The sequence below is a fragment of the Ignatzschineria sp. 22MB058224 genome (genome assembly GCF_058188435.1).
Genome location: NZ_CP187366.1, coordinates 1 through 45,000 on the forward strand (window position 1 = coordinate 1; position 45,000 = coordinate 45,000).

Below are 45,000 nucleotides of genomic sequence, written 5' to 3' on the forward strand. Positions count from 1 at the left end.
ATGATGAAATTTAGTTGGGAAAATTGCCTTGAACTCCTTGCAGCAGAGATGTCGGAAGATGAGTTTAGCATGTGGATTTCGCCACTCGAAGTGGTGATTAAAGATGATCATGTCATGGTACTAGCCGCCAATGAGATTGTGTTACGTGGTGTCCAAACTAAGTTTAAAAATTTATTAGAAGAGACAATTTTGAATGAAAGTGGTTTAGAAACCGATATCCGCTATGGATTAGGTACTGAATCCGATTACGAAGATCACCAGATCAAAAAACAGAGTAAACGTACACGCACAAAAACAGGACATGCGCGTAATGTCACTAAAGATTCGATTCGAGAACAATCAATAGAAACAAGTAACCTTAATCCTGATTTCAATTTTGAAAACTTTGTCGAAGGTAAATCGAATCAATTTGCATTAGCTGCATGTGCTCAGGTTTCAAAAAATCCGGGGACTTCTCATAATCCATTATTCATCTACGGAAATACTGGGCTTGGTAAAACTCACTTGATGCATGCAGTGGGGAATGCGATTAAAGAGCAATATCCTGATGCGCGCTTAATATATCAACATTGCGATGGTTTTATTGAAGATATTGTACGAAGCATGCGGAACAATACCATTAATGAGTTACGACATTTTTATCGAACTCTTGATGCGCTTTTAATAGATGATATTCAATTATTATCTGGTAAGGGGGGATCGCAAGAGGTTTTTTTCCATACATTTAATACGTTGCTCGATGGTGGACATCAAGTGATATTGACGTGTGATCGATATCCTAAAGAGCTAGAAGCCATGGAAGAGCGGTTAAAATCACGTTTTGCTTCGGGCTTAACCGTTGATATTAAACCGCCTGATTTTGAGCACCGTGTTGCGATTCTTGAACAAAAAGCAGAAGCTTGGGGGATTGAGTTACCGAAAGATACAAAATTCTTTATTGGTGAAACCGTGCGCGCGAATGTTCGTGAATTAGAGGGTGCTTTAAAACAGGTTAATGCAATGGCATCTTTTAAAGGCCTGTCATTAACGCTTGATATCGCGCAGGAAGCACTACGGCATCTTGTTGAGATTCAAGATCGCCAAATTACTTTAGCAAATATTCAGCGGACAGTTGCGAGTTACTATGATTTAGATATGAGTGAAATCTTAGGTAAATCTCGAAAAGCCAATATCGTAAAACCCCGGCAGTTAGCAATGTATATCTCGCGAGTTCTAACAGATCATAGTTTGCCGGAAATTGGGCGTGAATTTGCCCGTGATCATTCAACAGTTATGCATGCATTTGATAAAATTTCAGAAGAATTAGAGAGTAATATTCGTTTGAAACGAGATTTTGAAGCGATTAAAGCCTCACTGTTGGTGTAGGCATTAAAAAAATCTTACTATTAAAACAGCTATGATCGGGCGAAGCTCCATTTCCATTGGAGCTTCGCTTTTTATATGACTCTAAGATACTGAATAGATTATTCCGAGTCTAAAAAATATTTTTAAGCCAATCGATTTTGTAATGATATTGTCCAATAATGGTAATTAAATCAATACGAAGCGGGCAATCAGAGGGAAATTGTTGAAGATATGTTGCGATTGTTTTTCGTATTCGATCTTGCTTTGTGGGAGTAATAGACTCAGCAGCCGTTGCAAAACGTTCATTTTTACGATATTTCACCTCTACAAAAACGAGCGTTTCTTTATCTTTTGCAATAATATCAATTTCTCCAAATCGAGAGTGAAAATTCATGGTAATGATTTGACAGCCATTTGATATTAGGAAGTGCTTAGCAATCTCTTCTCCTTGATCGCCAATACGTTTGTGGTTCGTCATTTTTAAGTTCTCTTGATATACTAAATCTCTTTCAATTTCATAAAAGATCATCAATGTCTAACTGTTACGTTATTGCTACGCCGATAGGAAATCTTCAAGATATCACAGAGCGGGCAGTGGAAGTTTTAAAATCTGTCGATGCGGTATTCGCCGAAGATACTCGTGTATCCGGCCGATTATTAAGTCACTTTGGAATTAAGGTACCGCTTATCTCACTCCACGAACATAATGAGATGAGTCGCTTTGAAAAAATCGAAGCACTGCTAAATGATAACAGATCTGTTGCCATAATTTCGGATGCAGGAACACCTCTTATTTCTGATCCTGGATTTACTGTCGTCAGAATGCTTCGAGAAAAAGCATACAAAGTAATTCCTATTCCCGGAGTAAGTGCGATTATTACCGCATTATCAGTCGCTGGAATTGCAACCGACCGTTTTACGTTTATTGGTTTTTTACCATCTAAAAAAGGGCAGCGTCGCGAGGAGTTAGGGCAACTGGAAACAATGTCTCATACTTTAGTCTTTTATGAGTCAAGTCATCGAATTTTAGCGATGCTTGAAGATTTAAAAGATATTTTTGGAGAGAGTCGTACAATTTTTGTTGGTCGCGAGATGACGAAGCATTTTGAAGATTACCGTTATGGTACAGCTCAAGAACTCTATCAATATTATTGTGATCACGGTGACCAAATTCGAGGTGAATTCGTTGTGGTCACTTCTGGAAAGGAAATGTTAAATAAAAATACTGATGGTTTTCAATCGGAGGTGCTGATTAAAGCGTTAATCGCGGAAAACTTACCTCTAAAGCAGATCTCTTCGATTGTACATAAAGTGACAGGGGAATCTAAAAATTCGCTATACCAAGCACTGTTGCAGTCTAAAAATGGGGAGCAAAAGTAATGCAAGAGAACATGTTACATACAGATCTATCTTCAGAAGCGGTGAACCAAGATTCTTATCATTCTTCTGAACAGTCACGCCACAAGCTTTCAAAAAGTGACTGGCTTTTAAGTTCGAAGCTTGCCGGATTATTTTCAATTCGGATGCTAGGAATATTTATTATATTGCCAATTTATTCACTCTATACAAAAGCGTTAATCGGTTCGACGCCTTTACTTGCCGGCTTATTTATTAGTAGTTATGCTCTAACTCAAATAATTCTGCAACCGCTTTTCGGTGCAATCTCCGATTATTTTGGGCGTAAAATCACCATTACCATTGGTCTTGTACTTTTTATTATCGGCAGCCTCATGATTGCATTTACTGATTCTATCTATTTAGCAATTTGGGGACGCGTTGTCCAAGGGGCTGGTGCGATATCTGCTGTTGTATTGGCCTTCACAAGCGATGTAGTTCGTGAAGAAATTCGTGGAAAGACGATGGCACTGATTGGTGTGAGTATTGGCTTAACATTTGGAATAGCTATTTTTATTTCGCCTATAATTTTTGGTTTTTTCGGAGGAAGAGGAATATTTTTATTGTGCGCAATTTTAGGAGGGGGAGCAATTTACGTTACATTAAAAGGATTACCTCCAAGCACACAACATAAGGAGAATCGAGAAAATCGCATTCCACTGATACAATCAATGCGAGAAGCTTGGGTAGACAGCGATATTAATCGACTTTATCTTGGTGGTTTTATGCTTCACCTTGTTTTAACCCTTGGATTTACGGTCTTTCCATGGTTGTTAGAAGCGGAAGGGTTTCTTCCGAAAGAGTCTTGGAAGATTTATCTCCCAGGTTTTTTTATTGCGATTCTTTTGATGTTCCCGGCGGTAGGAATCGCTGAACGCTTTCGTCAATTTAAAATTTTTTTCTTAATAGCAATCGCCGCATTAACAGTTTCGCTCCTCGCTTTAGGATTTGTAAAAGGTTATGGGAGTTTATTGCTATTTATGACGTTGTTCTTCTGGGGATTTAACATGATGGAAGCAATGCAACCTTCTTTGATGAGTCGATTAGCATCGACTCATAATCGCGGTATGGTTATGGGTTTCTTCTCTTCGAGTCAATTTTTAGGGGCTTCGTTGGGGGGAATTATTGCAAGTGTTGTTTTTGGCTATTTTAGTCTTCTACCGGTATTAATTATTGGCGTAGTATTATTATTAATCTGGTTTGTCATTGCCTTTCCTATGAAAAATCCACGTAATCGGGCAGATAGAAATGTCAATGCACTCAAAGAAAATGAAGAAGAGAGGTTGTAAGTCAGGATTTATCAAATTTTACAATACGAATTTAATAGGGGATGCGGTACAATACCATCATTGCGAGATAGTACAAATCACATCCCGCTATTTTTGAGATAGTTATCACTATTTTATGTTGTATCTTTAACAAATTAAGAGAGTTTCATGAGTTCATTTACCCAAGTTGCAAAGCAAGTTGCTATTGATTCTGGTAGCACTATTCGTTCCATCTATTATCGTTTAGACAGACTTAACCCTGAACAACGTGCAGATGATTCTTTATTTCAACAATTTTATGAGAGTATTGAGGGTAAAATCATTGATGATCTTCTGAAACTCTATCCGGATCATTCATTTTATGGGAATTTCCATGCAGGCTTGATCAATAGTAAACGTTTTTCATGGTACGTTGGTTTAAGTGGTGCTGAAAATTTCCGTGTCGCAAATGCTCACTTTTCAGTGACAGTGGCTTTAGAGATGGATAATGAATTACTGTCAGCAGTGATTTATGATCCTATTGCAGATAAGATCGTTGCAGAAGCATCAAAGGGTGTTAGTGCATTATGTGAGGATGAAACTCAACGTATTCGTCTCGGGAAAAGTGATGGAAAAATTGAAAATGCGTTTGTTTTAACAGCTGTTACAGCAAAAGAAGAAGATATTCATCGCTTCTCAGTAGTACAGAGAAAGGTGAAAGCCGTTCGAATTTTAGGTGATTTAGCGAAAGACTGCGCTGCAGTCATTAAGGGACAATATAGTCTCTATTTCGCCCCCTCTTTTGATCTTTGTACGATGAAAGCAGTGCAGCTAGTTGCTAAGGAGGCGGGCCTATTAATGACGGATTTTCGGGGGAATGAGAATATTGAGGCAAGTGGTACAGTTGTTTTAACGCATCCTAAATTATTGAAGGATACTCTGATTACACTTCGTTCGGTTTAATTAATAAGGCCGTTGGGAATAAGATACTTTTTAATATTCCAAGCTGCTTATTCGCAGTTTCTTCAGTGTGTAAGTGTGTTAAAATAGACCATATATTTAATAGCTTGGAACCGTAGGATGCAAGTAATGCAACTAAATAACATGCTCTTATTCGGAGTGAAAAAAGCGATGATATTTATTTTAATGTCATCGCTTCTGTTTATTGATGTTAATGCAAAAACTATCAAGGAAGGAATTTCCGTTGAAGAACGATTTTTTAAAGGGCAGAGCTATATAGAAGTCACTTTAGATATTCAGCGTGTTTCTCTTTCTCAACTATGGATTAATCCTGATAATCATGAAAGTTATGCATCTTTTAATACACTTCACCAGTCTCTTCGTAAGTCTGGAAAATCATTAGATTTTGCAATTAATTCAGGTATTTATACGAAAGAATATACTCCCTTGGGTCTTTACATTGAAAACTATCAGATGTTAGCGCCATTAAATTTAGTGAAATCGAATCAAGGTCAGGGGAATTTTGCGCTATTACCCAATGGCGTTTTTTATATCGATCGATATAATCGAGCTCATGTTGTGGATACTGAATCTTTTAAAGAAATGTTTAACTATGATTATTCGGGTATTAAAGATGCAGTTCAATCGGGACCGATGTTATTGATTGATGGTAAGTATAATCCTTATTTTATTGAAGATTCTGATAGTCTGAGAATTCGTAGTGGCGTTTGTACATCGGATAATGGGGAAAAGGTTCACTTTACCGTCACAGAGGATCGTGTGAATTTTTATGATTTTGCCACTTATTTTAAAGAAGTGCTTCAGTGTGATAATGCTCTCTATTTAGATGGAACCTTGGCACGTATCTTTGTTGATGGACGTGTATATGGGGCATCTTTCTGGCAAGCAAAACCTTTAGTCGGGATTTGGTCTGTGATCTCAGAATAATCTATCATTCAGTGCTAATCTTTTTTTAGAGAGATTAGTAACTCATCTTTTGATGTTTGAGTGGTAATAAAATCGTAATTGATAAACCATTGTTATTTTCTGCGGACACACGACCTTTATGGGATTCTACCATCTGACTCACGATTGCTAAACCTAATCCAGAACCACCATAATCTTGTAATCCTTCGGGTCTTTCTCCTCGATAGAACGGCTCGAAGATTTGTGGAAGATCTTTTTCTAAAATTCCAGGCCCATCATCGTGAATGTTGATATAGAGATTATCCTCGATAATTTTGAGTGTGACTATGATTTGAGAAGCAGCATAATGGATTGCATTACGAATAATATTTTCAATACCGCTCGTAAAGAGTTCAGTATTTAGATCAATATAAATTTCAGGGACATCATTATAAATTAACGAGATGTCATTTTCTTTTGCTTCAAAGGCTGCATCTTCTAAAAGAGGTGTTAATAGTTCACTTAACTCAATATTTTCAAAAAGATCTTCATTTAAAATAGTCTGTTTAGAAAGCGCAAGCATTGATTGAATACGATTTTCAACGAGCTGAAGATTATCGTTAATCCGTTTTACTTCATTTTGGACAGAGTCAATATTTTTAATGCGGATAAGGCTATTAGCAAGATGAATTCTAGTTAATGGTGTGCGTAATTCGTGTGATAGATTTGCAAACAGTCGGCTCTTTTCCTCTTTTGCAATATTGAGCGCCGTAACCATATCGTTAAAACTTTTGGCAAGATAACGATATTCAATAGGGCCGCGGCTTTCAAGATAACGATCGACTGACCAATCACCATGACTTACTCGTTCGGCAGCTTTCCGCAAGTTTTTCATAGGAATAGTTAAAGACCAGCTGAGGATTGCGGCAAAAGGAATACTAATGAAAATCATTAATAAAAATATTAGTGAGGGCGCATCATACAAACGAGAGAGATAGTAAAATTGAGGGAAAGCTGTAATAGTCAGGTAATAAGAATTATCATCATTTTTAAAATGAAAAGGACCAATAATTTCTAAATCATCAATCTCTTGCTGGTAAACTTTTTTAGCGGGGAGTGTGTTGAGAATGAAGTTGATAATATTGTCATTATCAATTTTATGGATTTTATTATAACGTTCAGAAGTGTCATTAGGAATGACGATCAAAGAATCATCATCTTTATAGTTAAGATACCTTCCTGATGGTGAACTAAAGAGCATATGACTGATCTTTGTTGCATAAAATACTTCTTCTTTATCAGGCGTTGGAAGTACTCGACGTTGATCAAATTTAGGGATAATGAGTGTTAGTGAGATAATAAGCGACATACTTATCCAAATAGTAATAAATACACGAACACTTAAACGGTTAAGTAGCTGATAACGCTGCATTAAAGTCTACCTCACAATAATCGAAAATGCCGCCGAAATCATCGGCGGTATTCCAATATAGTAGCAACTTAACTTAAGAAGAGATAGCCTAAACCATGCACCGTTTTAAACCACGGATTTCCATCTTCGCGAGGAGGGAGTTTTTTCCGTATATTACTTAAGTGCATATCAATAACACGGTCAAATGTTTGATGACGTTTTCCAAGTACATTTTTACTCAATTCATCTCGGCTGATAGTTTCACCACGATGATCAGCCATATAATGGAGAATGGAGAATTCCGTACTTGTTAAGTTGATCGGCTCACCATGAAATGTAGCTTGTAATTGTGCAGGGTTTAACGTTAACCCATAGAGTTCAATAATTGAATTATGTTCGCGATCATCACCATTATCTTCTTGGGTTTGATTTTGAAGACGCATACGTGTACGAATACGAGCTACTAATTCTCGATCATCAAACGGTTTAGAGATATAGTCATCAGCACCGAGTTCTAGTCCTAAGACGCGATCAATACTGTCCCCTTTTGCGGAAAGCATGATGACGGGAAGGTTGGGGTGATTTTTACGAATTTCTTTTAGAGTATCCCAACCATTTTTTTTCGGCATCATCACATCTAAGACAATGACATCGGGGATTGTATGTTCAAGGAATTCTATGCATTCGATACCGTTACTTCCAATACTCACATCGAATCCTTCATATTTTAATAATTCAGATACGAGGTCTTGAAGTTGGGAGTCATCATCAATAAATAAGACCTTAGCTGGAGTTGTCATTTTGTTTAAACCCTCTATATAGTTTTAATTTTTGTTATGAAATAGATAACTGTGAGTCCGGTAATGTCCCTTGCCTCTAACACTTTATACTTTCAAAACCATTATAATATTATTCGTTTAATAATGTTAAATTTCATAAATAAATATTTTAACAAGTTCGACGAATAGCTTATATTTCTGTATGATTTTAACGGGTTTTTGTTAAGTTTAGTTAGTATTTTTTAAAAAAATAATATTTTTTTTGTAAATTCCGTAAATATAAAGACGTATGTTTATATTTTTTTTCCTGACTATTTGATCTGCTTTTGGCTATTAAGTGCGCCAGAAGCTTGGTGTGATAAGAACAAATAGGGTAAATATCTCAAGGCGCCCTAAAATCATCGTAAACATTAACATTGAAAGTGCACCGCTAGGTAAATCTCCATAGTTGCTCGCTACAATTCCAAGTCCTGGTCCTGTAATATTTAGACACGCAGCAACTGCTGAAAAGGCATCTAATGGGGACAAACCAAAGGCAGTCATAATGAGTGTCAAAATAGCGGTAGAAAAAGCATAAATCCCTAAAAATGCCCATACGCTCCCAAGAATATCGGGGTGTACAACTTTTTTATTAAGCCTAATAGGAAATTTCCCATGAGGATGAATCAGTAGTTTCACTTCACGTACCGCTTGTTTCGTTAAAAGAATAATGCGAATTACTTTCATCCCACCAGCTGTTGAACCTGAGCATCCTCCAATAAAGGTAATAAAGACGATAAGGATTGGGAGATAACTAGGCCATTCACTAAAATTGTTAATGGTTAAACCGGTTGTCGTAATCATAGATATAACGGTGAAACTTGCTTGGAGAATTATTTCACCGATAGAGTCAAACACGTTGAATTGATAAAGTCCAATTGAGATGAGGAAGATTGCACTTAGACAGATAAATATAAACGCACGTAATTCAGAGCTTTCGAAATAAAGTTTTACATTTTTTTGGCGAAAAGCAAGAAAGTGAGTTGTAAAGTTAATAGAGCTGATAAACATAAAGATAATTGCTGTAATATCAATAAATTTACTGTTAAAGTGCCCTAAGCTATCATCATAATTTGAAAATCCAGCGGTTGCCACAGTTGTAAAGCCATGGGTGATGGCATCAAAAAGATCCATGCCACCAATGTAATAGACAATGATGCAAGCGCCTAATAGTAATAGGTAGACGGACCATAAGTTTCGAGCTGTTTGGGCAATTCTTGGTGTAATTTTATCTTCCTTAATTGGACCAGAGACTTCAACTTTAAAAAGCGCCATGCCCCCCATTCCTAGTAGTGGCATAATAGCAACCGCTAAGATAACGATCCCCATACCACCAAAAAAGTGAAGTTGTGTGCGATACCATAGAATTGATTTTGGTAGATCTTGAAGGTTGGTTAAAACAGTTGCCCCGGTTGTGGTAAATCCTGAAGTTGCTTCAAAAAAAGCATGTACAATGGGGAGGTCAACCGCCGGTGAAATAATAAGCGGGAGTGAACTAATACAGCTAAGGCTTGTCCAGAAGAGTGAAACAATTAAGAACCCATCGCGGGTTTTTAGTTTTCCATTTGTTTTATGGCACGGAATCCATAATGCTAATCCAAGAATTAGTGTAATAAAAAAAGTGATAAAAAAGTACTTCGCCTGTCCATCATGATAGATGTAGGAGATGATTGTTGGAATTAGATAAGTAAAACTAAAACTTGTAACAAAGATGCCGATAACTTTAAGAACAAGCGTGATCTGATTGCGCATGGCGCTAAAACTCTCAAATAAACAAAGAGATGATTATAACCATTTTTTATCTTTAGGACATTAAAATCATTTAGATCTAAAAATTATTATGATAAAAAATCAAAAGCTTGCCATAAATAATTGTTAGCCATGATTGTTGCAATTTTTATACAAATGCTAGAGAATACAGAAGACTAACCAGTAATGTGTTAGTTAATTTATGAATCTCAAACCATTTTATTTTTTAAGGAAATAAATTTTATGAAAAACTTAACTAAAGTAGCTGCATTAGTAGTTCTTGGTGCAATCACAGTAGGTTGTGCATCACAAAATCTTGAAGCTAAAACTGATGAAGCTTTAAGAACAGCAAATGAAGCAAAAAGTATCGCACTTGCAACTCAAGCACAATTTGACAAGTACTTCACAAAAACTCGTTATAAATAAGTAACGGTTGAAGTTTTGTTATTTATTCTATTTTTATTGATAGAATAAAAAGAGGTGAGCTCGTAAGATCCCACCTCTTTTTTTAGCTATATATTTTATTTAATCTATTTATAAGCATCTTCTTTCAGCCACGTCGCCACATCTTTAGCAAAATAAGTTAAAATTGCATCACAGCCTGCACGCTTAAAACAGAGCATCGTTTCCATCACAGTCGGTTTCTCTGCGAGCCAACCTTTCTCAAAAGCGGATTTCATCATCGCATATTCTCCGGAAACATGGTAAGCCATTGTTGGCAATAAAAAGTTATCTTTTACTTCTCGCACAACATCTAGATAGGGCATTCCAGGTTTTACCATGACCATATCTGCACCTTCTTGAACATCGAGTGCTACTTCATGAAGTGCTTCTCGGCGATTAGCAGGATCCATCTGATATGTTTTTTTATCTGCTTTTCCCAGCAGTTCTCGAGAACCAACAGCATCTCGAAAGGGTCCATAATATTCCGAGGCATACTTTGCTGCATAACTCATGATTTTGGTATGAATAAAACCTTCCTTCTCCAATGCTTCACGAATTGCACCAATACGGCCATCCATCATGTCAGATGGAGCGATGATATCAACGCCCGCTGCTGCGTGGCTCAATGCTTGCTTAACGAGAACTTCTTTAGTCTCTTCATTCATAATATACCCATTTTCATCGGTCAAACCATCTTGACCATGAAGAGTGTAGGGGTCAAGTGCCACATCTGTGATAACACCTATGCCCGGAACGGCAGATTTTAAAGCACGAACAGCCGTTTGCACTAAGCCGTTAGGGTTATATGCCTCTTTAGCATCTAAAGAGCGGACATCGTTGCTAAGGTTAGGGAAAAGTGCAATAGCGGGTACCCCTAATTGATAGAGTGATGCTGCCTCTTTGATTAAAAGATCAATTGAAAGGCGATCAATACCAGGCATTGATTCAACTGCTTCTCGTCTGTTTTCGCCATCAATCACAAACATTGGTTGAATTAAATCATTAGCGGTTATGACATTCTCCGCCATTAATCGTCGTGAGAAATCATCTTTACGCATACGACGTGGGCGAACGCCGGGATATTGCCCTGTAAAAATATTCATGATAAATCCTTTCTGCTTTATGTTGTATTGTTATTAATTCAGTACTTTTTTATCGTTATCGTAATACCAATTATACGGTTGCCATTTTCGATCTGCCTGAAGAGTGACTGACAGAGCCATACTTATCGTTGTTTACTCACTTTTTTGTTCTCGAGCTAATAACTGTTTTAAAGAAGTATTTGGTAAAACATCTTTATGGAGAATTCGGTAGACTTGCTGAGCAATTGGTAACTCTATCTCCATTTGATTGCCTAGTTCATAGATATTTTTGACAATATCAGCGCCTTCAACGACTTGCCCAACTTTAGTAAATGCATCTTTAGCTTTGAAGCCTTCACCAAGGTAGATGCCAAAGCGGCGGTTGCGTGACTGGTTATCAGTAGCGGTTAATACCAAGTCCCCAAGTCCTGCGAGTCCTTTAAATGTTTCAGAATCTCCACCAAGAGCAATACCTAATCGCGTCATTTCGGCGAGTCCACGAGTAATGAGTGCAGCACGAGCATTCGCACCAAATCCTAGTCCATCGGAAATTCCTGTTGCAATCGCGATGACATTTTTATAAGCTCCTGCAAGTTGGACACCTTTCATGTCAAAATTTCCATAGACACGCATGGAGTGGTGATGAAAATAGGGGATTACAGTTGCAAGTTCAGATTCATTTTTCCCCGCAATAGCAATTGCTGTGGGATATCCTTTAGCGACTTCTTTAGCAAAGCTTGGTCCGGAAAGAATTGTGAAATTTGCATTCGGGAACGTCTGATAAAATGTATCGCTTAAAAAACCATTTGTCTGATGATCTAAGCCTTTAGTTGCGGAAATAATGGGGGGCAAAATCGCAAGATTTGCTTGTTTAATTTGATGGGTAATTTCATTGAAAGCACAAGAGGGAGTCGCAATCACGATGAGGTCAACATCCTGAATGCTCTCATTAAAATCACTAAATACTTGGAGTAATTTTGGAAAAGGTGTTTCCGGTAGAAATCGCTCATTTAATCGTATTGATTGCATTTCATCTGCATGCTCGCGATTATGCGTCCAAAGATGAACAATGTGATTGGCTGCTAAGTGAATCGCAAGAGCTGTCCCCCAAGATCCTGCCCCCAAGACTGCAACTTTCTTATTCATAAAAAGCACCTCGATATTAATGTTGTCGTTATATCTTTTATTTTCAATAGGAATATTGTACTGCAAATAATCGTGTGGTGCAGATTGCCTGTTTTATTTTTGCCATTAATGGTTGTGATCCTGGTAGGGAGTATAGGAAGTATGCAAAGTCATGAGGGAATAAAAAAGGACTCATCTTGCGATGAATCCTTTTTGAAACTTCTTACTATAATCAGCTGACTAGCTGAAGTAATAATTAGAAGTCGTGACGCATACCGATAGATACAACGTTGTCTTTTTTCTTGTCAAGATCAACAGCTGCATATTTTGTCTCTTCTTGGCCATACTCAACCCATGCACGAGTACGAGTAGAGAGTTTTTGCTCGAAACCAACAGCCCATGATTTAACTTTATCTTTATGTCCGCCAACTTTGATTTGGCTTTCACCATATGTTGCACGAACAGTGCTGAAGTAGTTAGGACCAAATGAGAAGCTTGCACCTAAATCCCAACCTTGAGTTTTTTGTTTCTCTGTTTCTACTTCGTAAGGAACAGTAGTAGTTGTTCCTGGGAATGTATAACTACCAAGAGCGTATGGTTTATGGTTACCTTTTGCATAAGAACCTGTAATGCTAAATGCATCTTGATTATAACCTAAGAATAAACCCCATACTTTAGACGCATTATCATCAGCAGTTTTACCTTGGATATATCCTGCTTTAGCTAGGATCGTGCCGTTAGCACCTAAATCATATGCATAACGTGCATTAACAGTCCAAAGATCCACGTGTTTCTCATTAGTATTTTTTTCATCCATCATTAATGCAGCATTTGCTTGGAAACCTGCAAAGTCAGGAGTTGTATAAGCGATCACCTTACCAATACGGCTGAAGCTAGTCTGGCTTGGAGCATATAAAGAGTCAACTTTGGCTTGGTTAGCTAAAGCTGCACTAACATAAGCATCACCAGTTAAGCCAGTTGTATCGTCGAAACCACCATAAACTTGTTCAGTTACAAGAGGATAGCCATTTAAAGAGTAAAGCGCAGTAGTGCTTCCAACAAGACCTGTACCGTTTAATGTTGAAGTCATTGCACGTTGTGATGCAGAAGAGATCACATTAGAACCATTGAAGTCATCTTGTACAGAATCATCTACTAAGGTTACTTTGAATGGGTTATCCTGACGACCAGCTGTGAAAGTACCCCAGTTACCTGTTAAACCTAAAATAGCTAAACGGTTATTGAAACCTGACGCATCAGAATCCATGCCATTGAAGCCCCACTCTAATTGATAAATTACAGCGTTGCCATTACCTAAATCTTCAGAACCTTTAACCCCGATACGTGAGCCTGCATCTTCAAGATTTGATACGCGTTCACTATTAAATGTATAACGAGATTTAGTAACTAAGTTACCAGCACTGTCAGTACCCCAGTAAGGAACTGATTCACCAAGTGTTTCAGTTTTTTTGTTTTCATAGTCGTAACGGATTGAGCCGTAAAGGACTGTTTCAGCTTGTGCTGCACCTAATGTTAAAACAGAAGCAACTGCTACTGCGAAAATACTTTTCTTCATCATAATAATTTCTCCATGGTTGTGGTTGCCCACGATTGAAAAATAAATCTGATATGACTCATGTCATTCATGAAGTGTATTACAACGTTTTTTTATCATTTATGCAACTAAGTCTTTGTATTAATGATACATTTTAGGTAATTTTCCATATAAAGATGTAAACAAATTCATTATAATATTTTGTATATCGATAAAAAAAATTCAATTTAATATAGAAAAAATATGACTTAATTAAAATGTAAATAATGTCAATTTTTGGAGTTCTCTATCGATTACGTTGTTCAAAAAATAGTCGATTTTTTTTCATTTTTATGTGAGAAAAGTTATTTTTATGAAAAAAATTGAAGGGATTTGAGGTATTTTTTGCTATTTTTTGAACGCCAGAAAGGTTATGTCATGGATTTTTGTTGTATTTTTAATACGAAATTTGAATGTTTTGAAGAAAAAGCAGTGTATCGCAAGGTACACTGCTCGCCTTTTTATCTAATAATTATCAGAAATCGTGACGCATACCAATCGCGAGGACAGAATCTTTTTTCTTCGCTAAATCAGGATGACTGAATTGGGTTTTTAATTCGCCATATTCAACCCATGTACGTGTATGTTTTGAAAGTTTTTGTTCAAAACCAATGGCCCATGATTTGACCTTGTCTTTATCATTACCCATTTTAAGCTCATTTTCGCCATATGTTGCACGAATAGTGCTGTAATAGTTTGCTCCGAATGAGACGCGAGCACCAATATCCCAGCCTTTGGATTTCTCTTTTAAAGCATTTAAAATTTGCGCTTCTTTATGGTTACCACTTGCATAACCAGCAGATACCCCGAAGGCTTTTTGGTTATAGATTGCCACAAATCCCCAAACTTTTGATTTGTTCTTATCAACTTGTTTACCTTGAAGATAACCTCCTTTGATGAGGAACTCTCCTCCTGCGATGTCATGACTATACTTTGCATTGATTGTCCAAAGATCCACATGTTTTTCGCCTGTTTTTACGACGAGCTCCTCATCCATCATGATGGCAGTATTAGCCTGAAAACCCGAAAATTTTGGGGTTGAATAAGAGATAACTTTACCAAAGCGACTATAACTGCCACTTGAAATCGGCGCTCTATCTACGGTGTAGTTATTAATAATGGTCCAATCAAATCCAGTAGTTGTTGTATTAACTTTTTTACCACTGGTATCGATAAGTGTTAATTGGTTAACTTTTATGCCATCAATGGCAGATGTCATTGCCCGAATTGCTCCTGAGCTTGTGACATCCGCACCGTTAAATCCATCAACTATTGAGTCATTAACGATCGCAACTTTAAAGGGATTATCTTGTCGTCCTGCTGTTACAGATCCCCAGCTTCCTGAGAGTGTTAATGCTGCTTTCCTGTTTCTAAAACCGCCACCGGAGTTGCCACTTTGCATCCCATCAAAAGCCCACTCTAGAAGATAAGCGACTTTATTGCCGTTTCCTAAATCTTCTGATCCTCGTAATCCGATTCGTGAGCTACCATCTTTCAAATTAGAGACTCGCTCACCTCGGAATTGATATGTAGCGTCCGTATTTTGCTCTAACGTATTCTCTTGTTTCTTATTTTGATAATTATAACGAATCGAACCATACAGTTCTGTTTCCGCCTGAGCAGCTCCAATTGTTAAAAGGGAAGTTGCGACCACCGCAATAAAACTTTTCTTCATCATGATTAATTTCTCCAGTTGATGAGATGAGTAAAAAGTAAAACAGCGAGATAATTTCTCTATCTGTCTGAGCTTATTAAATCGATAAGCTGTAACTTGGACAATTAAAACTGTTGTTTTTAAACAAAAAATAGTGATAAAGCAGAGTAAATATATCTGTTTTTGTCAACATCTGTGATTCCCTGTCTTTATGACAGTTTAGTGACGTTTCAAAATTGAATAGTTATCAAGATCTAAGAGGGATTACGAAAATTGAAAATTGTTTTATGACAACACGGTAAATTGCGCACATTTTTAGGGGCTAAATAGAACTTTTTGGGACGTTGTATTTTAAAAGAGACACTATTTATCTGAATATTGATAGTAATTCATCAAAAAGATACATCTGATAGCTTTTAATAGAATGATAATTTTGAAACATATTCGATGGATAGGATTAACGTAAACCATCTTTTCCAAACTCGATCTGATAAATGATGCTATTACCGTTTCCAATAGGTTTTTCACCTTTAATGCCAATATACGAATCATTGTTTTGAATGTTAGAACTATTTTTCTTTTGTGAGGGAGAGCGCTTTATCGGTGGATAGTTAAAATTCAAAGAGAAAGGAGGAGAACTTTCGGAGTGTTTATATTGATAATCATACTGCAAAGAACCATAGATTTCCGGCTCTGCCACAAGCAGATAAGGATAGAGCAATAATAGAGATAGGAGAGTGGTTCTTTTCATCTGTTATTCCTTTATATTAATGTTGTCTCACAATCTGGAATTTTATTAATTTACGAATATCTATTATATAGAAGATATAGAGCCGAAATATATTTAGAACGTAAAGAGCAAAAAAATCACAGATAACTTCTCTTTTAGAAGTGTAATGGGTTTTATATTCGGTAGCTGGGTTTAGTCTGTAATATTTGCCCATAGAAAAATCCCGCTTCCAATAGAAGCGGGATTTTCTTAAGACTTAAACTTCTAACGAATACTTGCAAGTGCAAGCGTGTCGTTATTAGAAGTCGTGACGCATACCGATTGATACAACGTTGTCTTTTTTCTTCTCAACATCTTTAGCAGCAAATTTAGTTTCTTGCGCTCCATATTCAACCCATGCACGAGTACGAGTAGAAAGTTTTTGTTCAAAACCTACAGCCCAAGATTTAACTTTATCTTTTTGACCGTCTTGTTTAACAGTGTTCTCGCCGTAAGCAATACGTACTGTGCTGAAGTAGTTAGGTCCGAAAGAGTAGCGAGCACCTAAGTCCCAACCAGCTGATTTTACTTTGTTGCCTTTACCTACATAATCGAATTCAACTTTATCTACGGTTTGACCGATAAGAACAGTATTAGGAGTATAGTTACCTTTAGCGTAGTCAGCTGTTACACCAAATGCATCTTGATCGTAACCTAAGAAAAGACCCCAAGCTTTAGAAGTGTTTTTGTGTTCCCAAGCTTCAAACCCATTGAGAGTATCATTTTTTGCTGTTTTACCTTGGATATAGCCTGCTTTAGCAAGAATACGGCCGTTAGCACCTAAGTCATAAGCATAGCGAGCATTGATTGTCCAAAGGTCAACATTTTTTGAGTTGTTGACTTCACCATACATCTCGTCATTCATCATTAATGCAACATTTGCTTGGAAACCCGCGAAGTCAGGAGTTGTATAAGCAACTACTTTACCTACGCGACCATATTTAGCATCAGTAATGTTAAAATGCTTGTCATTGAAGTATTCGTTAATCTGTGCAGTGTCAGCTGTAGTTACGTGTCCTACAACAAATCCATTAAGTTCAATATCATCACGCTGACCAAGTACAGTTGTACCATTTAATGTTGTTGTTAAAGCGCGTTGTGCTGCAGAAGAGATAACATCAGAACCATTGAAATCATCTGTTACTGAATCGTCAACGATTGTTACTTTGAATGGATTGTTTTGACGACCTGCAGTGAATGTACCCCAATCACCAGTTAAACCTAAGATAGCTAAACGGTTTTTAAAGCCACTACCGTTATCCATTCCATCCATACCATTAAAGCCCCACTCAAGATTGTAGATAACAGCTGTACCGTTACCTAAATCTTCAGAACCTTTAAGACCGATGCGTGAACCTGCATCAGCAAGGTTAGAAACGCGTTTGCCAGTGAATTTTTCAATTTTTTGACCTAGGCTATTATCCGTTTTTTTATGATCTTCGATTTTTTTGCTTTGGTAGTCGTAACGAATTGAACCGTAAAGAACTGTTTCAGCTTGTGCTGCACCTAAAGTTAAAACAGAAGCAACTGCTACTGCGAAAATACTTTTCTTCATCATAATGAATATCTCCATTGTTGTGGCAATTGCCACGATTCGATTAAAAATAATTTAGATGAACTTCATCTACGCTTCATATTAAATCGCAAAGAGACACAATAATCAAATAAAATTTACATAAATAATACAAACTCATTCTGATTTTTTATTAAAACAACAACAAATTTATATATTAGTATGCAAAATCGTAATTTGTAAATTAATATAAGTATTTGATTACAAATATGATTGATGAGTTGTTTTTTTGAGGGAGATCACTTTATGAAGATTGCGAACTCTATGTTGTTTTTTTAATAATGCTTATTTTTTTAGCAAAAAAAATCTGAAAAAGTGTTGTTTTGGAGAAATAAAAAATGATTTGTATGAAAAAAACAACGGATATTGAATGATAGATTCTTTAATTTTTAAGTAGCAGTAAAAGCTTGTGTTTCTATTTACGGCTATTGAATCGAGTCCATACTATTAATCATTTCAATATTGGTCGATCAAGTAGATGGCTAGAGGGTAAAAGGAGTTTAGAAATAGTTTAGCGGGAATTGTCAGAAAAGGCAGTGTATAAAAAAGGCTTAAGATTTTTGCCTTAAGCCTTTTTTGTTTGGATAGAGAGTATCCTTTATGGTTATCCTTTAAAAAGGAGTTTCGCAACTTCCTTAAAGTCCTCAACGAAATGGAGCGTTAATCCCTCACGGAGGTAATCTGGGAGTTCTTCTGCATCCTTTTTGTTACCTTTCGGGAAGATAATTTCTTTGATACCCACTCGTTTTGCAGCAATCAGTTTCTCTTTAACGCCACCAATAGGGAGTACCTGTCCGACTAATGTTAACTCGCCGGTCATCGCGATATTTTTGGGTGCTTTATCGAGCGCGAGGGACATCAGGCAAGAAGCAAGTGTAATGCCGGCGCTTGGTCCATCTTTTGGCGTTGCACCTTCTGGCGCATGGATATGGATAAAGGCTTTTTCGAAGAAACTCTCTTGCAGCCCAAGATCTTTCGCGTTTGCCATTATATAGCTATATGCGATATTGGCAGATTCTTGCATTACCTCGCCCAATTTGCCGGTTAGTTTAATACCGCGCTGATGGTCATGAACCTTAATCGCTTCGACGGGCAGAGTTACGCCGCCCATCGATGTCCATGCAAGTCCAGTGACAACTCCGACTTTTTGAACCGGTTTTTCTCGGTTAAAGTAAGGGTTTCCGAGCATTGGTATAATATCATTAACGCCAATGGTTAAGCTCTCAAGCTCTTCGGTATCAAATTTAACCGCTGCTTTACGAACAATTTTTGCGAGCTGCTTCTCAAGTTGGCGGACACCGGCTTCACGAGCATAATCATCAATAATTCGCTCGATTGCACCAGCTGTGATCTTCAATTCTTGCTTTGTAAATCCTGCTTTTTCAAGTTGTTTTGGCCAGAGGTATTGGCGCGCGATTTTGCATTTCTCTTCAAGAATATATCCTGAGAGACGAATTACATCCATTCGGTCAAGTAAGGCCGGTGGAATAGAGTCGAGTGTATTAGCAGTACAGATAAAAAGTACATTAGAAAGATCATAACGTACATCGAGATAATGATCCAAGAAGTCGCTATTTTGCGCTGGGTCCAATACTTCGAGCAGCGCCGAGCCAGGATCACCTTGGAAGGATTGTCCCATTTTATCGATCTCATCGAGCATAATAACGGGATTATCGACCTTTGTTTCTTTAAGTGCTTGGATCAGTTTCCCCGGCATCGCGCCAATATAGGTTCGGCGATGACCTTTGATTTCTGCTTCATCGCGAGCGCCACCTAAACTAAAGCGATAAAATTTGCGGCCTAAGCTATCAGCCACTGATCGTCCGATAGATGTTTTTCCAACACCCGGTGGACCAACGAGTAGCACGATTGTCCCTTTAATTTCACCTTTACGTTTACCAACGGCAAGAGTTTCGACAATTCGATCTTTCACATCTTCAAGCCCGAAGTGATCTTTGTCGAGAATTTGCCGTGCTTTTTTGAGATTAAAATTATCCTCTGTCTGATTTCCCCATGGAAGATCCGTAATAATATCGAGGTAATTACGAGTTACGCCGTATTCCGGTGAGCCTGATTCTAGTACTTGCAGCTTTTCAAGCTCTTCATCAATACGTTCTTGCGCCGTTTGTGGGATATCTTTATCGAGTAAACGTTCCACAAACTTATCGATGTCTGCGGACTTATCATCTTTCGAGATTCCTAATTCTTGTTGAATGACTTTTAATTGCTCACGTAAGAAATATTGCCGCTGTTGATCCGACAGTTGATCATCTACTTCTTCACGGATAGAGCTATGGAGTTTGGCAATTTTAATTTCTTTTTCAATAATCGATAAAACTTTTCGTAAACGGGGCACAAGCGGAACAGTCGCGAGTACATCTTGTAGTTCCTCCCGAGCTGTTGTGGTCATTCCAACAGCGAAATCTGCAAATGGCGAAGGATCATTGCTATTAAAACGGGTTAAAAAATGCTTCAACTCTTCTGAAAAGAGTGGGTTAAAGGGGATTAACTCCTTTAGTGCATTCACAACAGCCATTGAATAGGCTCGAACTTCATCTGATTTATCCACAATTGACTCATCAAAATATTCAACTTGCGCGACAAAAGGGATCTCTTTAGAGATCCATTTTTTGATGCGAAATCGTTGAATGCCTTGTGCAATAAATTGAACCTTACCATTTTCGCGATGAGGGTGATGAATATGAACTAAAGTGCCATATTCATAAAAGTCCTCGGTTTTTAGATTCGAGAGATCTTCTTTCTTAGTTAACACAAGTCCAACGACGCGCGTTCGATTATCCATAATTGAATCGAGCGTGGTTAGCCATGGTTCTTCATTAAGCAGTAATGGTGCTATTTGCGGTGGGAAAAAGGGGCGATCGCTCAGTGGAAGAATGTGGATGATATTAGAGATAGTATCTCCCTCAATAATGACCTCATTATGCCCTTTGACGTGCTCAATGGCGGGTAGTGTCGATTTTTTTCTATCACTCATAAAATTCCTTGATATATCGATTGGCGATGTTTATGGCATCACTTGATAATCTTTTTTGTTATTAAACTATAAACTGTTACCACAATGGGGATCTTTTATCGAAATTCAACACTTATTGCTAAAGAGTTTTACAATGATGTTTCTGTGGATAACTTTGAGGATAACCCCGCTAAAAAATGAGAATAACAATTGTTAGTGATTAAAAAAATAAGCGATAAACGTTATTAAAAAGGGCTTTTTCATATTTTGAAATAAATTTGTCGGCGATATTGGTATTTTATTGAAATATAAATTGAAAAGTGGCATAAATAGAAAGTTTGAAAATTTGTGAGTTGATGCCACATCGGCATATATAAAATTTCTCACCCAATTAATAAAAGTTGTATTCAATTGAGCTACACAGTGGACAATTTATATATACGATACAGATAAGAATTAAGAGAGATAAGATGAAAGAGATGGCATTAGATTTCCAGCATCAGCAGTTTGCTGAGTTAGCGACAACGATACTAGGTGTAGAGCGAGTTTATACCGATTATTTTTATCGTTTTGCCTATGGAACTGATGCAAGTCTCTATCGGTATGTCCCGCAAGTTGTTGTAAGAGCAGAGAATGAAGCGGAAGTTCAGCAACTCATTCAAGCCGCAGCATCTGCAAAAGTCGCATTGACGTTTCGTGCTTCAGGGACATCTTTATCGGGGCAGACCTCAAGTGAATCTGTATTAGTCTTGTTAGGGCATTCATTTGCAACTATTAAAATCCATCAAAATGGTGAAAAGGTAACGGTAGGGCCAATGATGATTGGTGCGGATGTCAATAAAGCGTTAAAACCTTACCAGCGTAAAATTGGTCCCGATCCGGCATCGATTAATGTTGCACGTATTGGTGGTATTGTATCGAATAATAGTAGTGGAATGTGTTGTGGTACTAAGAATAATAGCTATCACACGCTTGCAGATATTCGATTCATCTTAAATGATGGAACGATATTAGATACACGAGATGCAGCGAATGTTGAGCGTTTTCGCCGAACGCACCAAGTTTTTCTAGAAAATCTTTTACAACTTAGAGAGCGCATTATTCAAAACCGGCTCTTAAAAGAGAAAATTGCGGCCAAGTACCGTTTAAAAAATACAACAGGCTACGGCGTCAATGCGTTGATTGATTATGATGATCCTATTGAGATCTTAAAGCATCTGATTGTTGGATCAGAAGGAACTTTAGGGTTTGTGAGTGAAGTCGTTTATAACACCGTGCCGGAGTATGAGCATAAAGCATCGGCATTTATCTACTTTACCTCGCTCGCCGAATGCTGTGAAACGGTAAAAGCTTTGCGTGCAGAAGCGCCGGTAGAATCGGTAGAGCTTTTTGACGGTCGTACGCTGCATCTTGTAGGTGAAATGATTACTGATCTTCCGGATTTCTTTTATCGACCATTGAATAAAGAGAGTGCATGTTTACTTATTGAAACGATGGGGCAAAATGAAACAGATCTTACGGAGAAAATTACCAAGATTGAATCGGTTTTTACACGCTTTGAGATTATTGAATCGACGGGTTTCCAAAGAGATATTGAAACAACAACTCGTTATTGGAATACGCGAAAAGGATTGTTACCCATCGTCGCAAAAGGGCGAAAAAGTGGTGCGAGTATCATTCCTGAAGATGTTGTATTCCCGATGGAGCATCTGGTTGAAGGCGTTTTAGCCTTAACAGATCTTTTTGAAAAGTATCATTTTCCCGAAGCAACGATTATGGGGCATGCTTTGGAAGGGAACCTGCACTTTTTGTTAGCGCCCGATATGAGTTCTAAAAAGAAAGTAAAACAATTTGATAAGTTTATGGATGAATTAGCAGAGCTAGTTGCGGTGAAATATGGGGGATCGTTGAAAGGTGAGCACGGAACAGGCCGTAATATTGCGCCATTTGTAGAAAAAGAGTGGGGAAGTGAAATTTATGAAGTGATGCAATCGATTAAGTCACTTTTTGATCCGAAAAGAATTTTTAACCCTGATGTTATTATTACTGATAATGCTAAATTACATATCACCTCTTTTAAAACGATTCCGGCGGCAGATAAGCAGATTCATGCCTGTATTGAATGTGGTTTTTGTGAACCTGCTTGCCCATCTGATGGACTCTCTTTAACGCCACGTCAAAGAATCGCTATGTTCCGCAATATGCAGGCATTAGCTCGAACAGGGGAAGAAGGTAAACTCTTTGCTAAGCTCAATAAAGCCTATCAGTATGCCGGCATTGAAACATGTGCAGAAACCGGAATGTGCGCGTTACGTTGTCCAGTAGGAATTAACACGGGGGCATTTATTCGTTCTATTCGTCCGGCAAATAATGGTGCATTGATCCGTTTTGCTGGTAATCACTTTAATCTTGCTGAAAAACAGTTGCGTTTTACGGTCAATATGGCTCATAAAGTTGGGGTGAATAGGGTACACCGTTGGACAAAAGGGGCGCATCAGATTTTCAAAAGTATCCCTGTGTTACCAAAAGCGATACCACAAGTATCGACGGCGTTACCTTCATTGCCGATTCCGAGTAAGATCGAAAAGTCTGTTGTGTACTATTCGACTTGTGTGAATCGTAATCTTCAGGAAATCTCTTTAACACAAAAATCCCAGCCGGAAAATACATTTGATCATGTAATTAGTCTTTTTCATAAAGCAGGTTTCACTCCATTTTTCCCAGATAGAATCGAGGGTAGCTGTTGTAGTCAGCCATTTGTATCAGCAAAAACACTTAAAGAGACTGATAAGATGGCGAAAAATTTTAATGAGGTTTTATTAGTCGCTTCTCGTTACGGAGAGATTCCAATCTACGTTGATAACGCTCCTTGTGCTTTGCAAGTGCATGATTTACAGAAAAGAGGATTGCTAGATTCACGATTGATTTTATATCGGCCAGCAGAGTTTCTACTGAAAGAGATTATCCCTAAGTTGACGATTGAAAATCGTATTGAAAAGTTATTGCTACATATCCCATGTTCTGTTTCGAAAGATGGTAGCGGAGTCTATTTGCAGAAGATTGCTGAGCATTGTGCAAAAGAGGTCGTAATGACTAATATCGAGTGCTGTGGTTTTGGTGGTGCAAAGGGATTTACCACACCGGAGATAAATGCCAATAGCCTGAAGCGTTTACCAAACGCGAGTGCGCAGCTATTTGATGTTGGTGCATCGATGAGTAAAACCTGTCAATTAGGGTTAACAACCCATACGGGTCTGGAGTTTAAGAGTATTGAAGCACTTTTAGATGAGTGTGCTGTGTAGGAGTTTGAAAAGTGTGTCGTTAAGTGATGTAACCTTTTAAACATCAAAAAGGCATTTGTTTTTTGATTAATTTATAGTCGTTTTTTAAACAATGATTCTAGAGGGATTAAATACTTTTAAAGTAAAATCTCTCTTTTTTTTGTTCAAAAAATAGATGAAAGCACTTTTTATTATTTTTTTTCTAAAAAATCAAATAGTTATTTTTAATATATAAAGCTGTTTGTTTCTTGGAAAATCGATTTATCATTAATTAACTGTCAAGCTCTATTTAAAATTTAATATGATAGTTAACTTAACAATTTGAGTTTTTGTTTATTATTTATTACATTACCTTCGATTATTTATAAGTATTTACATATAAATACAATTATTGTTTATTTGTGATTTACTAGTTTTATTTTAAGTATTTGACAATTTTGTCAGAAGGTTAGGAAGTAATGAATAAGATTTACCGTGTTATTTGGAATTATGTTTTAGGTCGTAGTGTTGTTACGAGTGAGTTAGGACAAGCGAAAAGAGGGATGTCTACGACCATTAGCTCGGTAAGTTGTGCGACTGAACAACTATCTTTATTCAAGAGAACGTTATTGAGTTTAGTTGTGATTAGTTCTTTAATGACAATTTCTCAGGCTGTTCCCTTATCAAATAATAGCTCAGATCTATTATTGTCAAAGCAAGTATCTCCAAAAGAAATGTCTGTTGAGCAAATTAAAACAGATTTAGAGAGTAAGGGGATTCAATTTAAGGGAAATGTGAAAGTTGTCAAAGATGACAGTGCTCTTGGCTATAATATTAACGTTCCTATTGGTTCATCATTGATATTTACTGATAAGTATAATGGGCTTTTTGAAGCAAAACTCGATGTGGAACAAAAGTATGGCCCGGATGGTACATCTCCTACTCAAGGAAATGTCCACATTTCCAATAATGCTAATGTGTCGTTGATTGTAGGAAATTACACATTACCTCCCCAAAATAGTAGTACTTTTTTTAACCATTGGCTATCCATAGACTCTGAAGGTTCTCTAGGGATGGTTTTTGAGTCTCCAGAGGCTTTTCAATCAACTAGTTATTTATATTTTCGTAATCCTGATAACTCACAAATATTAGGAAAAAGTCGAATTTTGGAAGCAAATTTTGTTGCTAAAGATAATAATAATCAAATTAAATTAGATAATCATAGTGGTCTTTTTTTAAAAACGAATGATGATGTTGTTCTACGCAATATAACTGTAGATACCTTAAAAAGTAAGCTTAACGGAAACGGAGTATTCACATTAAGTTATTTATCAAATAATAAATTGATTTTTACCAGTAATGATTATGGAAAAAGTAAATTAATTATTGCTGAGCAAAACAGTGGGAATCAGGATGTAGATTATATATTTAAGGATGCTTTTATTGAGGTAAAAGAAAGTGTTGGTAATCCTTTTTCATTAACAGTTAAAAATTTACGTATAGAAGGAGAAACACTCGTTATTCTACCGGGTTATAATACAGCTAAAATGGTGAGTGAAGCTCCAAAAAATATTGATTTTATTTTTAAAGATGAAACAAGCGATGATAAAAGAAAAATTTTAATCTCCCAAAATGATCTTACTGATGAAGAGTTAGCTAGAGTTTTTCTTGCGGATAGTAAGGGGTCTAAAATAGAAAATAGTACTGGAGCTAAAGCCTTTAATATTGAACAAAATGGGCAAAAAGTCGCAGAAGCACTAAGTGGATATAAATTTTCAGGTGTTAAAGGTTTAAGCATTACCTCTGGTGTTAGTGATGTGAATATCCTCAAAGATAAAACTCTCGAATTAACGGCTCCGGAAGCAAAATCAACAGTCTATTCGCGTTTGATCGGTGAGGGATATTTGAAATTAACTGGTTCGAAAGATCAATCGATTGTGATGAAAAAAAGCAACACTTACAAAGGTGGAACGACCGTTGCTGCTTCTAAGGTGATATTGGATGCTAATAATGGGTTGGGGACAGGTGATTTAATTGTAGATTCAGGTTCAGTGGTCGACTTAAATGGGAAGTCACAAACCGTTAAGAAATTGGATAACAAAGGTGTTATTGATTTGGGGGGAGGTACCTTAACTATTCAAAATGGTGGTAATCTTGGAGGGGTTATCGGCAGTGGCTCATTGGTGTTTTTAGACCATACTGTTGTAAAAGCTAACGTAGAAAACAGCTCTTTATTCGCAAATATAACATCAGAAACATTAGTGAATGTTGAAGAAAAAAATGCTTTAGGGACAGGCTCAATCACGCTTAAAAATAGTGGAGCTTTGCAAATTGATGTAGCTCAACATTTTAAAAATGAAATTCTAGGTGATCATAGTGCCAAATTAATTATTGGTAACTCAAACGGTACTGTTGAGTTAACTGGCAAAAATAGTATGTATAAAGGTTCGGTGGTTATACGTCCATCTGGGAATTTGGTGGTTAATAATTTGGCTTCTATTGGAGAAGATAATCTGGAGAGCGGATTTCTGATTGAGCGTACTGGAAAGGTTACTTTTAATAATATTCACCATGACCGTTTTCTTAGAGAATTCAATACTTCTGAAGATAGTACTATTACACTCAATAACAGTAGAATTACATTTTTAAATCCTAAAAATTCTTTCAAAGGTCATTATCATTTAAATAATCATTCGATTTTAACCGTCACCTCCCAAAACCAGATTAGCAAAGGTACTATCGCTCTTGATGGTGCCTCTTCACTGGTTATTCGTACAAACCTAGGCGAATTTAACAACACTGTTAATGGTAATGGACAATTGCAATTAGTGGATAATGGTTCTATTACTGTAACTGGAAAAGCAATAGAGGATTCTGTAAAAATCAACATTGCACCGAAGGCTTCATTTGTTGTTGCTGGAGCGTTAGGAAATGTTGCAAATGAAATGTCAGGTAACGGGGCATTAGTCGTTAACAAAAATGGCAGTATGACTGTCGGGAATAATTTAGGCTCAGATTTAAAGCTTAATGTAGATGGTTTATTAGCAATTAATAATTCTAAATCAGGTGATTACGCTATTAATAATTTATCTGGTCGCGGTAAACTTACGATAGATAATAATAAACAGAATTTAACGATCGCTAACACCGGGTTTACCGGTACGGTTGAAGCCAAAAATGCAGAAATTACTTTTAACGGCACAGATCAGCAAGTATTTAAAAGCGCGGAACTCATTCTAAAAGAAGGCGCAAATTCGACTATTACGCGAGATAGTGATGCGAAAAAAGTGAGCCTTAGTGGAGGCTCCCTTGGATTCAGTGGAACGAGTGATAAAATTGCTGGTAAGTTAAGTGTCACGGACCTCGATCTTTCTGGCGGGGTAATTAATATTAAGATTGATGGTTTAGTAGCTGGAGAGCAAACCGGAGATCTTAAAGATCCGCAAGACCTCTATAAATTAGGTAGTGGTAAAAAGGTTGATTTAGCATTAGTTGATTCTACAAATGCTGTAACAGGCAACAAAGCAACAGTTAATTTGAATGGTGAGAAATTAGCACTTGGTTCAGCGAGCAGTAATAGCACATCTACTAAGAAATTGACTCAAGATAATGATTATGTTGCTGATCTTAAATATGGCAATAGCGTAACAACTTCATCAGGAGGACAACACGGTCTATTTCTAAGTAGTGGTTTAAGTGAGATAGAAATTAAGCAGGATAAAACACTCACGTTAGTTTCACAAGCGGGCGATAGCCAAGATTTTGCAACAAAAGTTACAGGTAAAGGTAATTTATCACTTAATGCTTCTCAGCAGGAGATGTTATTTGGAAATGCACTTAATGATTACTCCGGCAACACAACTATTACACAGGGTGTAGTTAAATCAAATAGCGATAATGCCTTTGGAGAAAAAGGTAATTTAGCGATTAATAGCGGTGCAACACTTAATCTTAATGAACAAAAACAAGTAATTGAAAAGCTTACCAATAACGGTAATATTTTATTAAAACAAGGTTCTTTGTCTGTCACAAATGGTGGTGCATTAGGACGTATAAGTGGTGAAGGGGAATTGGTACTAACAGGAAAAGTTCAGATAGATGCTAACGTCAGTAACGAAAATTTAAATGCCACTATTCTTTTAGATAATGGAAATGTAGTTGTTAAAACTGGGAATGCTTTAGGGCATGGAAATGTTTTGATTGACAAAAATGGGGTTTTAATGCTTCATTCTGATTCAATTTTTGCTAATAAAATAAGCAGTAATGAGAATAGTGACGGGGTTATTAGAGTTACAGGAAATGTAAAGTTAACGGGCAATAATGACGGTTACAAAGGTATAATTCAGGTTGTAAGTAATGAGTTAACAATCACAAATTTATCCCAGTTAGGTTCTTCTACGACACAGCAAAGTTTGATATTAGAAAATAAAGGTTCCATTAATTTTTCAGGTATCTCAAATGGTAGCATTAATCGTCAAGTATCTGGTCGTGGAAATGTTAATTTAACTAATAGTCAGCTTGCATTAAAAAATGCAAAAAATGACTTCTCTGGGAAATATAATCTTACAAAGTCAACATTAAGTATTACTGAAAAAGGGCAACTTCATAGCGCTTCATTAAGTTTGAATGAAGGCTCTACATTATCTATTAATGGTGATGTAACGGACTTTAATAATACGGTTGAGGGTAAAGGGAACATTGCGATAACTAATGGCGGGAAATTAGCTGTTACTGAAAAGAATATCGACGATGCTGTTGTAGTTGATATTGGTAAAGGTGCGACATTTATCGCTGCAGGAAAGCTTGGTGATATTAATAATAAGATCAATGGTTTCGGAACGGTAAGTGTTAGTAATAATGCTAATATGTCCGTGACTAATACGAATCTAAACGATACATTAACCTTGAATATTGAGAATAATGGTGAGATTGCGATTACTAATACTAATAGTGCCGCTTATACATTAAATAATAAGGTTGCTGGTTCTGGAAATTTAGTTATTGATAATAAAGGGCAAGTATTTGACTCTACCCAATCAGGATTTATGGGGGTAGTTGATGTCAAAAATGCTGATATTACTTTTAATGGAACGAACCAAAAAGTTTTTGATAGTGCAGATCTCATTTTAAATGAGGGTGCGAAGGCAACGGTTAAAGGAACTAGCAATGCGAAAAATGTAACACTTGCTGGAGGTTCTTTAAATTTTGGTGGTGTTCCAAGTACTTTAAGTGTCGAAGGTCTTGACCTCTCAAGTGGAGATGTAAGCGTCAAAATTGATGGTTTACTCACAAACTCAAATGATTCATCTGCTGTAAATGCAGAAGATACTAATCTGTTTGAATTAGGTAATGGCAAAAATAAAGACCTGACACTTGTCGCTTCTAAAACAGAAGTAAAGGTGGGCAATGCTAGTTTTAACTTAAATGGACAGAGCCTAAAAATTGGTGAGACGGCTGGTAGCAACAAAGAAATCACGTTAAATCAAGCTGGGAAGCATGTTGCAAATCTACAGTATGGCAACAGTGTTACAACGACTTCTAATGGTAAACATGGACTTTTTATAAGTGCTGGTCTAAATGCTATTGAGCTTGTTAAGGATGAAAATCTCCAATTAGCAGCGAAATCAAATTCCAATAATACTTTTATAACAAAAGTTATTGGCGAAGGGAGTTTAACGTTAGATGCTAAGGATAACGGGATTACATTCGGAAACGAACAGAATAGTTACTCAGGTGATACAACTATTACCAGTGGTAAGGTAAGCCTTGCAAGTAATAATGCCCTTGGTAATAAAGGTAATCTTACTATTAAAAATGGTGGAGTGCTGGATCTTGCTGGAAAAACACAAGTTGTTGATCAGCTTGAAAATAGTGGCAATATCGCGCTTAATAACGGAAATCTAACCCTTAATAATGGAGGCTCATTTGCTAATGTTGCGGGTTCTGGAATAGTGAATCTCTCAGGTGGAAAACTAACTGCAGATACATCAAATAATGATCTAACCGCCAATATTACTGTTTCTAAAGATGCTCATGCTGATTTAAATGCTAGAAATGGTTTAGGTAAGGGGAATATTACATTAGACGGTTCGTTAGCAGTGAATGTTGATCAAACAGTCGGGAATACACTTACAGGCGCTGGAAATATTACGATTAATGCTGATACAACGTTCTCAGGGGACAACAGCGCTTATAAAGGGAAAATTACCATTGAAAATGGTCAATTATCAGTAGATAAAACAGCACAGTTAGGTGGCTCAGCCGTCACGCTTACCGATAATAATTCACAACTTAATATTACAGGTAATCTTGGAGAGATTACGAATCAGGTATCGGGTCAAGGGCAAATTAATATCGCTGAGCAAGGTCAGTTAACCTTGACGGATTCCAATAATATCTCGAAAGATATTGCCTTAAATGTCTCTTCAAAAGGTACATTGGATATCAAGCAATCAGCACTTGATTCTAAATTAAGTGGTGAGGGAGCAATTAATATCCATGGTAATGGCGATAATGTAGTAGTTTCTGAGAAGGTTGGTAACAATTTCACAGGGACATTGACAGTTAATAATACACAAATGGACTTAAATGGTCTGGTCCTTAAAGGTAGCAGTATTGTTCTTAAAAATGGTGGATTGACGGTTACCGCAGATACTAATCATAAAGATGTGACACTTAATAATGGCAGCTTGATATTTGTAGCAGGTAATGCCTCAGATAGAGCAAAAGGTGTACTTAAAGCAGATTCCATTAATCTAACGAATGGTACCGTGAAGATTACAATGGCTGAAAATAAGGCGCCTTTAATAGATCTTAAAAATGGTTTGACGCTTGGAAATCTCTTTAAAACATCAGGAGATGAAAGTGTTTTCTATAAGTTAGGAGAAGCAGATAATGTCTCTATTTCGAAGAACAATATCGATTTGTATGTCAATGATACAAAAATTGGTACAGGCTCAACTCATGTGAACCATGTGGTGAAGTTAGATAATGGACTTTCTGCGAAAGTGACCTATGACTATAAACTTGCAGCGAATAGTGGCCTTTATGACTCTACTGAAACTAGTGAAAATGGTCTATATGTAAAATATGGCGTGACAAAAGTTGTGTTAGATGGCGATTTAAACATTGGTGATGGTGAAACGGTTGATACTGATGGCGGAGATGTTGATACTGGCGAGAACGACATTAAAAATGATGGCAATCTAAACACTGGAGGCGGAGATGTCGGAACCGGTGGCGGAAATATTAATAATGGAGAAAATGGTGAAGTTAATACAGGCGGCGGTAATATCAATGCCGGCTGTAATGAAGATAAAACTAAATGTGGTAGTATCGATAATGATGGAAAAATTGATACGACTGACCCGAAAAATCCAGGCAACGGAGGTGATGTAACCACGGAAAATGGTGATATCAATAACGGTAAAGATGGTGAAATCATAACCGATGGTGGTGATGTATCTGCTGGGGGTAACGGTAATATCAAGAATGAAGGTGATATTAATACCGGCGGTGGTGATGTCACGACTGAAAACGGGAATATTGATAATAAGGAAGATGGAGCGATTATAACCGAAGGTGGTAATGTTTCTGCTGGTGGTGATGGAAATATCAATAATGATGGAAAAATTGATACGACTGACCCGAAAAATCCAGGCAACGGAGGTGATGTAACCACGGAAAATGGTGATATCAATAACGGTAAAGATGGTGAAATCATAACCGATGGTGGTGATGTATCTGCTGGGGGTAACGGTAATATCAAGAATGAAGGTGATATTAATACCGGTGGTGGTGATGTCACGACTGAAAACGGTAATATAAATAACATCGGCAAAGATAGTGAAATCAACACAGGAGCTGGAGATGTCTCTTCAGGTGGAGATCTTAAAAATGATGGTGAGATCATTACTGATGGTGGGGAAATCATTGTAGGCGGTAAAAAAGACCCTGAAACCGGTAAACCGCTTCCAGGAAATGGTGGTAATCTTGATAATACCGGTAATATCGATACCTCTAAACCTGGGGATAAAGGCGGTGACATCACTGTATTCCCGAAACCAGATTGTGATGGGCCAGATTGTAAAGGTGATATCAACAATAATAATGGCGGCAACATTACAACCGGCGGTGGCAATATTAATGGTGGTGGCAATCTTAATAATGGAGATGGTAACAGTAATGGAACTATTGATACTTCAGGGCCTAAAGATAAAGATGGTAAGCCAATTGTTGATGAGAATGGTAAACCACTACCCGGTGGTGATATCACGATTAAAGATACGATCAATAATGAAAAAGACAGTGCAATCATAACTGGTGGCGGTAATGTAACCGGCGGTGGCGGTATTAAGAATGAAGGGAACATTAATACTGCAAATCAAGGCGGAGATGGAGGTGATATCATCTCTGGCGGTAATATTACCAATACAAAACCTGAAGGCGGTAATGAATCAGATGGAAAACTAGAAACAGGCGGTGGAGATATTGTTGTCGGTGGAAAAGTTGATCCTGAAACAGGTAAACCGATTTTTGATGAGAATGGAAAACCCGTTCAAGGTAATGGAGGTAATCTCACCAATAATGGCGGAGAGATTGATACCTCAAATCCTAATGGCAAAGGTGGAAATATTACTGTCTTCCCGAAACCTGATTGTAAAACTGATGAATGCCTAGGCGATATTATCAATAAAGATAATGGCTCTATTACCACAGGTGGTGGAGATGTTAACGGCGGTAATAATATTATCAACGAAGGTGATATTAACACCTCCGGTAAAGATAAAGACGGTAAACCAATTGTTGATAAAGATGGCAACCCAATTAAGGGTGGTGATCTCAATGCTAATGGTATTTTAACTAATGGTGATCCAAGCGGTAAACCAACAGGTACAATCAATACTGGTGGCGGTAATATAACCGTTAATGGTAAAGATACTGAAGGTAACAAGCTTCCTGATGGTACAGATACGCTTATCAATAATCCAGGTAGTGACATCAATACTGGCGGATTAACCGATAAAGATGGTAACAAATTGCCAGGCGGCAATATCACCGTTGAAAATGGTGATATCTTAAACAAAGGTGATATCTCAACTGAAGGTGGTCAAGTTTCGACTAACAACGGTGGGAATATAAAAAATGAAGGTGACATTAACACCTCCGGTAAAGATAAAGACGGTAAACCAATTGTTGATAAAGATGGCAACCCAATTAAGGGTGGTGATCTCAATGCTAATGGTACTTTAACTAATGGTGATCCAAGCGGTAAACCAACAGGTACAATCAATACTGGTGGCGGTAATATAACCGTTAATGGTAAAGACACTGAAGGTAACAAGCTTCCTGATGGCACAGATACGCTTATCAATAATCCAGGTAGTGACATCAATACTGGCGGATTAACCGATAAAGATGGTAATAAATTGCCAGGCGGCAATATTACCGTTGAAAATGGTGATATCTTAAACAAAGGTGATATCACGACAGAAGGCGGTAATATTACTGCTGACAATGGTAGTTTAACCAATGAAAAAGATGCCAATATTAAGGTTGATGGCGGTAAAGTTGATATCTCTAAAGATGTTACTAATAGCGGTAATATTGAGCTTGGTGGCGGAGAGTTGAATGTCGGCGGTAAGCTAACCAATACCGATGATAAAGGGGTAATCACGATTGGCAAAAAAGATGGTAAGCCTGGAAAAGTCGATGTTGTTGGCGAGCTTAAGAATGATGGTGTTATTAATCTTGATGGCGGCGACTTAATTATTAATGGTGGTGGTTCATCTAATAATGATAATGGTCTCACTGGTAACAGTGGCTCTATTAAAGTTCCAGGCAGCAAAGGTGCTGATGACAACACATTTACCGTTTCAGGAAAAAATGATGGGCTTGGTAAAGATGTCAGTGTTGAAATCGGAAAAGGTGACGCAGGAAAAGGCAATGGCCATATTATTATTGATGAAAGTGGTAGTCTTGGTAATGCAGGAATCAAAAATGATGGAAACTTAACGCTTGTCGGTGAAAAAACGAGCGAAAATTCCGTTAAAAATGATATTTCCGGTAAAGGAACGATTAACATCAAAGCTGGGGAAGATGCCTCTAATCCAAATAGAGGAGATGTTGAACTATCCGGTGACAATAGTGGCTTTGGCGGCAAAATTAACGTTAGTGACCAAGGAAACGTAATTATTAACGGAGATATGAATCACCTTGGTGGTAAAGAGACCATTGTTGATCTGACAAAAGGCAATAGTCATCTCACAATCAACGATGTGCCTAGCAAAAAAGAGGGTGCAAGTACAGATATGAACCAGACTGTGAAAGGTGATGGAAATATTCATATCAATGATAGTGATATCACCGTTTCTGGCGATAATTCAGACTTTAATGGTAATTGGACACTCGGCACTAAGCCAGGCTCGGAGAAAGAGGGAAGTAATGTCTCTGTTTCTGAGGATAAAAACCTTGGTAATGGTAATGGGACAATTACGATTGGTGGTGGCAGTGCGCTAGTGCTTGATCGTTATAACAAGGATGATAAAGGCACATCACAAGATCCTAATTCGCTTAAGAATACTGTTAAAGGTGAAGGCACTATTTACTTAAAAGATACTGATTTAGATCTCAATGAGACAACCAAGGAGTTTGAAGGTAGTCTCCATGTGGATGGTAAATCAAACTTAAAAGTGAAGGATAATCAATTCAACAATCAGCTTGAAGGTGATGGTACATTCAGTGTGGATGCTGGTAAAGATGGCAAAAATCAAGATTTCCAATTTGGGGACAAAGTGGAAAGTGATTTTGCTGGAACGGTTGATATGAATAATGGAAACTTCACTTTAAATGAGCAAAACAGCAATGTGTTAGGCAAAGGAACTCTTAACATTGGTCAAAACAGTAATATTGACTTTGGTTCAGAAGGTGATCGTAACCTTGGAGGAGTTTCGTTTGGTGGTGGTACATTACGCTTTGATAATGGTATTATTCAAGAATATGCTAAATTGACATCGAAGAATGTTCTAAATGTCCAAAAGCTAAACCTTACTAATGCTAAAGGAACTGTGGTTGTTGAACACTTCCCATTAAATCTTGATCCATCTTTGGAAAAAGGTATCGGTCTAGTAGAGTTAAATGTTGGTAAACCATTACTGAAATTAGTGGATGCTAAAGATGTTGTTGGAGATCTAACGAATGATCTTGCACTTGAATTGATTGATGTGAATGGTAAAGATATTGCAAAAAATACCGATATCTTATTGTTAACAAACTTGGGCATTGTGGATAAAGCGGAGAAGGGAGCTACTGTTGCAGAAGGAACCTTTGGTTATGGATTATCCACAGGTAGTGATGCAAAAGGTGATGGACTTCATGTGAGTTATCAACTCTCTAAATTAGCAATTTTAGAAGATAAAACAGCTGTTTTAGAAGGAGCTGAAGACCGTAATAACACCTTCAAAGCAGAAATTTCTGACAAAGTGAAAAATGGTCACCTTGAAATTCGTAATGATAAAGCAACAACGGCTATTACATTAACTGGTCAAAATAGTTATACTGGGAAAACAACGGTTGTATCTGGAGGTTTAATTGCAGGTGTTAGCGGTGCTTTAGGGAATACATCTCAATTAGCGATCCAAAATGGGGCTCATTTTGATCTTAATGATACAACCCAAACTCTTGGTGGTTTGAAAGTTGCGGAAGGTGCGATTTTTAAAGGTACAGGAACATTAAATGGTACGAAGGACTCTAAGTTTGAGAATGCTGGTACTATTCAAGTGGGTCAAGGTATAACTCAAAATCGTCAAAATATTAATGGTCAAACAGAACATCTGACTTTTGGTAGTCATTTCACAAACAGTGGGGCAATTCGTTTAGAAGGTACTCAAGTCGGAAATACTATGACAATTGATGGAGACTATATCGGAGTTGATGGTACACTTTCTATGAATGCTAATATCAATGGAAGCGGTAACTCTTCTGCGGACAAATTGATTATCAAAGGTGCAGCATCTGGAACAACGCAAGTCCATGTCACGACAATGGGTGTTGGGGGTGCATTAGCGAAGAAAGACTTAATGTTAATCGAAGCAGAAAGCTCTACAAAAGGGGCCTTTAAAGCGAGTAATGAGATCGCTATTGGTAGTTATCAATACTTCTTAACACGTGATGGTCAAGATCAGAATTGGTATCTTTCAGGCATTAATCCACAAAGCGGTGTAGATCAGATTTATCGTTCAGATATAGGGGTCAGCCTTGGTAATACACAAGCTGCTATTCATACACAAGTACCGGGGCTTGGTGGAGTTGGCCTTGGAGGAAGTGAGGTGAGCGCAAGTGGTATTCGTTCATTAGCTTCTAATCGCTTAGGTGTAAATGGCGATGGGTTTGTTGCCGAAAGCAGCGTGTGGAATATCACTAAAGGAGGAAAAACTAAGGGGCGTGCCGGAGATAATCAGCTTCATTATGATAATGATTATAACAGCACTACAATTGGTGGTGATCACCTCTTTAACTTTGGCTATGATGGTATGACTCGTTTAGGTCTGATGATTACAACGATGAAGGCGAAAACACATTCGGATAACGTCCTTTCAGGTACGCGCTCTAAAGGTCAAGTGACAGGGCAAGCATTTGGTGCTTATGGAACGTGGTATCTCCAAAATGGTAATGCGTTAACCCCTTATGTCGATGGATTGATCTCTTACGGTAATTATCGTAATAAGGTGGAATCACAGGGCAATGGCTCAGCATCTTATCGATCACATCTCTGGAATTTAACAATGCAAGGGGGATATCCGATTGATCTTGGTAATAATGTTGTTATTGAACCTCAAGCACAGATGACTTTAATGAGCTTTAATGCGAAAGGTTATCGTGATCCTAATTCTGGTGTGTGGGTGAAAAACTCAACATCTGGAAATGTCGTAACGCGTGCAGGGTTGTTTGTTTATCCAAAAGAGGGTGATATTCGTCCATATGCCGGTATAAATCTCTGGTATGACGGAACCAAAGCGGAAGCGAAATACAATAACGACAAACATAGTAGTTATCGTAATGGACTTTCAGTAGAAGCGAAGGCGGGAGTTTCAGGGATTGTTGCGGATAACTTCACAATCTCTGTGGATACTTTCTATCGTCAAGGTCAGCACAAAGTGAAGGATTACGGAGCAGGTATTACGCTTAAGTATCGTTTCCAAGATCTTTTCAACACTGAGAAAAGTGCAGAATAATCACTAATAGAAATTTCTATTAGTCGATAATTAGGGGCTGCAACCTGTTAAATGGTTGCAGCTTTTTTGTATGCCTAAATTACCCGCATGACTTGTAAGATCAAAAAATATTTCAAATATAGTAATCGATCATTTTATTACTCGTTGGTAATAAAGGCTGAATTTCTTTCATAAAATAGTCAATAAACAACCGAGTCTTAGCAGGTATATAGCCATTACTCGGGTAGACAAGATGAACATTCATGGGAGGAGGTGCGCTTCCGGGTAATACTTCAATTAACTTACCATTATCAATTTCTCGTTGGACAGAATAGTCCATTAATCGAGTGATTCCTAGTCCTAAAAGCGCATGGTCACGAGCAGCTAATGAGTGGCTGTGAACAATTGCATAGGTAATAGGGGGACGATGATATTTTTCACCAAATTCCCAATAAATTGGTGTTCCTCGATCAGGGAAATGTAGTCCAATGCATTGATGCTTACTCAAATCATCAATGGTTTCTGGCACCCCATATTTTTCTAAGTAACGTGGTGAAGCAACTAATTTAAATTCGGTTGTATGTAGATGTTTTGCAATGACACGTGTCTCTTCAAGCTCGCCAATCCTAATCGCTAAATCAAATGGTTCTTTAGTAAAGTTCACAAAGTGATTGCCTAAACTGATCTCTAATTGAAGATTATGACGATTTTGTTCAATAAAAGGGGAGAGGTTAGGAATTAATACTGTAACGCCATAACTATCTGGTGCACTAATCCGCAATGTACCATGGGGTTTAACGTTCGCTGCTAATTGATTTTCCATCGCCAAAATTTCATCAATAGATTTTTTACAGACCTCATAATAGCTTATCCCTTCTTCTGTTAAACGCATTGCACGCGTGGAACGAATAAAAAGTTTCAAGGAGAGTTTTTTTTCTAAACGTGCGATTGCTTTACTGATAGAAGATGGAGTTGTTCCTAGTAAAATGGCTGCCTCTGTAAAACTATTGCATTCCGCGACTTTACAAAAAAGGTAGATATCTTCCAGATCAATTTTTTTGGAGATGGTACTCATAAATTTCATTGCCTTTTATGTCGAGCATTAATGCAAAAATGGAAATAATGATTTTCCATTCTTCTATATCAGCACTCTAAAAGAAACTCTACTATAACCACATGTTAAATATTTTGATGGGTTAATAAAGCGATAGATTAGTTCATTAGAATGATTTTAATTTATTCAAAATTATACAAAATTGCATGTTAGTTTTTTTCAAGAGGAATGACGAATGTTTAATCCAAATGTTTTTGTTAAAAATAGTGTTTCATCAGCTGGAGCCCAATCGTTACTCATGTTGGTGGGTCGTGCTTTCTTAGCATATCTTTTTATTGTGTCTGGATGGGGGAAAATCTTCGGTTTTTCAGGAACCGCTGCATATATGGCATCAAAGGGATTGCCAGAAGGACTATTATGGCTCGTTATTCTACTTGAACTCGGTGGCGGACTTGCAATTCTTATTGGTTTTCAAACGCGTTTTGTGGCATTTTTTATGATTATTTTTAATATCGCGACTGCGTTTATTTTTCACGGAGCCCCCGAAGATGCAACATCCTTTATGAAAAATATTGCAATCGCAGGCGGGTTTATCTATTTGATGGCGCATGGTGCTGGGCTTTGGAGTGTTGACCGTTATTTAGAAAAATAGATTATGTCCTTACTATTAGCGATTAGATAAAACTTTATTCATCAATTCCCCCCCTCAATCCTCAGTGAACCGTATCTTTGTAAGATACGGTTTTTTATGTGTAAATCATCCGTTATTTTTGAAACAGGTTTTTATTAGAGAAACAAATTACTAGTGCAATTTAGAATAAGATGAATCATCTGTTGTCTAAATTTTGATAATGGAATATTTGTATCCGAGAAACTTTGATTTTTAGGCCTAAACAGGCTATAACTACACTCTTGATACAAAGTATCAATTCGCTAGGGGAGCTCTTTAGAGAGCTGAGATTAGCTTTTGCTTAAACCCTTTGGACCTGATCTGGCTAGTACCAGCGTAGGGAAGTCACTATTAGCAAAAAGTACAATAATTTGAAAATATATTTATCAATTTTTGATGATAATTGTCGTCAATTTATTGTCATCTCTATATTGCTTACAATGTCATTTTACGCCCGTGCCAGAATCTCGTCTTTATTGATCAAAATAATAAAGGAGAGGTTTTATGACTCAAAAAATCCAATTAATGAAGCAGTTTCCCAAGAGTCGCAAAGTCTATGTTGAAGGCAGTCGACCCGATATTTTAGTGCCATTTCGTGAGATTGAATTGAGCGATACGCTTGGCCCGAAAGGGGAAGTGATCGAGAAGAATGAACCATTTCGCGTCTACGATACTAGTGGTCCTTATACCGATGAGAATTATCAAGTGGATCTCACAAAAGGGCTGCCGGCACTCAAAAGAGATTGGGTGATAGAGCGCGGTGATGTGGAGGAGTATTATGGCCGCAAAAAGAGCGCGCGCGATGATGGCTACAAGCGTGAAGATGATCCACGTATCAATGAGGGCGTATTCCCGGGGTTAAAGCGTAAACCTCTGCGTGCTAAGCCGGGCATGAATGTGACACAGATGCACTATGCACGTAAAGGAATCATTACGCCGGAGATGGAGTTTATCGCCATTCGCGAAGGGATGACGCCGGAGTTTGTACGTGATGAAGTCGCTGCAGGACGGGCGATTATTCCCTCAAATATCAATCATCCTGAAGCAGAGCCGATGATTATTGGTAAAAATTTCCATGTGAAGATCAATGCCAATATCGGTAACTCAGCGATCACCTCCAATATCGAAGAGGAAGTGGAGAAGATGACTTGGGCAACCCGTTGGGGCGCTGATAACGTCATGGATCTCTCAACAGGAAAAGATATCCATAAAACGCGTGAGTGGATCATCCGTAACTCCGCGGTGCCGATCGGAACAGTGCCGATCTATCAAGCGCTTGAAAAGGTGAATGGCATTGCTGAAGATCTCAACTGGGAAGTTTTCCGCGATACGCTGATTGAGCAAGCAGAGCAGGGGGTCGATTACTTTACAATTCATGCCGGCGTTCTACTCCGCTATATTCCAATGACGGCTAATCGTGTGACCGGCATTGTTTCTCGTGGTGGATCGATCATGGCGCAATGGTGTTTAGCGCACCATAAAGAGAACTTTATCTATGAGAACTTTGAAGAGATCTGCGAGATCATGAAGCAGTATGATATCTCTTTCTCATTAGGTGATGGCCTGCGTCCAGGATCGATTGCAGATGCTAATGATGAAGCGCAATTTGCAGAACTTAAGACGCTCGGTGAATTGACAGAGATTGCCTGGAAGCACGATGTACAGACGATGATCGAAGGCCCAGGACATGTGCCGATGAATAAGATCAAAGAGAATATGGAGATGCAGGAGAAGTATTGTCACGATGCGCCTTTCTATACATTAGGCCCATTAACGACCGATATTGCTCCGGGATATGATCATATTACTTCAGCAATTGGTGCCGCACAGATCGCTTGGTATGGTACAGCAATGCTCTGCTATGTGACGCCGAAAGAGCATTTAGGTCTTCCAAACCGTGAAGATGTGCGTGCCGGCGTTGTCACCTATAAGTTAGCGGCACATGCGGCTGACTTAGCGAAAGGGCATCCAAATGCACAAAAACGAGATGATGCACTCTCAAAAGCACGTTTTGAATTCCGCTGGGAAGATCAATTCAATCTCGGTTTAGATCCAGAGCTTGCGCGTGAGTATCATGATGAAACGCTCCCACAAGAGGCGGCAAAAGTCGCACACTTTTGCTCAATGTGTGGTCCTAAATTCTGCTCAATGCGTATCTCCCAAGATATTCGCCGGGAAGCACAAGCGAAAAACCTTGCCGAAGCGCCGGAAGAAGTACGTGTTGCGATTGAAGGCATGAAGCAGAAATCAGAAGAGTTTAAAGAGCAAGGGCAGCAGATTTATAGTTAATTACCTTTGGGAATAATTTGTTGAGATAATTGCTGTATTAAGCAATATTTTTAGAAAACTCTCTTGTCGAATCGGCAGGGGAGTTTTTTGTAGAAGAGCATTAGTCTGCTTTATAGTAAGTAGTAGACAGGATCTCTAAGTCAGTATGAGTATCAATTTATCTATTCTCTATATAGATTAAAATTCCCAATCATTTGCACTCAATCATTGGCAATTATTGTTAAACAGGAAGAGGTAATATGAGCACAATGAAGATTTCGCTTCCTGAATCATTAAAAAATTTTGTTGAGCGTAAGGTGAAAGATTGCACCTATAGTACAAATAGCGAATATGTGAAGGGCAAGGATCTCGAACGAGAAAGGTTTCGACTTCTTTTACTCAAAGGGGCTCAATCTCCAAGATCAGAGAAAGAGCTAAATCAACAATATTTTAAAGGATTGCGAGATAAGGTATCGATAGAGTGAGTTGAGCATACACCGATGTACCTAATTGGTTAAGGAGCTAGGGATCGATGAAACGCTTGGCGACTATTGAGTGTTGTAATAATCACATAAAACATTACCTAAAAAAAGTAGCAAAAAAAGACCTTTCTAAAAGCGTAGAAAGGTCTTTGGTAGAATGAATATCGTAGTGCTCTACATTTGGGTTGTTACTCTCTTTAGTTTTTCTGTCTTAAACTTACTCCCCACCCAATCACAAAGCCGGCAATTGCAGGAAGAATCCAGCCCATATTGACATTGGAAAGGGGTAAAACCGAATCCACGAATGATGTAATATTGAAAATAATTGGGTTTTGGCTAATCACAGAGGAGGAAGCTTTAAGTCCTTCAAGTACGGCAACGATGAATGTCACACCGATTGTTATTTGATAAACAATTTTTTTGTGATGGAAAAGAGGCGATAGGAATGCTAAAAATACTAAGGTAATTGCCAAAGGATAAAGGAACATCAATACTGGAATAGAGATGCTTATAATTGCTGTTAATCCCACGTTTGCAATCAGCATACTAATCAGGCTAAAGAGATGGACAAAGGTGCGATAAGAGATCTTGGGAAAGAGCTGATTAAACATCTCCGCACAGGCACAGATCAGACCGATAGCTGTTTTTAAACAGGCAACGGTAATGATGAAAGCCAAAAGAATCGAACCATATGAACCAAAGTAATAAGTGGAAATCTGTGCTAAAGCAATACCACCATTTTCAGAGAGTGGGAATTGATGTAAGCTCATCGCACCGATATAAGCAAGACAACCATAAATTGCACTCATTAGAACCAAGCTCACGATTCCGGATTTAAAGGTATCTTTAGCAATATCGGTCGTATTTGTAACTCCAAGGTTTTTAATGGTATTTACGACAATAATCCCGAATGCTAAAGATGCAAGGACATCCATCGTGTTGTAACCTTCTGTAAAGCCTTTAAATATCGGGCTAGCTTGATAGCTCTTTTGGACGCTTAATGATGCGACATCCCCCATTGGATTAATAAAAGCGCTAATAATCAAGGAGGCTAATAGTATTAAAAAAATAGGATTTAATACTTTGCCAATCCACATCATAATGTTGGTAGGATTCAGCGATAAAACCCATGCAAGAAGAAAGAAGATAATAGTGAAGATTAAGAGTGCAATCACCATCTGATCATCATTTAAAAAAGGTGTTAAGCCGATTTCAAACGGCACGGTTGCTGTACGAGGAAGTGCGAAAAAAGGACCAATTGTCAGATAGAGTACAATCGTAAAAAATAGGCCATAAGCTGGCGTTATACGACTTGCTAAATCATACAATCCATTACTTTTGGAAAATCCAATCGCCACAACACCTAAAAAGGGAAGACCGACGCCGGTGAGAATAAATCCAATCGTTGCCATTAAGGTAGAAGCTCCCGCTTCTTGCCCCATATGTACCGGAAAGATCAAGTTGCCGGCACCAAAAAATAGACCAAATAACATCGACCCAACGGTGATGTATGCTGAGAGTGAGAGTTGTTTTTTCATTATTGTCTCGTTATGTATTAAAAAATTATGCAATGTTGATGCAATATTTATCTAATAAAATGTTATTGAGGAGGTTGTCCTTATAAACATTCGTAAAGTTGAGACTTTACTAAAAAATAACGTTCGTTGCTGAAGTTTTTATAGAAAATAGCACATTGTTTTTGAGTTAAATTAATTGTGTATCTAACTTGTAAGATTTTTGATGCTGATTACTGCCTCTTTATGATGAGTAGTAATCCTGCGATAATGACAAGAAGTGCACCTAACCACCCCCAAATACCTAATGTTTCATTCCAGAAAAAGTGGGAAATTAAGGCACCAAATACGGCATTAAGATAGTAAAAGGGTGCAAGAATTGATGCATCGGTGAGAGAGTTTGCTTTTGTGACCCACACTTGTCCTAATGACCCAAAGATTCCCATCAGTAAGACAATCCCCCATACCGTCGGAGATATTGGTAGTGTGAGTTCAGTAAATGCGCCTAAGATCAGTGCTGATATAATCCCCGTGAGCGAGAAGTAAAAGACAATCTCTGCTCCTTTTGCTACTTTACTAACACGCTTAATTGCGACCATTGCCATTGCTACAAAAATTCCAGCTAAGATTGGCAGCAAGGAAAGTAAGGAAAAATGAGGTTTATCAACATCGGCAATCATCCAAACACCTGCTAAAGCAAGAATAAAACTGGGAATTAAGATCCAGCTAAGTCGTTCTTTGAGCCAAATGAATGCCAGTATCGGGACAAAAAGCGGCGTTAATGAACGCAGAACGGTTGCATCTGAAAGTGGTAAAACTTTTAATGACACAAATATCAGGATCATGCCAATCTGTCCAGACAGAGAACGAATAGCATGTAGTGGCAATCGAGAGAATGAATTTTTAATCTCTCCCGAGTAATAAAATGCAGGGAAAACCCAAAAAAGGGTAATGATATTCCGAAAGAGAATAATAGTTGCTGTCGAGATATCGCCACTTAACCATTTTATAGAACTATCCATTAGAGCGAAGGCGACTTGGGAGATAATTACAAAAAATATTCCCAATAGAAGATTATTACGCATTGTTTAATAGGCCTTGCAAATAAAAGTTGGCTGATAATATATCAAATATCTGAATAAAGAATAAATAAGCCCTTTCGGATTCCCTAAAAAAATTATTAAGAGATATTTTTAGTTGAATATAGAGAAGTAAATTGCGATTTTTTAACTGAAAAAGAGACTGGACATTCATCACAAAATGCCTATATGCTTGAAAAATATTAATAAGTATAAGATAAGATTTTAATCAACTAATAAAATTTGGGAAAATTTTTTAGTAAACATAATAAATAAAATATTGGAGGATAGAAGTATGGTACAAGCAGGAACTGCTGTCTCAGCATCCGACTCTAGGAGTCGCTTAATCACAAAAAAACTTACCTTGATAGAAGGTATTGCAATGATTGTAGGTACCAATATCGGTGCTGGCGTTTT

General features: G+C 37.7%; 26 protein-coding genes and 1 riboswitch (1 of these 27 only partly in view). Of the genes, 12 read left to right on the top strand and 14 right to left on the bottom strand.

The features are described from left to right. Window positions 1-1,365 (top strand): chromosomal replication initiator protein DnaA, encoded by a 1,365-nt coding sequence (dnaA, locus tag ACPF7B_RS00005; RefSeq protein ID WP_490505594.1) that lies wholly within the window; start codon window positions 1-3, stop codon window positions 1,363-1,365. Between the two features lie 109 nt (window positions 1,366-1,474). Here dnaA and ACPF7B_RS00010 read toward each other — a convergent pair whose 3' ends face one another. Next, window positions 1,475-1,822: a YraN family protein gene (locus ACPF7B_RS00010; protein WP_490505595.1), complete on the bottom strand. Its 348-nt coding sequence runs from the start codon at window positions 1,820-1,822 to the stop codon at window positions 1,475-1,477. 53 nt (window positions 1,823-1,875) lie between these two features. Between ACPF7B_RS00010 and rsmI the strand changes: the two genes are divergently transcribed. The 4 genes from rsmI to ACPF7B_RS00030 all read left to right on the top strand — a co-directional run bounded on the left by rsmI (window position 1,876) and on the right by ACPF7B_RS00030 (window position 5,894). Next, window positions 1,876-2,724 (top strand): 16S rRNA (cytidine(1402)-2'-O)-methyltransferase, encoded by an 849-nt coding sequence (rsmI, locus tag ACPF7B_RS00015; RefSeq protein WP_490505596.1) that lies wholly within the window; start codon window positions 1,876-1,878, stop codon window positions 2,722-2,724. Next, a complete protein-coding gene (locus tag ACPF7B_RS00020; protein ID WP_490505597.1) occupies window positions 2,724-4,028 on the top strand; it encodes an MFS transporter in 1,305 nt (434 codons plus the stop codon). The genes rsmI and ACPF7B_RS00020 overlap by 1 nt, the downstream gene beginning before the upstream one ends. A 147-nt stretch (window positions 4,029-4,175) precedes the next feature. After that, complete coding sequence (locus ACPF7B_RS00025) at window positions 4,176-4,949, top strand: inositol monophosphatase family protein (RefSeq protein ID WP_490505598.1); 774 nt, start codon at window positions 4,176-4,178, stop codon at window positions 4,947-4,949. A gap of 126 nt (window positions 4,950-5,075) precedes the next feature. Further along, window positions 5,076-5,894: a phosphodiester glycosidase family protein gene (locus ACPF7B_RS00030; RefSeq protein WP_490505599.1), complete on the top strand. Its 819-nt coding sequence runs from the start codon at window positions 5,076-5,078 to the stop codon at window positions 5,892-5,894. 34 nt (window positions 5,895-5,928) lie between these two features. Here the strand turns inward: ACPF7B_RS00030 and ACPF7B_RS00035 are convergent, their stop codons facing one another. From ACPF7B_RS00035 to ACPF7B_RS00045, 3 genes are all read right to left on the bottom strand, one after another. Continuing rightward, window positions 5,929-7,284 carry an ATP-binding protein gene (locus tag ACPF7B_RS00035; protein WP_490505600.1) on the bottom strand — a complete coding sequence of 452 codons (1,356 nt, stop codon included), beginning with the start codon at window positions 7,282-7,284 and terminating at the stop codon, window positions 5,929-5,931. Between the two features lie 68 nt (window positions 7,285-7,352). Next, entirely contained in the window at window positions 7,353-8,063 is a 711-nt protein-coding gene (locus ACPF7B_RS00040) for a response regulator (protein ID WP_490505601.1), read from the bottom strand. Window positions 8,064-8,375: 312 nt separating this feature from the next. Then, complete coding sequence (locus tag ACPF7B_RS00045) at window positions 8,376-9,833, bottom strand: potassium transporter TrkG (RefSeq protein ID WP_490505602.1); 1,458 nt, start codon at window positions 9,831-9,833, stop codon at window positions 8,376-8,378. Between the two features lie 240 nt (window positions 9,834-10,073). Here ACPF7B_RS00045 and ACPF7B_RS00050 point away from each other — a divergent pair, with 240 nt between their 5' ends. Then, entirely contained in the window at window positions 10,074-10,256 is a 183-nt protein-coding gene (locus tag ACPF7B_RS00050; protein WP_490505603.1) for an alanine-zipper protein, read from the top strand. Window positions 10,257-10,360: 104 nt separating this feature from the next. On the opposite strand, the gene hemB is transcribed toward ACPF7B_RS00050, so the two are convergent. The 7 genes from hemB to lon form a co-directional block, all read right to left on the bottom strand. Beyond that, entirely contained in the window at window positions 10,361-11,377 is a 1,017-nt protein-coding gene (hemB, locus tag ACPF7B_RS00055) for a porphobilinogen synthase (protein WP_490505604.1), read from the bottom strand. 132 nt (window positions 11,378-11,509) lie between these two features. Next, a complete protein-coding gene (locus tag ACPF7B_RS00060; RefSeq protein WP_490505605.1) occupies window positions 11,510-12,502 on the bottom strand; it encodes an NAD(P)H-dependent glycerol-3-phosphate dehydrogenase in 993 nt (330 codons plus the stop codon). A gap of 235 nt (window positions 12,503-12,737) precedes the next feature. Further along, window positions 12,738-14,060 carry a porin gene (locus ACPF7B_RS00065; protein WP_490505606.1) on the bottom strand — a complete coding sequence of 441 codons (1,323 nt, stop codon included), beginning with the start codon at window positions 14,058-14,060 and terminating at the stop codon, window positions 12,738-12,740. 490 nt (window positions 14,061-14,550) lie between these two features. After that, window positions 14,551-15,753, bottom strand: coding sequence for a porin (locus ACPF7B_RS00070; RefSeq protein ID WP_490505607.1), 1,203 nt, complete (start codon window positions 15,751-15,753; stop codon window positions 14,551-14,553). 433 nt (window positions 15,754-16,186) lie between these two features. Next, complete coding sequence (locus ACPF7B_RS00075) at window positions 16,187-16,480, bottom strand: hypothetical protein (RefSeq protein ID WP_490505608.1); 294 nt, start codon at window positions 16,478-16,480, stop codon at window positions 16,187-16,189. A 277-nt stretch (window positions 16,481-16,757) separates the two neighbouring features. Continuing rightward, window positions 16,758-18,056 carry a porin gene (locus ACPF7B_RS00080; protein WP_490505609.1) on the bottom strand — a complete coding sequence of 433 codons (1,299 nt, stop codon included), beginning with the start codon at window positions 18,054-18,056 and terminating at the stop codon, window positions 16,758-16,760. A 619-nt stretch (window positions 18,057-18,675) separates the two neighbouring features. Further along, complete coding sequence (gene lon / locus ACPF7B_RS00085; RefSeq protein ID WP_490505610.1) at window positions 18,676-21,066, bottom strand: endopeptidase La; 2,391 nt, start codon at window positions 21,064-21,066, stop codon at window positions 18,676-18,678. Window positions 21,067-21,515: 449 nt separating this feature from the next. Here lon and ACPF7B_RS00090 point away from each other — a divergent pair, with 449 nt between their 5' ends. Beyond that, window positions 21,516-24,347 (top strand): FAD-binding and (Fe-S)-binding domain-containing protein, encoded by a 2,832-nt coding sequence (locus tag ACPF7B_RS00090; protein ID WP_490505611.1) that lies wholly within the window; start codon window positions 21,516-21,518, stop codon window positions 24,345-24,347. A 437-nt stretch (window positions 24,348-24,784) separates the two neighbouring features. Further along, window positions 24,785-37,537 carry an ESPR-type extended signal peptide-containing protein gene (locus ACPF7B_RS00095; RefSeq protein ID WP_490505612.1) on the top strand — a complete coding sequence of 4,251 codons (12,753 nt, stop codon included), beginning with the start codon at window positions 24,785-24,787 and terminating at the stop codon, window positions 37,535-37,537. 112 nt (window positions 37,538-37,649) lie between these two features. On the opposite strand, the gene ACPF7B_RS00100 is transcribed toward ACPF7B_RS00095, so the two are convergent. Further along, window positions 37,650-38,591: a LysR family transcriptional regulator gene (locus tag ACPF7B_RS00100; protein WP_490505613.1), complete on the bottom strand. Its 942-nt coding sequence runs from the start codon at window positions 38,589-38,591 to the stop codon at window positions 37,650-37,652. A 214-nt stretch (window positions 38,592-38,805) separates the two neighbouring features. On the opposite strand from ACPF7B_RS00100, the gene ACPF7B_RS00105 reads away from it, so the two are divergent. From ACPF7B_RS00105 to ACPF7B_RS00115, 3 genes are all read left to right on the top strand, one after another. After that, window positions 38,806-39,222 (top strand): DoxX family protein, encoded by a 417-nt coding sequence (locus ACPF7B_RS00105; RefSeq protein ID WP_490505614.1) that lies wholly within the window; start codon window positions 38,806-38,808, stop codon window positions 39,220-39,222. A gap of 273 nt (window positions 39,223-39,495) precedes the next feature. Then, window positions 39,496-39,600: riboswitch (TPP riboswitch) on the top strand. 144 nt (window positions 39,601-39,744) lie between these two features. Beyond that, window positions 39,745-41,529, top strand: a complete 1,785-nt coding sequence (gene thiC, locus ACPF7B_RS00110) for a phosphomethylpyrimidine synthase ThiC (protein ID WP_490505615.1) — start codon at window positions 39,745-39,747, stop codon at window positions 41,527-41,529. Between the two features lie 239 nt (window positions 41,530-41,768). Then, the gene (locus ACPF7B_RS00115) at window positions 41,769-41,993 is read left to right on the top strand and encodes a ribbon-helix-helix domain-containing protein (protein ID WP_490505616.1); all 225 of its coding nucleotides are present in this window, start codon (window positions 41,769-41,771) and stop codon (window positions 41,991-41,993) included. Window positions 41,994-42,187: 194 nt separating this feature from the next. Here ACPF7B_RS00115 and brnQ read toward each other — a convergent pair whose 3' ends face one another. Both brnQ and ACPF7B_RS00125 read right to left on the bottom strand, forming a co-directional pair. Beyond that, entirely contained in the window at window positions 42,188-43,528 is a 1,341-nt protein-coding gene (brnQ, locus tag ACPF7B_RS00120; RefSeq protein ID WP_490505617.1) for a branched-chain amino acid transport system II carrier protein, read from the bottom strand. A gap of 209 nt (window positions 43,529-43,737) precedes the next feature. Next, the gene (locus ACPF7B_RS00125) at window positions 43,738-44,589 is read right to left on the bottom strand and encodes a DMT family transporter (protein ID WP_490505618.1); all 852 of its coding nucleotides are present in this window, start codon (window positions 44,587-44,589) and stop codon (window positions 43,738-43,740) included. A 289-nt stretch (window positions 44,590-44,878) separates the two neighbouring features. Here ACPF7B_RS00125 and ACPF7B_RS00130 point away from each other — a divergent pair, with 289 nt between their 5' ends. Continuing rightward, window positions 44,879-45,000, top strand: partial view of an aromatic amino acid transport family protein gene (locus ACPF7B_RS00130; RefSeq protein ID WP_490505619.1) — the beginning only. 1,168 nt of this gene lie beyond the right edge of the window; the window shows 122 of its 1,290 coding nt (coding positions 1-122); the start codon lies at window positions 44,879-44,881; the stop codon falls past the right edge of the window.

Bases quoted from the DNA above. Each gene is read 5' to 3' on its own strand.
- brnQ (WP_490505617.1), bottom strand. From the start codon at position 43,528: ATGAAAAAACAACTCTCACTCTCAGCATACATCACCGTTGGGTCGATG.
- ACPF7B_RS00035 (WP_490505600.1), bottom strand. From the start codon at position 7,284: ATGCAGCGTTATCAGCTACTTAACCGTTTAAGTGTTCGTGTATTTATT.
- ACPF7B_RS00020 (WP_490505597.1), top strand. From the start codon at position 2,724: ATGCAAGAGAACATGTTACATACAGATCTATCTTCAGAAGCGGTGAAC.
- rsmI (WP_490505596.1), top strand. From the start codon at position 1,876: ATGTCTAACTGTTACGTTATTGCTACGCCGATAGGAAATCTTCAAGAT.
- ACPF7B_RS00050 (WP_490505603.1), top strand. From the start codon at position 10,074: ATGAAAAACTTAACTAAAGTAGCTGCATTAGTAGTTCTTGGTGCAATC.
- ACPF7B_RS00070 (WP_490505607.1), bottom strand. From the start codon at position 15,753: ATGATGAAGAAAAGTTTTATTGCGGTGGTCGCAACTTCCCTTTTAACA.
- ACPF7B_RS00045 (WP_490505602.1), bottom strand. From the start codon at position 9,833: ATGCGCAATCAGATCACGCTTGTTCTTAAAGTTATCGGCATCTTTGTT.
- ACPF7B_RS00095 (WP_490505612.1), top strand. From the start codon at position 24,785: ATGAATAAGATTTACCGTGTTATTTGGAATTATGTTTTAGGTCGTAGT.
- ACPF7B_RS00080 (WP_490505609.1), bottom strand. From the start codon at position 18,056: ATGATGAAGAAAAGTATTTTCGCAGTAGCAGTTGCTTCTGTTTTAACT.
- ACPF7B_RS00065 (WP_490505606.1), bottom strand. From the start codon at position 14,060: ATGATGAAGAAAAGTATTTTCGCAGTAGCAGTTGCTTCTGTTTTAACA.
- hemB (WP_490505604.1), bottom strand. From the start codon at position 11,377: ATGAATATTTTTACAGGGCAATATCCCGGCGTTCGCCCACGTCGTATG.
- lon (WP_490505610.1), bottom strand. From the start codon at position 21,066: ATGAGTGATAGAAAAAAATCGACACTACCCGCCATTGAGCACGTCAAA.
- ACPF7B_RS00030 (WP_490505599.1), top strand. From the start codon at position 5,076: ATGCAACTAAATAACATGCTCTTATTCGGAGTGAAAAAAGCGATGATA.
- ACPF7B_RS00090 (WP_490505611.1), top strand. From the start codon at position 21,516: ATGAAAGAGATGGCATTAGATTTCCAGCATCAGCAGTTTGCTGAGTTA.
- ACPF7B_RS00075 (WP_490505608.1), bottom strand. From the start codon at position 16,480: ATGAAAAGAACCACTCTCCTATCTCTATTATTGCTCTATCCTTATCTG.
- ACPF7B_RS00125 (WP_490505618.1), bottom strand. From the start codon at position 44,589: ATGCGTAATAATCTTCTATTGGGAATATTTTTTGTAATTATCTCCCAA.
- ACPF7B_RS00010 (WP_490505595.1), bottom strand. From the start codon at position 1,822: ATGACGAACCACAAACGTATTGGCGATCAAGGAGAAGAGATTGCTAAG.
- ACPF7B_RS00105 (WP_490505614.1), top strand. From the start codon at position 38,806: ATGTTTAATCCAAATGTTTTTGTTAAAAATAGTGTTTCATCAGCTGGA.
- ACPF7B_RS00115 (WP_490505616.1), top strand. From the start codon at position 41,769: ATGAGCACAATGAAGATTTCGCTTCCTGAATCATTAAAAAATTTTGTT.
- thiC (WP_490505615.1), top strand. From the start codon at position 39,745: ATGACTCAAAAAATCCAATTAATGAAGCAGTTTCCCAAGAGTCGCAAA.
- ACPF7B_RS00040 (WP_490505601.1), bottom strand. From the start codon at position 8,063: ATGACAACTCCAGCTAAGGTCTTATTTATTGATGATGACTCCCAACTT.
- ACPF7B_RS00025 (WP_490505598.1), top strand. From the start codon at position 4,176: ATGAGTTCATTTACCCAAGTTGCAAAGCAAGTTGCTATTGATTCTGGT.
- ACPF7B_RS00100 (WP_490505613.1), bottom strand. From the start codon at position 38,591: ATGAGTACCATCTCCAAAAAAATTGATCTGGAAGATATCTACCTTTTT.
- dnaA (WP_490505594.1), top strand. From the start codon at position 1: ATGATGAAATTTAGTTGGGAAAATTGCCTTGAACTCCTTGCAGCAGAG.
- ACPF7B_RS00060 (WP_490505605.1), bottom strand. From the start codon at position 12,502: ATGAATAAGAAAGTTGCAGTCTTGGGGGCAGGATCTTGGGGGACAGCT.